The following is a 57292-nucleotide window of genomic DNA, read 5'->3' on the forward strand; positions in this document are numbered from 1 at the left end:
CCGTAATCCTTGAAGCATTCGCGCGCTTAGGGCTCAGACCAAGACGCGTGGGAGCGACCATGCCGGCGAATGATCGCCTGAGGGCTGCCTTCATCAAAGCGAGCAGTCAGCACACTTGGAGCGGCGTCAACCATACTTTGCCCAAGCATGGCTACCACTTTGAAGTCAGGCGTAAGAACCCACACGGCATTGTCTGTTTCGTCGACCTCGACCCGATATGGACTGGCCGGAACCGGAACGATCTGCCGCGTCGCCGGTTCGATATTTATACGCCAGTCGCGCGAGGTCCAACGCTGGCTGATGCGGTTCAGCATCTCGGCCCTGAATGCTTTCCAAATGTCGTTGGTCGCTGGCGTTGGCCAGTCTCCGGCATCTGTCATCGCGACAACTTCATTGGTTTCGAGCCAGACAACGAGACCATCGTTATCGATGAAAATCGGATCCTGATCATTAATTGCGGCGAGGGCCGCGGCTCTTGAAGGAAGTCCGGCGCGCACAAGCATCGCCATCGTGTAGCGCGGCAGCCCGGCCTCAAGACAGGCAGCGGCTGTGCCGGCAATGATCTCGGGTTGCCAGCCAAGCGCAACCCTTCGGGTACGAAGTGCCTCCAGCGCCCAGACGAGCCGATACGTAAATACGTCCTCGATGAAACGCATGTTGTCCGGCCCGATCTCGTGCACTGGCGTTCCGGAAACCCACGCGGCCAGGATCTCGCGCCAATTGCCCGGCAGAGGATCGTCAGGAACAAAGGGGCGGATAGCGAGTAAGCGCTCCGCAAGCGTGGTAAGCGATGCAACGAGCACCTCGCTATCGCCGGGCAACGCTGCCTCGTCGGCTTGGTCGAGCAACACGGCGAGCTCGTCGGCCATCGCGTCGAGTGTCAATCCGGACTCAAGCCCAACACCCATCGCAAAATGACCGCGCCTTTGATCGGCGTTCGTCTGCGACCAGATCAGCCCCGAGCGCGCCCTGAACAATTCAAGCTGGCGCTCACGCAGGTCATCGCCACGGCGGGCAAGCTGCCGCGCCCAAAGCGAACCGTTCAGCGACTCGTCGATGAGCCGCGGCAAGTCCGCATCATCAGCATCCAGCGCTTCGACAAGACCAAGGATCGCGTGATCGAGTTTCTCTAGCAGAAGCTCGAAAGGCTCGTCGTCTTCCTCGTCGACATGGATGTTCCAGGCATCTCGGTTGTTGGCGAGATACTCAAAGGCGTCGTCTCGACTTAGCGTCCCGCTGCGCGCCAGACGATTGAGAATTTCGCTGGCGATCTGAATAAGCCCGCTCTCAAGCGTCCGGGCCCTTGATGCGTTCACAAGCTCGCGCCATGCCTGCCTGCGCCAACGCAGCGGTTCGAACATTACGTGGATCACAAGCCCTTCGAGATCGACGAAGGCGCGTCCGGCGCGCCCCGCGACGTTCGCAAATTCCTCGCCGGTGAGGGGAGTTCCCGCGCGATACAGGGTCGGCACAAGCAGGACCGCTGCGTTGAGATTAAGCCCCTGGGCGAGGGTCGGCGATGCGATAGTCACAGTTAGAACGCCTTCGTTTAGCAGGCGTTCGACCTCGCGAAGGAAAGGGTTAGGTAAACGCGCGTGATGAATGGCCACGCCCAGTTCAAGGCAGCGGACGGCCGGATGCTCTGCACCTAGCCATTCAGCCCCAACCGATTTCGCCCTCTCTATTGCGCCTTCGTCAGCAAGAAGTGGAGCGATGAAGCCACGCCGGGCGAGGTCGACAATGCGCGTTGCGTAGCTCTCGACATGATCCCGCTGCGTACAGAATACCAATGTGCGCTTGCCCTCATCGGCAAACTGCCATGCCGCAGCAATGGTCAACTCGGGATTGTCTCTGGGAAACGGCGTTCGACGCGGAGCGATGGGAGGCTGCTCCGTGACAAAGTTCTGGATGAAGGGTCCGTCATCATCAAGATCGAATGTCAGGCGCGCTCCCTGTCCGCCCCACGCCAGCGTTCCGAAACGCTGACGGGTCGGCCGCCAGCTTGATTTCACCGCTTCGCCCTCGGCATCGCTACGCACCCACGCCGTCAGATCTTCGAGTTGTTCGCCATCGGGCAGGATCGCCGACAGGCAGACGATACGCCGGTCGACCGCGTCCGCGCGGCGCAGAAGCCTTTGCACGAGAATTTCGTAGCGGAGCTCGCGCTCGCTCGGCCCTATCAGATGTCCCTCATCCAGAACGATCAATCCGATATCATCCAGCAATTGCGGATTGCTTCTTAGCGCGAAGTCCAGCTTTTCCGGCGTCGCAATAACGATGTCGTGCGAGCGCAGTGCGTCCTGGTCTCCCGGCATTGCGCCGCTCGCACCGTAGAGCGAGGACACCGAAAATCCGAGAGGACCGAACGTCTTGCGAAAGGACCGCTCGGTCTGCGCCGACAGTGCCCGCAGCGGCGTCACGAGCAACACCCGCTTCTCTGCACTGAGCGACATGAGGGTGCAGATTTCCGCGACGCGGGTCTTTCCAGCACTCGTCGGCAGAGCCACCACGAGATCATCAGTCAAATCGGTTGCGCGGCGCGCCGCGCCGATCTGCGAAGGCCAGAGCTCAACCTCGGCCGTCTTGCGCGGATAAAGCGACGCAAGAAACATCTCCCGCAGCGCGGCATAACCATCCGTGCCGGCTGGCCCGATTTGAGGCAGCACATGGTGGAGGCTATTGCCCCAGAGATCGTCAATTAAATTTCGGGCTACGCGGATGATCCACCAATGGGATACCGCACCGACATTGCTGGCCACTCTCAGAGCGCGCCGGAGTATTGATAGCGCTCCGTCGTGCATAGCGGTATCGCCGGTGAGCAACGCGAATTCGAAGAACGCGAAAGCTCTGAAGACCGCCGTAGTCAGCATGATCGACAAGATGTCGTCGATCTCCTGATCGCCGACCTCGAGAGCAGCTTGGAGAGCATCGTCGCCGTATTCAGGATTGCGCAGCCAGGATCGCGCCTCGTCACGCAGAGTCCCGAGATCACTAAGGAGTAGCCGTACGATCACGCGTTCTGCGGGCGCAAGATTCGCTTCTTCTTCGGCCTGAGACATCAGCGAGAACGCCATCGCTGCGTACCCCGCGAGATGGTACGAGGCCGCGCCCATCACACGCCAGAAGCCACGCTGGGAGAGTTCCGGTGACCCGTTGCGGACAAGGGCCTCGAAGGCATTGCCAGCCTTGAGAAAGCCCTCGCGCCATATTGCTGGGTCGCCCTCGCCCCGCTCCCGCAGGGCGAGCGATGCACGGAGCAAAGAGAATCCATACTCGGACAAATCGGTGTCGAGACTCACCGCGAAAGCCGGAGCACCCTCGGGAAGTTGGCCGGCCCTCCTAATGATCGCCCGCGCGTCACCCCGTGCTTGAAGCCGACCGCGTACCGTCGGCTGCGCCATCACTTCGATAAATTCCTGAAGCTCCTCAATCGTTTCCAAGGCTCTCGGCCTCTTCATAAATCCAGGCGATGAACTCCTGGTGGTCGTTTATGCGGAGGTTCACCGAGATATGGCCGTGGTCACCGCCAGCACCTGCAAGATCGGCTTCGAGGTCGGCGCGCCGGTCGTTGCCGGTTAACGTGAACAGTCCATGCGTGACATCACGCGCCCGAATCGTGCCTCTGCCGACAGCATTGCGGATTTGGCGACCTAGCGCCTCGTCTTCTTCGCTCCCCTCCAGCAACCTATCGGCTACAAACAGTAGGGAGATCGGCGTGGGACGGCCATCGTCGTCATTGAGCCGGGCACGAGCGGCGTTTATCACACCTGCGGCCATCGCCTGACCGCTCTTGGCCTCGCCCTTCAGATAGGCAAGGCGTCCATCTACCTCCTCGATGCCGAGGAAATCATCGCCGCGCAGGGCCATTTCGCGACCGTCCTTGTAGCGCAGGCGGCGAACGGGGATCCGGAATCCAGTCTGGTGCTCCACAAACTCCGTAGCCAATATCTCGCCTACTTCGCCGGACCGCGTTCTGGCGTCGGTCGGCAAGCGCTCGCGAAGAATGGCAGCAGCGCCGGGGAATCCCAGCTCGGCAATGTCGTCGGCAATGTGCCGCGGATCGTCGTAGTGAGCGCGGACACGCTCCATGAGGTCCGCCTGGACTGCGACTCTACCGCCACCTCTCTCGCCAAGCACAAAGAGGCGCTTTGTTTCGCCGTGCTCCGCCTCCTCGATGTTCAGCCAGTCTTCAATCATAAATATTTGTTATCAGGCCCTGATGACTGAAGAAAGCAACCACGAACATGTAGCTTCTTACCGTAGCCATCAACTTCGGAGGTGACGCGCCGAATGGCTGATGTTCCGTGCGTGCCTCCGGATGTTGCACCTGCGAGGTTGGAAACTGCGCGTACGCAGCAACAAGGCGCATTGTCAGCATAACTGGCATCTCACCTCGCCGCTCCACGCGCGGTTCGCATTGCCGCACCTACCGGCTGCACCACCATTCATCGCCGTCAGGCCAGGAGCGAGCCAGCCCTTCTTCGATCAGGATGTCGCCGATGTCGCGACCACCGATTCTGATCGTCACGAGCGTCCGCGTGCCGGTGTTATCCCGCTCTCCATATTCGACAGTCCAGTTATGCGAGTTCAGCAGCTCGATCACCCGGTCGCTGGCTCGGTGTGCCAGCGCGACTTCGGCCTCGCCACCGCAGATGTGGGTTTGCGGTTCCGGGGTGTCATATCCCTCCATGCGCAGCTTTTCCCCGTCAATCCAGATCGTGTCACCGTCGACGAGACAATATTCGTCAGCGGTGCGCGCCTGACCGGGAACGCACTTCGCAATCTGCGGCCGAGGCTGAGCCTGGGCAGGTTCCGGCAGGCCGCCGACCGCCCAAGATAGAGCGAGGGAAAGCACGAACATCTGCCAGCGGAATGTGGACAATGGGGGGAGACGAATTTGCATGGGCAGATCTGGTCTACTGCAATCTGAGTGAACGGGCGGATCGCTGGGGTGAGGCCAGCCAAGCATTCAACCTCCAGCCTCACCGACCGAGGCCGCGATGTCGTTGATCGATCGGAGCAGAACCAGGGGATCATCCCTGGACGGCTCAAAGCCGCGCCGCCTCCAGAATTCGGCGGCTTCACCATCGACGGCATTGACCAACAAGGCCCGTCCGCCGATCAGCGAAGCGGCCTGAACGCAGCGCTGGAGGGCGTGCTTCACAAGACCGGTCCCGATGCCCAGCCCTGCCCAACCCGTATCGGTCGCGAGCTGGCCGAGTAGCATGCACGGGACCGGATTGGGTGGCTGCCCCGTCCGGATCGAACGCGGCAGCACCGATGGCACAACGGCGGTCGGCGCCAGGCCATAGTAACCGACCACGCGTCCGGCCTCGTGCACGACAAGGACGGCGGTGAAGCCCTTCTGCTGATTGGAGAGGGCGCGCGTCTTCAGCCAGTGGTCAAGCGTGGGCTTGCCACAGGAGAAATCAGACACATCGTGAGCGGCGGTAAGCGGTTCGGGGCCTGACAGTTGCAATGGCTTACCGCTTCGCCACGTAGCCGGGCTCCCACGGCGCGGGCCGTTTCAGAACTTCGACCATCTCCGGAACGGGAGCGGCCGGACGCGCCAGCACATCCATGAACTCAGCGAAGCCCTCTGGACTCATCCGGATCAGCCCCTGCTCCATGACGACCTCCTCGGCCGCGCGCACTGCGGCGTCGCGCACGAAATCGGTGCGCGAGCGGCCGCGCAGGCTCGCTGCGCGATCGATCATTGCGACATCCGCCTCGGGCAGGCGCATCGAGATCGGATATTCCTTGCGTTCGGCGGTCGTGGCCATGGCGAATCTCCTTGGTCGGTATATAGCGCCTTGTATCGCGAATTACAATACGCTAGGGTTGCGTCAACAGTCAATGACCTCACGAGGAGAGGCGACGAGGCCAATGATGACCGGGTCAGCGAGGGATTCCGATAGGTTATTTTGCTACGCAAAGGCACGCCCGGCTGCGCTTGGCCACGCCATGGCACGATTGCCCGCGCCAATCGCCGCCGAATATTCGCCTTCAATTTCCGTTGCTTATGCTTCCCTCGGGGCGAATGCTGCAAGCTATGACCTTGCGAGCCCCAGGAAACCCGGCAAAGATGACAGGAGGAGAGCGCGAAGCGCTGCTCGAATCCTTGCTGCTGGACGCGCCGGAGCTGACGTTTACGCCGCGTGGCAATCCCGACCCTCGCCTTCTGCGTCTGGTCGGCATCCTGGCGAGGCAGGCGGCGCAGGAGTGCTATGCAGAGGAAGTGAAGATGTCACGGCAAAGGAGGAAGCGCTCCTCCTGATACGGACGGGAGCCAGGTTTTGAAAGTCGCGATCTACGCCCGCTATTCTTCCGACAATCAACGCGACGCCTCCATCGCCGACCAGTTCCGTATGTGCCGTCTCCATGCCGAGAAGCAGGGCTGGCATATCGTCGAGGAGTATTCGGACCACGCGATCTCCGGCGCCTCGCTGATCCGCCCAGGCATTCAGGCGCTCATGGCCGACGCAATGGGCGGCCGTTTCGACCTGATCCTGGCCGAAGCGATGGACCGCCTCTCCCGCGATCAGGAAGACATCGCGGGCATCTTCAAGCGCATGTCCTATGCCGACGTGAAGATGTTCACCCTGTCGGAAGGCGAGGTGACGCATCTGCATGTCGGTCTCAAGGGCACGATGAATGCGCTGTTCCTGAAGGATCTGGCCGACAAGACCCGCCGCGGGCAGCGCGGCCGCGTCGAGGCGGGCAAATCGGGTGGTGGCAATGCCTATGGCTACGATGTGGTCAAGAAACTCGATGCGAACGGCGAGCCGATCCGCGGCGATCGCACCATCAACGAGTTCCAGGCCGAGGTGGTCCGCCGCATCTTGCGCGACTACGCCGCCGGCAAGTCGGCCAAGACCATCGCCTTCGCCCTGAACAAGGAAGGCATTCCCGCTCCGTCAGGCGGCGATTGGGGGTTCAGCACGATCAACGGCAACCCGAAACGGGGCAATGGCATCCTCAACAATGAGATGTATATCGGCAAGATCGTCTGGAACCGGCAGCGCTTCGTCAAGGATCCGAACACCGGCAAGCGGCAGGCCCGCCCCAACCCGGAAGAGGAATGGGTCATCCAGGAAACGCCGGAGCTGCGCATCCTCGATGACGATCTCTGGAACGCCGTGAAGGCGCGGCAGGAGAAGAACAAGATCGCCCGGAAGGAAAACGGCGAGGCCGATCTCTCCCGGATCAATACCCGCCGCCGCCCCAAATACCTCTTCTCGGGATTGACCAAATGTTCCTGCTGTGGTGGCGGCTATTCCGCGATCTCGGCGACGCTGATCGGATGTGCGACGGCGCGCAACAAGGGGACCTGCGACAACCGGGTCAACATCCGCCGCGACGAGTTGGAAGCGCGTGTGCTGAACGCACTGCGTACCAAACTCGTCGATCCGGAGCTCTTCACCCATTTCTGCGAGGTCTTCACGCAGGAGATGAACCGGCTGCGCATGGAGGGCCGCGCCGAGATCGCGTCGGCCGAGGCGGAGATTGCGAAGATCGATCGGGAACTCGAGACCCTCCTCAATTTGATACTGAAGGGTGGGGCCGCTGACGCGCTCAACGCGAAGATGGTGGCGATTGAGAAACGCAAGAAGGAACTTGAACTGTTCCTGGCCGAAGCCGACGAGCCGCCACCCCTGCTGCACCCGAGCATGGCACTGCAATACCGCAAGCGGGTCCAACAGCTTTACGACGCCCTGCAGGACGAAGACGAGGGGAAGCGGATCGAGGCCGCCGACACGCTGCGCTCGCTCGTGGATCAGATCGAGCTGACGCCGGTCGACGGCAAGGTGGAGATCGCCGTTCAGGGCGATCTCGCTGGAATCCTTACGATTTCCACGCAAAGCAAAAACCCCGCAGCGGGGGCTACGGGGTCGCAAGTAAAGATGGTTGCGGGGGCAGGATTTGAACCTGCGACCTTCAGGTTATGAGCCTGACGAGCTACCGGGCTGCTCCACCCCGCGTCACCGATGCAAGCGCTTTTGCGCTGCGGTGATGCGGATATAAGCGACACTTTGATGAATGAAAAGGCCGAATCGCCCAGTCGGGGAAAAAACTTTCCCGCGCCGCGAAGAGCCCCCGCAGCCGCTGAAACCTGACGCCGAATTAAGACATGGAGCGGCGGCCCGCACAAGCAGGTGCGCAGCCGCCGTGCCATGGGGCGCCTAGTTGCGAAGCTCGCGCCGAAGCACCTTGCCGACATTCGTCTTGGGCAGTTCGTCGCGGAACTCCACCACCTTGGGTCGCTTATAGCCCGTCAGATTGTCGCGGCAGAAAGCCTTGACCGATTCTTCGGTGACGGACGAATCGCTCTTCACCACGAAGAGCTTGACCGCCTCGCCCGAATTATCGTCTTCCATGCCGATAGCCGCTGCCTCGACGACGCCGGGCATGCGCGTCACCACGTCCTCGACCTCGTTCGGGTAGACGTTGAAGCCGGACACGTTGATCATGTCCTTCTTGCGGTCCACGATCTTCGTCGCGCCCGTCTCGTCCATCACGCCGATATCGCCGGTCAGGAAGTAACCGTCGGCGGTGAAGGACTTCTTCGTGTCGTCCGGGCGGTTCCAGTAACCCGCCGTGACCTGCGGCCCCTTGATGGCAAGCTCGCCGCGCTCGCCGACCGGCAGCGGGTTGCCTTCGTCGTCGACGATACGGCAGTCGGTGGACGGCAGAGGATAGCCGATCGTGCCGGTATACTCCGTCTCCGTCACGATATTGCAGCAGGCGACAGGGGCCGTCTCCGACAGGCCGTAGCCCTGGCAGATCGTGCAGCCCGTCACCTGCTTCCAGAGATCGGCGGTCGCACCCTGCACCGCCATGCCGCCGCCGACCGAGATGCGCAGCGCCGACCAGTCCACGCTCCTAGCGTCCGGGTGGCGGGCGATGGCGCCGAACAGCGTGTTGACCGCCGGGAACAGGTGGAAGGGCTGCGCCTTCAACTCCTTGATGACGGCAGGGATGTCGCGCGGGTTGATGATGAGGATGTTGCAGCCGCCTTGCCGCATCGACAGCATCATGTTCACCGTGAAGCCGAAGATATGATACAGGGGCAGCGCGCAGATCGTGTTCGTCTGCTCGCCGGCGGGCACGTTGCGCACGCCCGGCTCGTGCCACAGCTCCGACTGGATAACGTTGGAGACGAGGTTGCGGTGCGACAGGATGCACCCCTTGGAAACGCCCGTCGTGCCGCCTGTATATTGCAGGGCCGCCAGGTCGTCGGCCTTCGGAACGACACGCTCGAACGTCGACGCCGCGCCCATGGCGATCGCCTGGTTCCAGCGCTCGGCACCGGGCAGGTCGTAGGCCGGCACCATCTTCTTGACCCGGCGCAGCACGAAGTTGACGATCGTGCCCTTCAGCATGGGCAGCATGTCGCCCACGGATGCGACGACCACATGCTCGACCGGGACGTCCGACCGGCATTTCTGCAGGGTCGTCGCCATATTCTCCAGGATCACGATGGCGCGCGCGCCGGAATCGCTCAGTTGATGCTGGAGCTCGCGCGGCGTGTACAGCGGATTGGTGTTCACCACCACCATGCCGGCGCGCAGCACACCGGCGACGGCGACCGGATATTGCAGGACATTCGGCATCATCAGGGCCACGCGGTCGCCGCGCTTGAGGCCCTTGGCCTGCAGGTACGCGGCGAAGTTGCGCGAGGCGACGTCCATGTCGCGATAGCTTATCGAGCGACCCATGAACTTGAAGACGGGGCGATCCGCGTACCGCTTGAACGAATCTTCCAGAAGATCGACCAGCGAGGCAAATGGCAGTTCGGGCAACTCGGCCGGCACGCCCTCCGGATAGTACTGTAGCCACGGCTTGTTCATAGGTTTCGGTACCTCCCAGTTTCCGACGCCTTCATCGATACAGCCTAAACGCGCCGTCGAAAAGGTAATTTACGTAAGCGTAAGATCAGACCGTCGTGACCGGCCTGCCCCATGCCGCCGCGTCTTCGGTGGGTGATCCGCCTGCGTCCCGCGGCGTTACCTCGACATTGTCGATCAGCCGGACGTCGCCCAGCCACGCCGCGGCCAGGATGCGGGCCGGCACATCGCCCAGCCGGTCCACCGGCGCAAGGCTGGCTTCATCCCGCAGTTCCAGATATTCCACGGCACGAAAGCCGCCGGCCAAGACCGCCCTTCGGGCCTGCGCAAGCGCGCCAGCCACGTCCCCGCCGGCGCCGATGGCGCCCGCCGCCGCAAAAAGCGCGTCCGGCAGTGCCTTGGCGATGATGCGCTCCTCTGCGGACAGGCGCCGGTTCCGACTGGACATGGCGAGCCCGTCTTCCTCGCGAACCGTTCCGCAGGCGACGATCCGGGTCGGCAGATCGAGGTCCGACGCCATGCGGCGCACGACCATCAGCTGCTGGAAATCCTTTTCGCCGAAGAAGGCGCGGTCGGCCGCCGTCCGGGTCAGGAGCTTGGCGACGACCGTCGCCACGCCGTCGAAATGGCCGGGGCGGAACTCGCCGCAAAGGCCTTCGCTGACCCCGGCGACCGATACCGTCGTGGCGAAGCCTTCGGGATACATGTCCGTCCCGTCCGGCACATAGAGAACGTGCACCCCGAGCGGCTCCAGCATGGCCGCATCCGCCTGCTCCGTACGCGGATAGGCAGCAAGATCGGCCGGATTGTTGAATTGGCGGGGGTTGACGAACAGCGTCACGACGACCCTGTCGGTCTCGGCCAGGGCCCGGCGCGCGAGGCTCAAATGGCCCTCGTGCAAGGCGCCCATCGTGGGCACCACGCCGACCGTCAGCCCGGCCTGCTTCCAGTCGTGTATCGCGGCGCGCAGCGCACGCCGGTCGCGGACGATTGCGATGCCGGCCATCAGCGTGCGCCCGTGCTTTCGCCGAACGTATGTTCGGCAGCCGGAAACCGCCCTTCCCGCACGTCGCGGACATAGGCGGCGATGGCGTCCTCGGCGGCCGCGCCGAGTTCGGCGTAGCGACGCACGAATTTCGGCTGAAAATCGGTGAAGACGCCGAGTATGTCGTCGAGAACGAGGATCTGGCCGTCGCAGGCCGGCGATGCGCCGATGCCGATGGTCGGCACCGCGAGGCATTGCGTGATCTCGCGCGCCAGGGGCTCCACCACCTTTTCCAGCACCACGGCGAAAGCACCGGCCTCGGCCATCGCGACGGCATCTGCCATGATCCTGTCGCGGGCCGCGCCGCGCCCCTGCACCTTGTAGCCGCCGAAGCTCTGCACCCGTTGCGGCACCAGCCCGACATGGGCGCACACGGGAATGCCCCGCGCCGTCAGAAAGGCGACCGTCTCGGCCATCTCGACGCCCCCCTCCAGCTTGACAGCCGCGCATCCCGTCTCGGCCATCACGCGGGCCGACGCCTCGAAGGCTTGCTGCGCCCCGGCTTCGTAGCAGCCGAAGGGAAGGTCAACCACCACCAGCGCGCGCCCGGCACCCCGCATCACGGCCTTGCCGTGCAGGATCATCATGTCCAGCGTCACGCCCAGCGTGTTGGGCAGGCCGTGCACGACCATGCCGAGGCTGTCGCCCACCAGGATGAGATCGCAATGCCGGTCGGCAAGCCGTGCCATCGGCGTCGTATAGGCCGTCAGGCAGGCGATCTTCTCGCCGCCCTTGCGGGCGATCAGCTCTGGCGGCGTGATCGATCTGATCTTCGCGTCCACGCTCACGTCCGGTCCCTCCCCGGTTCGAGATTGGGGGCTTCCCCGCCCCTCCAGGCTGGCTTATAGGGCAGGTGTGACCAATATGACAGAAGCTCCCATCGATGCGCGTTACGGTGCGCCGCCGCCCGACCTCGTCATGGACGAAGCGCCCGTATCGCGCATCCAGCTTTCGCCCTTCGTGCCGGGCTCGACGCCGCTGGAGGCCGTTGCGGATGGCGGCCTCGCATCCCTCGTCATGCTGGCGCCTCCCGGCTCGCTGGAGCGGCGCTATGTCCTGGCGCATGGGCTGCGCGCACTTGCGCCGGGTGGCCGGCTTATGGCGCTGGCACCGAAGGACAAGGGCGGCGCCCGCCTTGCCGGAGAGCTGGAAGCCTTCGGCTGCAGTCCGGAAGAAAGCTTCCGGCGGCGTCACCGCATCTGTACCCTCGAACGGCCGGCCGGCGAACTTGAGCTGAAAGCCGCAATGGACGAAGGCGCTCCGCGTATCTTGCCGGAACTCGATCTCTGGTCGCAGCCCGGCGTCTTCTCGTGGGACAGGCTCGACCCCGGCAGCCGCCTGTTGATGGAGGTCTTGCCGCCGCTGATGGGCAAGGGAGCCGATCTCGGTTGCGGCATCGGCATCCTGAGCCGGCATGCCCTGCGGTCGGAACAGGTCGAAAGCCTGGCCCTCGTGGACATCGACAGGCGTGCGGTGGACTGTGCGCGGCGCAACGTCACCGACGCGCGCGCGTCCTTCCTGTGGGCGGATGCGTTGACGCAGCCGCTCGGCCCGCTGGACTTCGTCGTCAGCAATCCTCCATTCCATGCCGAGGGCGCCGAAAGCCGCGAACTGGGGCAGGACTTCATCCGCGCCGCGCGGCGCGCCCTGCGCAAGGGCGGCACCTTCTGGCTGGTCGCCAACCGGCACCTGCCCTACGAAGCCGTCCTGGCAGCTGCGTTCCGCCGCGTGGAGGCGCGCGCCGACAAAGGCGGCTACAAGATCGTCGAGGCCGTTGCATGAGCGGCAAGGCGCCCACCGCCCGGCTGGACAAGCTGCTGGCCAATCTCGGCTACGGCTCGCGCCGCGAAATCCAGATGCTGGCCAGGAACGGCCGTATCCTGATGGACGGCGCGCCGTTCCCGGCGGCCGACACGCGCATCGCCCTGACGCCCGACCTGGAAGGCCGACTCATCGTGGATGGCGAGCGGCTGGATCCGCTGCCCGGCGTCGTCCTGATGATGCACAAGCCCCTGGGCGTCACCTGCTCGCACAAGGAAGCCGGGCCGCTCGTCTACGATCTCCTGCCCACGCGGTGGCGCCGGCGTGATCCGGCCCTGTCGACCGTGGGGCGGCTGGACAAGGAGACCTCCGGCCTGCTCCTGCTCACGGATGACGGCGCTTTCCTGCACAAGGTCATCGCGCCGCGCAGCCATGTGGACAAAAGGTATCGTGCCGTGCTGGCGCGCCCGCTGCGGGGCGACGAAGGCGAAATCTTCGCAGCCGGCACCTTGCTGCTCGAGGGCGAGGACAAGCCCCTCATGCCGGCGACGCTGGAAGCGATCGGCGATCGCGAGGCGTTCCTGACCGTTGGCGAGGGTCGATACCATCAGGTGCGCCGCATGTTTGCCGCCATCGGCAACCATGTCGAGGAACTGCATCGCGACAGGCTCGGCAACCTTGCCTTGCCTCACGATCTGGCGCCCGGCGCCTATCGGCCGCTGGACGCGACGGAGAAGGCTGCGATCTTCTCGGGCCGGTAGGAGAAAGGGCCGCCAAGGCGGCCCCAAGACATTCGAAAACGATGGTTCAGACTGCCGGCCATTGATGGTGGAAGACCCCATCCTTGTCGACACGATGGAACGTGTGTGCGCCGAACAGGTCGCGCTGGGCCTGCGTCAGGTTGGTCGTGCCGCGCGCCCGCCGGTAATCGTCGAAATAGGACAGGGCAGCCGCGAGCGCCGGAACGGCGATGCCGGCCATAGCCGCCTTTGCCACGACATGGCGCAACGCGCCTTCACCGGCGCTGACCCGGCTTACGAATTCCGGCGCATGCAACAGGTTGGCCGGAGGCTCCGCGCCCTCGTACGCCTTGGTTATGTCGTCCAGGAACTGCGAGCGGATGATGCAGCCGGCACGCCAGATGCGGGCGATCTCGCCCAACGGCAGGTTCCAGGAATGCTCGGCGGACGCCGCCGTCAACACCGCGAAGCCTTGGGCGTAGGCGATGATCTTGGCTGTCTCCAGCGCGGCTTCCAACTCGCTCAGCCCGTCCCTGTCGCCGTGGAACTGTGCCTTGGCGGAGGTGACGGAGGAATAGAGGCTTTCCGTCAGCTTGCGCTCGGCCTTACGGGAGGAAACGCTGCGCGCCGACACGGCGGCCTCGATGGTGGTGGCGCCGACGCCCAGCTTCTGCGCTTCGATGACCGACCAGCGGCCCGTGCCCTTCTGCCCCGCCTCGTCCAGGATCACGTCCACCATCGGCCGGCCGGTGTCGGAATCCTTTTCGGCCAGCGTCACCGCCGTGATCTCTATGAGATAGGAAGACAGGCCACGCGTGTTCCAATCGGCGAAAATGTCGGCCATCTCGCCTGGCGCAAGCCCCAGGCCGTCGCGCAGGATGCCGTAGATCTCGGCGATCATCTGCATGTCGGCATATTCGATGCCGTTGTGGATGGTCTTGACGAAGTGGCCGGCGCCGTCCGGCCCGAGCCAGGCAACGCAGGGCTCGCCTTCGTACTTGGCCGAGATCGGTTCGAGGATCGGCCGCAGCGACGCATAGGTTTCGCGGGCGCCGCCCACCATCATCGAGGGGCCGTGCCGCGCGCCGAGTTCGCCGCCGGAAACGCCCATTCCGACAAAGTGGAACGGCGTTTCCGCCACCAGCTTCGAGCGGCGCACCGTATCGTTGAAATCGGCATTGCCGGCATCGATGATGATGTCGCCGGGCGACAGCAGCGGCAGGATGCGCTGCATCTCCTCGTCCACGATGGGGCCGGCCGGCACCATGAACAGGACCAGGCGCGGCGCCTTCAGCCTGGACAGGAAATCCTCCATCGAATCGGTCGGAACGATATTCTGGCCGATTTCGCCGTTCTCGTCGCGCAGGGCATAGCCCTTCTCGACGGTACGGTTGTTGACGGCGACCTTGAACCCGTTCTCGGCCATGTTGAGCGCCAGGTTGGCCCCCATCGTTCCGAGGCCCAGAACGCCGATATCGGCAATACGCTCGCTCATGATGCGACTCCGAGTTGCAAATTGTGCGGTTGTATCGAACCTGTGGCAGCCGCCGTCAATCGCCAATACCGCAGCCCCGGTAAAAGCTTCCACCCCAGTTCAGATTTCCACCAACCGATCCGGAATCTCGTTCAGGCCGGCATCGTCCTGCGGGAAATGCTGCGCCAGCAATGCGCCGGCCGCCGCGATCGCCTCCACGAAACCATCGGCCAGGCTGTCGTCGCGGCCCGCGCGGACGAGCGTATCGACGATGCCTGTCCATGCTTCCGGCGGCACTTGCGCGGCGATGCCGTCATCGGCGATGACCTCGGCATAATGCTCCGCCTCCGACAGGAACAGGAGCACGCCGGTGCGCCGTGCCGTGGATTGGAGATTGTGGGCCAGGAACTGCTCCCGTGCGACGCGGGCCGCCGCCATCCGGGCAAGGAAGCCCGGCACGAACAGGCGGCGCATGCGCGGCAGGTAACGCAGCAGGGCCAGCAGGAGACTTGCTCCGACCACCTGCCCGAAGGCAAGGTCCACCGCCGCCACGGCATGTCCGGCCAAAGCCGCCACGAGCGCCGCGAGAAAGCCGCAGAGGATGCAGAGCGCCATCGCCACCGCATAGGAAATCGGCGTCACATCGGCGCTTGCGCGGGCGAAGACGGCATAGATCTCGCCACTCGTGCCGTTTTCGGCGCGGGCGATGGCAGCGGCCACGCGGTCGTGATCCTGTTTCGTGAAACGCAGCGGCATGGGGTTCTCTCCTGTCTACCAGCTTCCGGAGGCGCCACCGCCTCCGAAGGAGCCGCCCCCGCCGGAAAAGCCGCCACCGCCGGACGATCCGCCGCCCCAGCCGCCGCCGGCCATGCCGCCGCCCCAATATCCCGCCGTGCCGCGCCGTCGCCGGCCGGATCGCCCGCCGAACTCCATTCCCATGAACCTGCGGCGTCCGCCCGGCAGCTTCTTGCCGAAGACCCGCGCAAGCAACATCAGCGCCAGCGGGCCGAAAGCCGTGGCCATGACGAACAGCACGACCGCAAGGCTGATCCAGTCGTCGACGCCCGCGCCGTTCCAGCCGGCATTGCGCTCGGCGCGCGCACGCACTTCATCGGCGTTGCCGGACAGGATCGCGACGATGGCGTCGGCGCCGGCATCGATTCCGCCGGCAAAGTCTCCGCTGCGGAAGCGGGGCAGGATATCGTTTTCGATGACGATGCGCGACAGGGCGTCGGTCAGCGTCCCTTCCAGCCCGTAGCCCACCTCGATGCGCACCTGGCGCTCGTCACGCGCGACAAGCAGCACGACGCCGTTATTCTCGCCTTCGCGGCCGATGCCCCAGTGCCGCGCCAGCCGGTTTGCGAAGTCCGCGATCTCGTAGCCCTGCAGGTTCGGCACCGTCGCAACGACGATCTGGTCGGAAGACGACGCCTCGTGGGCGGCAAGCCGCGCCTGCAGTGCCTCGGCCTGCGCACGCGTCATCATGCCGGCCGTATCGACGACCCGCCCGCTGAGAACGGGAAAATCCTGCCCGAACGCCTGTGTGGACAAGAGCGCCAGCACCATGGCCAGGATTGCCGCCCATGATCGGGCGAGCCGCCCGGCGGTGTCGATCGAGCTTGCCATGCCGGCGCGCTCAGTTGGCGCCGAAGTCGACGCTGGGCGGGGTGGCCGCGCCTTCCGTGGCCTCGAATGCCTGCATCGGCCTGGCCTCGGGGTAGAGGATGCCTGCGATCCAGCGGCCGGGAATGGTGCGCAGTTCGGTGTTGTAAACGCGAACCCGCTCGATATAGTCGCGCCGTGCCACCGCGATGCGGTTTTCGGTACCCTCGAGCTGGCTCTGCAGGGCCAGGAAATTCTGGTTGGACTTGAGGTCGGGGTAGCGCTCCACGGTCACCAGCAGGCGCGACAGCGCTCCGGACAATTCGTTTTGCGCGGCCTGGAACCGCTCGACGGCGGCCGGGTCGGTCAGCTGGTCGGCGTTGATTGTGGTTTGCGTGGCCTTGGCCCGCGCTTCCACCACCGCCGTCAGAACCTCGCGCTCCTGCGCCGCGAAGCCGCGCACCGTCTCCACCAGGTTGGGGATCAGGTCCGCCCGGCGCTGATACTGGTTCTGCACTTCGGCCCACGCGGCCTTTGCCTGCTCCTCGTAGGTCGGGACGTTGTTGACGCCGCAAGCCCCCAGCAACGGCAGGAGAACCGCCAGCATGAACCATGCGAAGGGGCGCGAAGGGCGACCGCTGGCGTTGGTCGTGGAAATGGCATTCGACATGGGTGAGTCGCCTTCGGCTGGTGGATCGTCCCACCATACAGCGCGTTCGACGCCGCTTGTAGTGCAGGATCGCAGATCAGCCCACGAAGATATGCCGGCCAAGGCATACCAGCAGGATGATGATGCACCATAGCGATGCGGAAGCGGTCACGATCCACACCAGATTGCTCATGGAGGCGCATCCCCTTCCGCTCCTTGTCGGGCGCATTGGACACCAAACCCGTATACCGTTCGCAAACCGAAAGGGTTTCCAAACAGGAAAGATCGTTCATCGAGTGCGCCGCAAAAATCCAGTGGGATCGAACTCCTTTCCCAATTGTTAATGGCATCGAATCCCCACGAGACCTCGTCCTGGCCGTGCGGGACATACGATCGAACAGGAGTTGGACATGAAGCGCATTCTCGCTGCCGCCGTCTTCGCCCAGGCCGCCCTTCTCGGCCCTACCATCGCCAACGCAGCCGATATCGGGGGCTATGCCCCGGCGGAACCGTACCCCGAAGCGGTCGAGCGCGACGGCGTGCGCATCGGTTACCTGACCTGCGACGTCGGCGGTGGCGTCGGCTACGTCCTGGGATCGGCCAAGACTCTGGATTGCACCTTCCAGTCGACGACCGGTGCGCAGACGTCGGAGGTCTATACGGGCGTCATGCGCAAGATGGGCGTGGACCTTGGATTCACGACGCGCGGGCAGCTCGTCTGGGCCGTCTTCGCGCCGACAGCGGGCTACCACCGGGGCTCGCTCGGCGGCGTCTACCAGGGCGCCACGGTGGAGGCGACCCTCGGTGCGGGCGCCGGCGCCAATCTTCTGATAGGCGGCACCGCCGGCTCGATCCAGTTGCAGACGATCAGCGTCAGCGGCCAGCTCGGCCTGAATGCGGCGGCCACCGGTACGTCGGTGACGCTGACGCCGGCCGCCTGACGGTATCGCAAGCGCCATGCCGCGCCTGTCGCGCGGCATGGCATCACATCGTCAGCTGTTCAGCCGCGCGGCATGCCAGGCGATATGGTCGTCCATGAAGGTGGATATGAAGTTGTAGGAGTGGTCGTACCCCTCGCGCATGTTCAGCGTCAGCGGAATACCGGCCTTCTCGCATGCTGCCTTCAGGATATTGGGCTTCAGTCCCGTATCGAGGAACTGGTCCGCCGTGCCCTGGTCCACTAGAAACTCCGGAAACCGCTTGCCGTCCTCGATCAGCAGGCACGTATCGTACTGCCGCCACGCCATGGCGTCGTGGCCGAGATATTTTTCCAGTGCCGGCCGCGACCAGTCCGCGGTCGTCGGGTGGACGATCGGGGCGAAGGCGCTGCAGCTTCGATAGAGCTCGGGGTTCCTGAGGGCGATCGTCATGGCGCCGTGGCCGCCCATGGAATGGCCGAAGATGCCATGCCGCGCAACGTCCGCGGCGAAGTTGACGGCAACCAGCGACGGCAATTCATCCACGACGTACGAGTACATGCGGTAATTGTCGCGCCACGGCGCTTGTGTCGCGTCGACGTAGAAGCCGGCGCCCGACCCCATCTGCCAGTTGTCCGCCTCGTCCGGTACGTTCGGCCCGCGCGGGCTCGTGTCCGGCATTACGACGATCAACCTGTGCTCGGCCGCCGCGCGCCGGAATTCTCCTTTGTCCATCGCATTCTGATGCGTGCAGGTCAGCCCGGAAAGGTAAGTCAGGACGGGCAGTTTCTCGCCCGGCGCGTGCTCCGGCACGAACACCGCGAACGTCATCTCGCAGTCCGTGGTGCGGGACTGGTGGCGATACACCCCTTGCGTTCCGCCATGCGCCCTCGACGTCGACACCAGATCCATTGCGAACATTCCTTGTCTGTCGTTTCCGTTGATTGGGCCCCGGCCGGCAAGCGGCGGCCGGGGCCAGCCGTCAATATAGGACGACGGAGCGGATCGACTTGCCCTCATGCATCAAATCGAAGGCGGTGTTGATTTCGTCGAGCGGCATCGTGTGGGTGATCAGGTCGTCGATGTTGATCTTGCCCTCCATGTACCAGTCCACGATCTTCGGCACATCGGTCCGGCCGCGCGCGCCGCCGAAGGCCGTACCTTTCCAGACGCGGCCGGTGACGAGCTGGAAGGGCCGCGTCGCGATTTCCTTGCCGGCCTCGGCCACGCCGATGATGATGGATTCGCCCCAGCCGCGGTGACAGCATTCCAGAGCCTGGCGCATCACATTGACGTTGCCTGTCGCGTCGAACGAGAAGTCCGCCCCGCCATCGGTCAGGTCCTGGATGGCCTGCACCACCTTGTCGTTGCCGATTTCGGCCGGATTGACGAAGTGCGTCATGCCGAACTTGCGCGCCATCTCTTCCTTGCCGGGGTTGAGGTCCACGCCGATGATGCGGTCCGCGCCCACCATGCGGGCGGCCTGCAGGACGTTGAGGCCGATGCCGCCGAGCCCGAACACCACCACATTGGCGCCCGGCCACACCTTGGCCGTGTAGATGACGGCGCCGATACCTGTGGTGACGCCGCAGCCGATATAGCAGATCTTGTCGAAGGGGGCGTCCTCGCGCACCTTCGCGACCGCGATCTCGGGCAGCACGGTGAAATTGGAGAAGGTGGAGCAGCCCATATAGTGGAACACTTCGCCGCCATGGCAGGCGAAGCGCGACGTCCCGTCCGGCATCACGCCCTGGCCCTGGGTGGCGCGGATGGACGTGCACAGGTTGGATCGGCGCGACAGGCACGTCTTGCACTGCCGGCATTCCGGCGTATAGAGCGGGATCACATGGTCGCCGGGCTTCACGCTGGTCACGCCGGCGCCCACCTCGCGTACGATGCCGGCGCCTTCATGCCCCAGGATCGCCGGAAACTTGCCTTCGGAATCCAGTCCCGAAAGCGTATAGGCATCGGTGTGGCAGACGCCCGTCGCCATGATCTCGACGAGGACCTCCCCGGGCTTCGGCCCGCCGATCTCGACGGTTTCGATGGTCAGGGGCTTGTTCGCCTCCCAGGCGACGGCGGCACGTGACTGCATTCGGGCGATCCTCGTTCATGGATGGTCCGGGCGGGGCAGTCCCTGCCGTTCGCCCTTCAACCCAAGGGATAGCTGATTCGACCCGCGCCGCGCCACCGTGGCGCGCCCGAATTCCGTCAACGTCCCGGCAGCTGGAGGGCGTACCACAGCGACACCGCGTCGATCTGCTCCTGCGTCATGGAGACGGCGATCGGTTCCATCACATGGGCATGCGGCCCGCCATCGCGGTCGCGGTGCTTCCAGAGCTCCAGTTGCGCGGCGAGATACCATTCGGGCTGCCCGGACAGATACGGATAGTTGGGGTTGGCGGCGCGCACGGCGGCGCCGTGGCAGGATTCGCAGGCGGCGATCTTGCGATCCGGCAGGCCGGACTCGGCGATCGTCCGCCCCAGTTCGGCAAGGCCCTCCGCCTCGTAGGGCGGGCCGAAGGCGGAAGCGACATGCACCGTGTCGTCGGTCAATTGCACTTCCAGCGTGCGGTCCTCCGCGACGCTGCCGCGCGGCAGACGGGCCTTGCCCTCCTCGCCGACCGTGGCGCCGAAGGGTCTGTCGAAGGAGGCGGCCGCGTCCCGCACCGGCGGCGTCTGCCCCGCATACCAGTCGGCCAGCCGCGCCAGCATCGCGTCTTCGTGGATGCTGGCTGCCGGTTCCATGATGCCGCTGTCGCGGCTGCCGGCCGCGAATGCCCGGAGGTTGGCCAGAAGATACGCCGAAGACTGGCCGGCGATCACCGGCACGGAGCCGGCCGGCGGCTGTCCCGCCCCATCCGTGCCATGGCAGCGGGCACAGTCGGCCAGCGCCGTTTCGAACGGATTCCCGCCGGGGCTCGTGCCGGCCGGCGGCGCCTCACCGAAGGCGAGCGCCCGGTAGCCCTCCTCTTCCAGCGTCGGAAGCGTGCGCAGGAAGGCCACCATGGCCCAGACCTCGTCGGGCCGCGACTGCGTCGTCCATGCCGGCATTCCGGAATATTTGATGCCGTGCCGGACGATCCAGAACAGCTCCCGGTCGCGCCACGCGCCGACCGCGTCGCCAAGGGGCGGTGGCGGCGGCATCATCGCCGTCATGGCGGCGGATTGCGGTTGCCCCGGCGCGCCATGGCAGGTGGCGCAGTTCGTCTGGAAATGTCCTGCCCCGCGCCGGATCAGCGCAGGGTCCGACAGGCTCACGCCCTCCGGAACCGAGATGCCGATGGACTGCGTGTCCACGGCATTGCCCATGGTCCAGTGCAGGAACCAGGCTACCGGCGCGTAATGCCCGGTATTGGCGGCGATGGACACGAAGCCCGACCAGCCGACGGCGAGCGCCGCGAAGGCCGCCGCGATCCCGGCCAGGAGCAGGCGCTTCCATGTCAGGGTCACGGACACGTTCATCGGCAATCCACGATCATCAGGGCCGGCAGCGCGGTGAAGACGACACCCAGGAAGGACAGGCCAGCCAGCAGGAACGAGGAAAACTCGAGGAAGCGCTCGCGCACGTCGGCCGAATCTCCGTCATGCGGCACGGAGCCACCATTGGCGCGCCACTCGGAGATCGCCCTCCAGCCGATGATGCCGCAACCGGCAAGGGCCGCGACGGTCAGGACGAGGATCAGCACCCGGACGCCGCCGATGGGTTCGAACACCTCGACATTGGGTGCGCAGCGCCACGCAGCCGCGACATAGCAAACCAGGAAGTGCACCGCCCAGATGGTCGGCGTCGCGATCAGCGTCCATAGATTGTCGCGCGTGCGATTGCCGACCGCCATCACGCTACTCCCCCGGCCAGCGGCACCAGCACCAGCGTCGCGACCGTGATCAACGCCGTCGCCGCCAGAAAGTGGAAATACAGCCGGACATTGGCAAGGTCGATGTCGTAGCGCGGTGTCAGACGGCCCGTCAGCGTGCCGGCCAGGCAGAAGCCCAGCATCAGCGCGCCGACCGCGCCGTGAAGGGCCGTCCAGATGGCGAGCAGCCAGACGATGGCCGGATAGACATGGGCTCGGGGCGCCATTCCGGTCACGTACGGGCCGTACAGCAGCGCGGCGGCAGCCGCCAGCACCAGCACGATGCCGGCCGCCAGGAGCAGGCGGGCCGCGGACAGGGCTCCGGACCGAAGCCGCAGATGCGACAGGATCGCAGCGCCGAAGGCCATCAGGAACAGGACCAGCGAGATGCCCGGCCACAGGGCGCCCGGCCCCTCAAGTTCCGGCGCGGGAAACTGCTCGTGGACGGTGAAGTAGAAGAAATAACCGAACACCAGCGACAGGAAGGCCGTCATGTCGCCCAGCATGGTGATGAACATCGCCCACCACGAAACGGAATGGGGACCGGACACGTAGATCGGCAGGGAAAGTCCGAGACCGACATCCTTCTCGTCCTTTTCCGGGATCACGCTTGTGGCGCGCCAAAGCCAGTGGATGATGGCGGCGACGGCCAGGAACAGCGCACCGAACATCCACCACCACCAATGGAAGGTGGCCGCGATGAAGCTGGCGCCGAGGAAGCCGGCGGCGATCATCGGCACGAAGGAAGGCCCCGGCACGCGCAGGCACTGCACCGGCTCGGCATCGAGCACGGTCGTCACGATGGTCTCGCGCTTCCCCTCCTCCGCATCGGGAAGGTAGAACCGCCCCTTGTCGATGTCGTCGATGAAATTCGGCTGGTCCCAGATGGGGTAGCGCGACGAGATGATCGGGACGGAGCGTACGCCCCAGGGCTGGTCCGGCACCTCGCCAGCCCATTCCAGCGTGCCGGCGTTCCAGACGTTGCGGTCGGCCAGAGGCCCTTTGCGCGGACGCAGGACGTCGGCGACGACGATCAGGAACCCTGCCGCGAAGACGAACGCGCCGACGGTGGAAACGAGGTTCGGCAGATCGAGGTCGATCCCTGCCGGATAGGTCCAGATGCGCCGGGGCATGCCGATCAGGCCCGAGAAGTGCATCGGGAAGAAGGCGGTGTTGAAGCCGATGAACATCAGCCAGAAAGCCCACTTGCCGGCGCGGTTCGACAGGCGTCGCGAGGAGACGATGGGCCAGTAGTAGTAGAGGCCGGCGATAATGGGGAAGAGGACGCCGCCGATGATGACGTAATGCAGGTGCGCCACGATGAAATAGGTGTCGTGCGCCTGCCAGTCGAAGGGGGCCAGCGCCACCATGACGCCGGTGAGCCCGCCGAGGACGAATACGGCCAGCGCGCCCGACACGAACAGCATGGGTACGCTGTAGATGACGCGCCCCGTCAGGCAGGTGGCGAGGAAGACGAAGATCTGCACGCCGGTCGGAATGGCCACGGCCTCCGAGGCGGCGGAAAAGAAGCCCAGCGAGATGGCCGGAAGGCCGGTGGTGAACATGTGGTGGGCCCACAGGCCGAAGGACAGGAAGCCCGTGCCAACCGCCGCCAGCACGATCCATGAATAGCCCAGCAGCGGACGCTGCGCGAAGGTGGGAATGATCATCGCGAAGAGCGCGATGGACGGCAGGAAGATGATGTAGACTTCCGGATGTCCGAAGATCCAGAACAGGTGCTGCCACAGCAGGGGGTCGCCGCCGCGCTCGGGGTCGAAGAAGGGCCAGTCGAAGAGGCGCTCCATCTCGAACAGGATGTCGCCGGCGATCAGCGGCGGAAAGGCGAACAGGATCATCGCCGCCACCACCAGAACGTACCAGGCGTAGGGAGGCATGAGGTTGAGCTTCATGCCGGGCGGACGGCATTTCAACGTACCGACGATCAGTTCCACGGCGGCCGCGATGGACGCCACCTCGATGAAGGAAAGGCCGAGCAGCCAGATATCCGCGCCATAGCCTGGCGTGAACCGCTCCTGCGTCGTCAGCGGCGGATACATGAACCAGCCGGAATCGGGAGCGGAATCGAAGAAGATCGAGCCGCAGACGAAGATGCCGCCGATGAGGAAGCACCAGTAACCGAAGGCCGACAGACGTGGGAACGGAAGGTCTCGGGCCCCGAGCATCTGCGGCAGGAGGATGATCGCCACCGCCTCGAAGATCGGCACCGCGAACAGGAACATCATCACCGTTCCGTGCAGCGTGTAGACCTGGTTGTAGAAAGCCGCCGTCAGGAAGTCGTTTTCCGGCACGGCAAGCTGCACCCGGATCATCAGGCCCAGCACGCCCGCGAACAGCAGGAAGGCGAAGGCCGTTGCCGTATACCAGACACCGACCGTCGTGTTGTTGACGTCGGACCAGTAGCGCCAGCCGGGCGGCGTCTCCCAGGTCGAGATCAACCGCTTTTCCTGGCCCTTGCGGACGTCCGGATCGTTCTGGTCGCGTGTGGAGGCAGGCGGGATGGCGGCCGTTTCGCTCACTCGAGGCCCTCCAGCCATTGCGCGATGGCCACCACCTCGCCGCGCGGGATCATGCCGAAGGCCGGCATCTCCACGCCCTGCTTGACGTGGTCCGGCGCGGCGATGAAGGCGGCCAGATTGTCGGCGCTCATCTCCAGCGTTCCCGCCCCCAGCATGCTGCGTCCGCCGACATGGGTCAGGTCCGGCCCGACGCCGCCTTCGGCCTGCGTGCCGCGCACCGCGTGGCAGGCGCCGCACCCATTGGCCATGAAGGCGTCCTGGCCGGCGCCCCCGGCCGCGTCGGCCGGCCGGCCCTGCGCCTCGACATAGGCGGCGAAGGCATCCTGCGAGACGACCCTGACGCGAAACGCCATCTGCGCATGGGCCGTGCCGCAGAATTCGGCGCAGACGCCGTTGAAGACGCCTTCGCGGGTCGGCTCCAGCACAAGGCGGTTGACCCGCCCGGGGATCATGTCGACCTTGCCGCCAAGCGCCGGCACCCAGAAGGAGTGGATCACGTCAGGGCTTCCGAGAAGGAGCTCCGTACGCACGCCGACCGGCAGCCACAACTCGTTGGCGCTTTCCACACCGGCGCGCGGCAGGGCGCGCTGCACGCCCGGCTCGGCCGGCGTATCGTAGAAGATCCGCCACCAGAACCGCTCACCGGAAACGGCGATCCGCATCCCGTCGCCCTCGCGCCGCAATTCCGGCATGAGCCACAGGCCGAAGGCGAGCAGAAGGGTCAGTGTGACGACGGGAAAGGCGACGCCGCCCCACACGATCAGTCGGATGCCGGCGCGCTCACGATGGGCGCCGGGATGCGTTCGCGTGGCATAGATGCTGATGCCCATGACGAAGAGCCAGATCAGAACCGCGCCACCCAGCATCCAGAAGAAGAGGGCGTTGACGGCCTCGGACTCGGTTCCGGCCGACAGGAACGTCGATTGCGGACTGGTGCAGCCGCTCAGGCCGGCCAGCATCGCGCCTGTCAGCGTGCAGACGCCAAGAGTGTGCAGTCCCCGTTTTCGCATGCGTGCCCGATGATCCCCGTCTTGTGATCTCAAGATAGCGCCAGGTCACGATCCGGCGAGATGCAGGAACCGTTCCAAATCATCAAGGCGGTGGACAGTGCGCGAAAGCGACTTTACCTGCACAGCATGGAGCGTATGATTGGATCGATCCAACCGCTTGGCGAAGGCCAGCCGGTCCCATCGTTCGGGAGGCGACGGGTGAGTGAAAGATCCAAGGCCGGGCGCGTTCCGACGCTCGTCGACGTAGCGGCCCACGCGGGCGTTTCCCGCGCGACGGCATCGCTCGTGCTGCGCGGCAGCAAGGCGATCACACCGGCCACGCGAAGCCGTGTCGAGGCGGCGATGCACGCCCTCGGCTACGTCTACAACCGCAATGCGGCAAGGCTGCGTGCACAGAGTACGCAGACCATCGGCGTGATCCTGCCCAACCTGACCAATCCGTTCTTCGCCACCCTTCTGGCCGGCGTCGAATCGCAGGTCGAGCCACAGGGGTTCTCCGTCCTTCTGGGAAATTGCAACGAAGATCCCGAGCGGCAGGATCTTTTCGTCAACCGAATGCGCGAGAACGGCGTCGACGGCTTCATCGTCTGCCCCGCCGACCGGACGGAGCGCGCCTCCCTGCAACGGCTGACGGCCAATGCCATCCCGCTCGTGCAGATCCTGCGAAGGGTGGACGGGGCGGACAGCGATTTTGCCGGCGTCGACTTCGCCGTGCTGACGAAGGATGTCGTGGAGCGGCTGGTGGCCCTGGGCCACAGGCGCATCGCCTTCGTGTCCGGCAACATGGACCATAGCGTCCAGCGCGAGCGCATACAGGGTTTCCGCGCCGGCATGAAGGCGGCCGGCCTCGACGCCTCCCTGATCATCTCCATACCGCTCACGCATGCGGACGGACGCGCAAGCGCCCCCTTCCTGATGCGTCGGCCGGCCTCGCCGACGGCCATCCTGTGCTTCAACGACGTCGTCGCGCTGGGGCTTCATCGCGGCCTCCAGGATCTCGGCCTTGCCATCGGCCAGGACGTATCGCTGGTCGGCATCGACAATGTCGCCGAATGCGACCTGATGGTGCCGGGCCTCGCCTCGGTCGAAACCTCTCCCTTCCGCATCGGATCGGCTGCCGGCGAACTTTTCCTGCGGCGGCTTGCCGCACCGGAAGCGCCGACGAGAGCGCGGCTTGAAGAGACCGCCTTCGTGCCGCGCCCGTCCTGCGGACCGGCCCCGGCTTGACGGGAGACGGAAAACTTCGTTAGATCGATCTAACGAACGATGGTCGACCATCGATCTGACAAGGCGACGGCCGGCGCGGTTGGGAGACCGCCCATAATCTGGCTTCGCTGGGGAGGAAGCGGTGTATCAGCTCAATTTCGGGCCCGTATTCGACAACATGGACCGGCTTCTGGCCGGCGCCTGGACGACGGTGCAGCTGTCCTTCTGGGCCATGGTCGTCGGCCTTGTGGTTTCCATCGCCTGCGCGGTCGGCAAGCTGGCCGGGCCACGGCCGCTGCGCTGGGCGATCGATCTCTACATCGAGGTCATCCGCAATACGCCCTTCCTGGTGCAGATCTTCTTCATCTACTTCGCCCTGCCGTCGCTCGGCATACGCTTTTCGCCCAATACGGCGGCGCTGGTGGCGCTTGTCGTCAATGTCGGCGCCTATGCCACCGAGATCATCCGCGCCGGCATCGAATCCATCCAGAAGGGGCAGGTCGAAGCCGGGGTCGCGCTCGGCCTCTCGCGGCCGCAGATCTTCCGATACATCGTCATCAAGCCGGCTCTGCGCACGGTCTATCCTGCACTCACCAGCCAGTTCATCTACCTGATGCTGAACACCAGCGTCGTTTCCGTTATCTCGGCGACCGACCTCGCGGCGGCGGGCAACGACATCCAGTCGCAGACCTTCACCGCCTTCGAGGTCTATCTGGTGATCACCGGAATCTATCTTCTGTTGTCGCTCGCCTTCTCGGGGTTGTTCAGCCTCGTGCAGCGGCTCGCCTTCAACTATCCGCTGAGCCGCTGAGGAGGACGCCGCCATGATCCGCCCCTTCGGCATCAACGAAGCCTGGTTCATCTTTACAGCCATCCAGTGGACGCTGGCCCTTTCCGCCGTCGCCTTTGCGGGCGGGGCCGTCGGCGGGCTGCTGGTCGCACTGGCGCGCGTATCAAGAAGCCGCCTCTTGAACGTTCCGGCGCTGGCCTTCATCCGGCTGTTCCAGGGCACGCCGCTGCTGATGCAGCTCTTTCTCACCTATTTCGGCCTGCGCATGCTCGGCGTCGGCCTCGGCCCGTGGACGGCGGCCGCGATCGCGCTGACGCTGCACGCCTCCGCCTTCCTTGGGGAAATCTGGCGCGGCTGCATCGAGGCCGTCCCGGAAGGGCAGAGCGAGGCGAGCTGGGCGCTCGGCCTTTCCTATTTCGACAGGATGCAATCGGTGGTCCTGCCACAGGCAGCGCGTATCGCGGTGGCTCCGACGGTCGGCTTCCTTGTGCAGCTCATCAAGGGGACGTCGCTCGCCTCCATCATCGGCTTCGTCGAATTGATGCGCGCCGGACAGATCGTCAACAACGCGACCTTCTCGCCCTTCAAGGTCTACGGGCTCGTCGCGCTCATCTACTTCTTCCTGTGCTGGCCGTTGTCGATCCTGGCGAAGCGCATGGAAGGGCGTTACGCCGCGATGGCCAAGCGCTGACCCTTTTGCAGTCGGGCCCGGCAGGCGCCGGGCCGAACCAACCCGGGAGGTATCTTATGAACATGGTCGCCAAGACCGTCGCGGCCGGTTTCGCCGCGCTGATCGCATGCACCACGGCGCTGGCGCCGGCCAAGGCGCAGACGGTGGACGAAATCAAGCAGCGGGGCACCGTCAATATCGGCATGCTGGTGGATTTTCCGCCCTTCGGCATCCTCGACCTCAACGGCCAGCCCGACGGCTACGACGCAGACGTTTCCAAGCTTCTGGCGGAAGACCTCGGCGTCGACGTGAACATCGTTCCGGTGACGGGGCCGAACCGCATTCCCTATCTTCTGTCCGGCCAGGTCGACGTGCTCGTCGCCTCGCTCGGCATCTCGCCGGAGCGCGCGCAGCAGGTCGACTTCTCGCAGCCTTACGCGGGCATCGAGATCTTCGTCTTCGGCGACAAGCAGGTGGCGGTGCCGGATGCCGCGGCCCTGGCCGGCAAGAATATCGGCGTCGCCCGCGCCTCGACTCAGGATGTCGCCGTCACGGCCATCGCACCGGAGGGCACCACGATCCAGCGCTTCGACGACGATGCGTCCGCCGTACAGGCTCTCCTGTCGGGGCAGGTGCCGCTGATCGGCGTCTCCAACGTCGTGATCGCCCAGATCCAGCAGACGGCGCCCGACCGCTTCGACGAGAAGTTCAGCCTGCGCCAGCAGGTGCAGGGCATCGCCACGCGCAAGGGGTCGGATGAATTCCTTGCCTATGTGAACGACTTCATCAAGCGCAAGAAGGAAGACGGTTCGTTGAACGAGATCCACGAAAAGTGGCTCCAGCAGCCGCTGCCCGACTTCATCGCACAGGCTTCGGAATAATCGTGGCGGATGCCGCCGGGGAGGATCGGATCATGACTGACGAAAGCGGGCCGGACACCGCCTCCCTGGCGGTCGTCATGGAGCATGTCGAAAAATATTACGGCGATTTCCATGCCCTGAAAGACATCAACCTCGATGTCGCCAGGGGCGAGAAGATCGTGTTGTGCGGGCCGTCCGGATCGGGCAAGTCGACCCTCATCCGCTGCATCAACCAGCTCGAGCCCGTACGCTCCGGCAAGATCGTCGTGGACGGAATCGAGCTGACCGCCGGGCCGAAGAACGTCGAGGCCATCCGCCGCGACGTCGGCATGGTGTTCCAGCAGTTCAATCTCTTTCCGCACATGACGGTCCTCGAGAACTGCATCCTCGCGCCCATGAAGGTGCGCGGCACCAAGCGTGCCGAGGCAGAGGAGATCGCCCGCAAATACCTGGCGCGGGTGCGTATACCGGAGCAGGCCGACAAATATCCGGCGCAGCTTTCGGGCGGTCAGCAGCAGCGCGTGGCCATCGCCCGCGCGCTGTGCATGAACCCGCGCATCATGCTGTTCGACGAGCCCACCTCCGCCCTCGACCCCGAGATGGTCAAGGAGGTGCTGGATACGATGATCGACCTTGCCAACGAAGGCATGACGATGCTCTGCGTAACGCACGAGATGGGCTTCGCGCGGCAGGTGGCCGACCGCATCATCTTCATGGACAAGGGCGAGATCGTCGAGATCGGCACGCCCGACACCTTCTTCGACAACCCCCGGGAAGAACGCACCCGCACCTTCCTCGGCCAGATTTCCCACTGAGACCTGCCATGAAACCCGCCATTCTTCTGGTCGAGCCGATGATGGACGCCATCGAGCGCGAACTCGACGCCGCCTACACCGTGCATCGCCTGTACGACGCTTCGCTGAAGACCCGGATCCAGTCGGAACTCGGCGCCATCCGCGCCGCCGTTACCGGCGGCGGCACCGGATTGTCCGCCGACTGGGTCGCCCGACTGCCGGCGCTCGGCCTCGTCGCCATCAATGGCGTCGGGACAGACAAGGTCGATCTTGCCGAAACCGCCCGGCGCGGCATTCACGTGTCGACCACGCCCGGCGTATTGACCGGCGACATCGCGGACATGGCTATGGCCCTGCTGCTGGCGGTGATGCGGCGGATCGTCGAGGGCGACCGGCTGGTGCGTCAGGGGCGCTGGGCCGCCGGCGGACAATTGCCCCTGGGAAGCCGGCTGGGCGGTCGCAGGCTGGGTATCCTGGGCCTCGGGCAGATCGGACGTGCCATCGCAAGGCGCGCCGAGGCTTTCGATGCCGAGATCCTATACTGGAACCGCTCGCCCGCCGAAATGCCGGCAGGCTGGACTGCAGTCGATACGCCGGAACGGCTTGCCGCGGAGGCCGACATACTGGTCGTTGCCGTCGCCGCGACCCCGCAGACGGAGAGCATCGTTTCCGCCGCCGTGCTGGCGGCGCTCGGTCCCGAAGGCATCCTCGTCAACGTCGCCCGCGGCAATGTCGTGGACGAAACCGCGCTGCTGCATGCGCTGCAGCAGGGCACGATCGCCGCGGCGGGGCTCGACGTGTTCCGCAACGAGCCGACGATCGATCCCGCCTTCGCGGGCCTCGAAAACGTCGTGCTGGCGCCGCACCAGGGCAGCGCCACACTTGCCACCCGCGAGGATATGGGACGGCTGGTGCTGGCAAACCTGGCCGATCATTTTGCCGGGCGCACACCGCGCACGTCGGTCAATGCCGACAGGATCCGGGAGACACACACCGCATGATCGTTCGCCAGGCATTCTTTCGTGGCACCATCGCCGCCGGACGCGAGGCCGAGTTCCGTGCCTTCGTGCAGGATCGGCTGAAGCCGCTCTGGCTCACCTTTCCTGGGCTGGTAGACCTTCGCATCCAGTTCGAGACGGCGCGTGACGAAGGCGCGGGGCCGATCCCGCTGGCGCTGTCCATGGTCTTTCCGGATCCCGAGGCGCTGGCGCAGGCTCTCGAAGCGCCCGTCCGCTTCGAGAGCCGGGGGGTGACGTCCGAGTTGATGCAGATGTTCGACGGCCGGATCGAGCATCACGTGTTCGCGTTCTGATGCCTTGATATGCCGCTTCGTCTGACGCATATTGACGTCAGTAATAGAGGCATCATCATGAATCTTGCCCATCTGTCTGAAAATGGACTGTTTGCCCCGGCTCGCATCGCTATGACGTTGCGCACAAGCAAGGATGAACTGGCGAACTCTGCGGGCCTGGGCCGCGATGCTGTCCAGCGAAAAGACAGGCTCGCATCCGACCGCACGCAACGTCGGCTCAGGGAGATGGTCGAGGTCTTGAACAAGGTCGAACCGAGATTCGGGTCGGCTTTGATCGCCTATGCGTGGTATCGATCCGAACCGCTTTCGGGCTTTTCGGGGCAGACGGCCATGCAACTGGTTCGTCAGGGGCGTGCAGACGAGGTACTGAACTATATCGACGCAGTCGATGCCGGAATCTTTGCCTGAGCTTCATGCGTTTTCGCGGCACGCTCTACAGGGCCATCAACCCGATCTATGCACATGAGCCGTTGTCAGGCAAAGGCGCCGAGGCCTATGGCGGGCGCCTGAACCCCAGGGGCATGCCCGCTCTCTATCTCTCGCTTTCGATACCGACCGTCTTGCGGGAGGTCAATCAGGTCGGATCATTCCAGCCGGTGACGATCGTCGCCTATGAAGCGGATATCGAGCCGATCATCGATACGCGAAACAGACAGGCACTGCATGATGAGACGGTCGATCTCGATCTTCTCTCGGACGCAGGCTGGCGGGAGGCGATGCGAAGGGATGGCATCGCTCCTTCGCAGATGATTGCCCGGGCGCTTCACGCCACGGGCTATGCCGGCATACTGATCCGTAGCTTCGCCCCGGGGGCTGGCCCCGAAGACCTCAACATCGTCCTCTGGTCCTGGGGGAACACGCGCCCGGTGCGACTGATCCCCATCGATGACGATAGACGCCTCGGAAGACTAGCGCACAGTTAGGCTTCGATCCGGTCAGTCCCCCGTCCGGGCGGCGGTGTCGTAAGACCAGCCCCACTCTGCGATCTCCGGCATGTCCTCGCCGTACTCCCGCGTATAGCGATGGTGCTCCTCGAGTTTGCGCTTGAAGGTCTCCACCGCGCCGGATGCACGATCGGCAAGGCCAGGCACGCGGCGGATCGCCTCGAGCGCCAGGTGAAACCGGTCCAGCCCGTTCATCACCACCATGTCGAAGGGCGTCGTCGTCGTCCCCTCTTCCACGAAACCGCGCACATGCATATTGGCGTGGTTCGTCCGCGCATAGGTCAGGCGATGGATGAGGTAGGGATAGCCGTGATAGGCGAAGATGACCGGCTTGCCCTTCGTGAACAGGGCGTCGAAATCTTCGTCCGCCAGCCCATGCGGATGGTCCGAACTGGGTTGCAGCGCCATCAGGTCCACCACGTTGACGACGCGGATCTTCAGGCCGGGCACATGCTGCCGCAAGAGATCCACCGCCGCCAGCGATTCCATCGTCGGGACGTCGCCGGCAGAGGCCATCACCACATCCGGCTCGCCGCCATCCTCGGTCCCGGCCCAGTCCCAGATGCCGATCCCCGCCTCGCAATGGCGCACCGCCGCATCCATGGAAAGCCATTGCGGCGCCGGCTGCTTGCCGGCAACGATGACGTTGATCCGGTCGTAGGTCCGCAGGCAGTGATCCGTGACCCACAGAAGCGTGTTGGCGTCCGGCGGCAGATAGATACGGACGATGTCGGCCTTCTTGTTTGCCACGAGATCGACGAAACCGGGGTCCTGATGGCTGAACCCGTTATGGTCCTGCCGCCAGACATGGCTGGTCAGGAGATAGTTGAGCGAGGAGATCGGCGCGCGCCACTCCAGTTCGCGCGACACCTTCAGCCATTTGGCATGCTGGTTGAACATCGAGTCGACGATGTGGATAAAGGCCTCGTAGCAGGAAAACAGCCCGTGGCGTCCGGTCAGGAGATATCCTTCGAGCCAGCCCTGGCAGCAATGCTCGGACAGGATCTCCATGACCCGGCCCTCCGGGGCCAGATGGACGTCATAAGGCTTGAGCTGTTCCATCCACGCCCGGTCCGTCACGTCGAACACGGCATCCAGCCGGTTCGACGCCGTTTCGTCCGGACCGAACAGGCGAAAATTCTTCGCATCGGCGTTCAGGCGCGCGACCTCGCGTATGAGCGTGCCCATGACACGGGTAGCCTCGGCCGTGACCGCGCCGGGCCGTGGAACGTCGACGGCGAGGTCGCGATAGTCCGGCATCGCCAGTTCCCGGCGCAGCTTGCCGCCGTTGGCCACCGGCACGGCGCCCATTCGGCGGTCTCCCCTGGGCGCGATCTCCCGAAGTTCCGGCACCAGCCGGCCCGTATCGTCGAACAGGGTCTGCGGCTCGTAGGACTGCATCCACTGCTCCAGCAGTTTCAGATGCTCCGCATTCTTCTTGACGTTGGACAGCGGAACCTGATGCGAGCGCCAGAAGCCTTCCACCTTCAGCCCGTCGACCTCCTTGGGGCCGGTCCACCCCTTGGGGCTGCGCAGCACGATCATCGGCCAGTGCGCGGGGCCGGTCGCGGAGCCGTCGCGCGCTTTTTGCCGGATCTCGGCGATCGCGTCGAAGCACGTGTCCAGCGCCGCCGCCATGGCCTGGTGCATGGGCGCGTGCTCCTCGCCGCAGACGAAGATCGGACGATAGCCGAACCCTTCGAACATCCTGGCGATGTCGGCATCGTCCATCCGGCCCATCACCGTCGGATTGGCGATCTTGTAGCCGTTGAGATGCAGGATGGGCAGCACCGCGCCATCGCGGGCGGGGTTCAGGAACCTGGCCGACTGCCACGAACCCGAAAGGGGCCCTGTCTCCGCCTCGCCGTCGCCGATGACGCAGGCAACCACCAGGTCCGGGTTGTCGAAGGCGGCGCCGAAGGCATGCAGGAGGGCGTATCCGAGTTCGCCGCCCTCATGGATCGAGCCGGGGGTCTCCGGCGCGGCGTGGCTGGGGATGCCGCCGGGAAAGGAGAACTGCCGGAACAGCTTGCGGATGCCGGCTTCCGTCTCCGGCACGTCCGGATAGACCTCGCTGTAGACACCTTCCAGATAGGTGTTGGCGACCATGCCGGGCCCGCCATGGCCCGGCCCGCAGACATAGAGGATTTCCTCGTCCCGGCGGGCGATGATGCGGTTGAGATGGACATAGATGAAGTTAAGGCCCGGGGTCGTACCCCAGTGGCCCAGAAGCCGTGCCTTGACGTGGTCGGCGGTCAGCGGCTCCTTCAGGAGTGGATTGTCCAGCAGGTAGATCTGCCCGACCGACAGGTAGTTGGCGGCCCGCCAGTAGCGATCGATCAACGACAGCTCGGCCTGGGAGAGCGTACCGGTTCCGTGCGACGACGTCTGGTCCATGGATCTGCATCCCTTCCTTGTTGCGGATAGACTAAGGCGTCCGGCCAGGATTGACAGTCACGATGTCCCTGATATTATGAACGAACGATCATTTTTGGTTCTGCGCGTGTCGTATCTGAAGGGGCTCCAGACTGCGTCCACGATCCGCAAGGAGGCCGAGCGCCTGTTCGCGGCGCGCGGCTATGCGGCAGTATCGATGCGCGACATCGCCGAGGCCGTGGGGATAAGGGTCGGCGGCCTCTACAATCATTTTCCGACCAAGCAGGACATCCTGCGCGACCTTCTCGTGCGGCACATGGAAGAGTTGCTCGCCGCCTGGACGGAGGCGGAACCGCACGGCGCGCCGGCCGAGGCACGGCTGACGGCCTTCGCGCGTTTCCACATCCGCTACCATTTCGAGCGGCCCGACGCCGTCTTCATCGCCTACATGGAACTGCGCAATCTCGAGCCGGCAAACTTTGCCGCGGTGGAGGGCCTGCGCCGCAGCTATGAGGGCCGGCTTCGGGCCATCCTCGCCGACGGGCGCGGGCTCTTCGCGGTCGAAGACGAAGCCGTGGCGACGCGCGCGCTGATCGCCATGCTGACCGGCGTGACGACATGGTTCCGCGCCGGCGGGCGGCTGGCGATCGCGGACATCGAATCGATCTACGTCGACATGGCGCGTCGGAGCGTGGGCCTGTCGGCCCTCTCCGGCAGCGGCCGGCACATTCGGGAGGACAGTGCACATGTATGAGGGCGGACTGCAATTCGGCCATGGCGAGGATATCGCGGCCCTGCGCGATATGGTGCGGCGCTTCGCACAGGAGCGGATCGCGCCGCGCGCAGAGGAGATCGACCGCACCAACACATTCCCGAACGAGCTGTGGACCGAGTTGGGCGCTCTCGGCCTGCTCGGGCTGACGGTCGAGGAAGAGTACGGCGGTTCCGGCCTCGGCTACCTGGCCCATTGCGTGGCGGTGGAAGAGATCAGCCGGGCGTCGGCATCCGTCGGCCTGTCCTACGGCGCGCATTCCAACCTCTGCGTCAACCAGATCCGGCGCAACGGCACGGAAGAGCAGAAGCGGACCTATCTTCCGAAGCTCATCAGCGGCGAGCATGTCGGCGCATTGGCCATGTCGGAAAGCGGCTCCGGCTCGGACGTCGTGTCGATGCGTCTGCGCGCCGAGCGGCAAGGCGACGCCTACGTGCTCAACGGCACCAAGATGTGGATCACCAACGGACCGGATGCATCGACCCTCGTCGTCTATGCCAGGACCGATCCGGAGGCCGGGCCGCGCGGCATCACCGCTTTCCTGGTCGAGAAGGGAATGGCGGGGTTCTCCACGGCGCAAAAGCTGGACAAGCTGGGCATGCGTGGCTCCAACACCTGCGAACTCGTCTTCGAGAACTGCGTCGTGCCTGCCCACAACGTGCTCGGCTCCGTCGGCGGCGGGGTCAAGGTTCTGATGAGCGGGCTGGATTACGAGCGTATCGTGCTGGCGGCCGGCCCGCTGGGCATCATGTCCGCCTGCCTCGACATCGTGGTTCCCTATGTCCACGAGCGCAAGCAGTTCGGCCAGCCCATCGGCGCGTTCCAGCTCATGCAGGGCAAGCTGGCCGACATGTATGTGACGGCCAACGCGGCCCGCGCCTATGTCTATACGGTGGCGCAGGCGGCCGACCGCGGCGAGACGAGCCGCAAGGACGCCGCCGGATGCATCCTCTACAGCGCGGAGGCGGCGACGCAGATGGCCCTGCAGGCCATCCAGGCCCTGGGCGGCAACGGCTACATCAGCGAGTATGCCACGGGCCGCCTGCTTCGCGATGCCAAGCTTTACGAGATCGGGGCCGGCACCTCGGAAATCCGCCGCATGCTGATCGGCCGCGAATTGTTCAGGGAAACCGAGTGATGGCCACCATCGCCTCATCGCTGTCGCCGCGCTCCGAACCGTTCGCCGCCAACCGGGCGGCGATGGACGGACAGCTCGACGCCGTCAGGCAGGTGGCCGACCGCGTTTTGGCCGGCGGCGGCGAAGCCGCCCGCCAGCGCCATGTCGCACGGGGCAAGCTTCTCCCGCGCGAGCGGGTGGACCGGTTGCTCGACCCCGGCTCGCCCTTTCTGGAAATCGGGCTTCTGGCCGCCAATGGCCAGTATGACGATGCCGTGCCGGGCGCCGGCCTGATCTGCGGCGTCGGCCGCGTGTCGGGACGCCCGACGATGGTGGTCTGCAACGATGCCACGGTGAAGGGCGGCACCTATTATCCGCTGACGGTCAAGAAGCACCTGCGAGCGCAGGAGATCGCTTCGGAAAACGAGCTGCCGTGCGTCTACCTGGTGGATTCGGGCGGCGCGAACCTGCCCAACCAGGACGAGGTCTTCCCGGATCGCGACCATTTCGGCCGCATCTTCTACAACCAGGCCAACCTGTCGGCGCGCGGCCTCAAGCAGGTGGCCGTGGTGATGGGCTCGTGCACCGCAGGCGGCGCCTATATCCCCGCCATGAGCGACGAGACCATCATCGTCCGCGACCAGGGCACCATCTTCCTGGCCGGACCGCCGCTGGTACGCCAGGCCACGGGTGAGGTCGTCTCCGCCGAGGATCTCGGCGGCGGCATGACGCATGCCCGGCTGTCGGGCGTCGTCGATCATCTTGCCGAGAACGACGAGCATGCGCTGTCGCTGGCGCGGGCCGCCATCGCGGCGATGAACGGCCGGCCTGCCTGCCATGCCGAATGCCTGCCGGTCGAGGCGCCGCTCTACGATCCGGCCGAGTTGCCCGGCATCGTACCCGCCGATGCGCGCACCCCCTACGACATCCGGGAGGTGATCGCCCGCATCGTCGACGGCTCCCGCTTCGACGAGTTCAAGCGGCTCTATGGCGAGACGCTGGTTTGCGGCTTCGCCCATATCCACGGCATGCCCGTCGGCATCCTGGCCAATAACGGGGTGCTGTTCTCGGAAAGCGCGATGAAGGGCGCGCATTTCATCGAATTGTGCTCCCAGCGGAAGATACCGCTGCTGTTCCTGCAGAACATCACCGGCTTCATGGTGGGCCGGGCCTACGAGGCGGGCGGCATCGCCAAGCATGGGGCGAAGCTCGTCACCGCCGTGTCCAGCACCTCCGTTCCGAAGATCACGATGATCGTCGGCGGCTCTTACGGCGCTGGAAACTACGGCATGTGCGGGCGCGCCTTTTCGCCCCGCTTTCTGTGGAGCTGGCCCAATGCGCGCATTGCCGTGATGGGCGGCGAGCAGGCGGCCGGCGTGCTCGCCACGGTGCGCCGCGAAGCCATGGAGCGCAAGGGCCAGAGCTGGAGCCTTGCGGCGGAAGCCGAGTTCAAGCGCCCCACGATCGACCTTTTCGAGCGGCAGAGCCATCCGCTCTACGCCACGTCGCGCCTGTGGGATGACGGCATCGTGGATCCGGCAAAAAGCCGCGACGTGCTTGGCCTCTCGCTGGCGACGGCGCTGAATGCGCCCGTTGTCGATACGCGCTTCGGCCTGTTCCGGATGTGAGGGAGAGCATCATGTTCGATACGATCCTGATCGCCAATCGCGGCGAGATCGCCGTGCGCATCATCCGCACGGCCCGGCGCATGGGCCTCGCCACGGTGGCGGTGCATTCCGACGCCGATGCGAGCGCGCCGCATGTGCGGCTGGCGGCAAAGGCCGTGCGCATCGGCCCCGCGGCGGCGGCGGAAAGCTATCTGCGGGCCGACGCCATCATCGAGGCCGCAGCGGCCACCGGGGCAGGCGCGATCCACCCTGGCTACGGCTTCCTGTCGGAGAATCCCGATTTCGTGGAGGCAGTCGAGGCCGCCGGCATCACCTTCGTCGGGCCCGACGCGCGGGCCATCCGCGCCATGGGCCTGAAGGACGCCGCCAAGAGGCTCATGGAGCAGGCCGGCGTGCCGGTCGTGCCCGGCTATCACGGGCAGGCCCAGGACGCCGACATGCTGGCCGCTGAGGCGGCGCGCATCGGCTTTCCCGTCCTCGTCAAGGCGCGGGCCGGCGGCGGCGGCAAGGGCATGCGGCGCGTCGACCGCCCGGACGATTTCGCCGCGGCGCTGGACGGGGCACGGCGCGAGGCGCAATCCGCCTTCGGCGATCCGGCCTGCCTGATCGAGAAGTATGTCCAGCGGCCGAGGCATATCGAAATTCAGGTCTTCGGGGATACGCACGGCAACGCGGTCCATCTGTTCGAGCGGGACTGCTCCCTGCAGCGACGCCACCAGAAGGTGATCGAGGAAGCTCCCGCCCCCGGCATGACGAGCGAGATGCGCGAGGCCATGGGCGCGGCCGCGGTGCGTGCCGCGCGCGCCATCGCCTATCGCGGCGCAGGTACCGTCGAGTTCATCGTCGACGGGTCCGAGGGGCTGCGTCCCGACCGCTTCTGGTTCATGGAGATGAACACGCGCCTGCAGGTGGAGCATCCGGTCACGGAAGCCATCACCGGGCTGGATCTCGTGGAATGGCAGATCCGCATCGCCGCCGGCGAGGCGCTCCCGCTGGCGCAGGAGGAGATCGCCATCCGGGGGCATGCGGTAGAGGCGCGGATCTACGCCGAAAACCCCGCCAGGGGCTTTCTTCCGGCCACCGGGACGCTCGACTGCCTGGAGTTTCCGGACGGTGTGCGCGTCGACAGCGGCGTCCGGCAGGGCGATGCGGTGACACCCCATTACGACCCGATGATCGCCAAGCTGACCGCCCATGGAGACAGCCGCGAGGCTGCATTGGGCAGGCTGCGCGCATCCTTGCGGAAGACCCGCATCTGCGGGCTCGCCAACAATGTCGCCTTCCTCGAAAAGCTGATCGCCGAGCCGGACTTCAGGTCCGGTTCGATGGACACCGGCCTGATCGAACGGGTCCTGCCGTCGCTGCTTCCGCCGGAGAAGGCGCCTGCCCTGGCCTATGCGCTGGCAGCCATGGTGTTGCAGGACCGCTTTGCCGTCCCCGCCGCCTCGGCCGGCCCCTGGAACACACTCGACGGTTTCCGCATCTTCGGAACGGCGGTCATGCCGATCCGTGTGGAGATCGACGGGCGCACCGTGGACCTGCGGGCCGAAGGCGGCGGCGCGCACTATCGCCTCCTGCAGGACGAAGGCGCCCACACGGTCGAGATCGTCGAGCGGGGGCCGGAACCGCTGGTTCGGATCGACGGGACCGCCCGCCGCTTCGGCTGGCGACGCAGCGGGTGGACGGCAACGCTGTTCATCGACGGAGAAACCTATGTGGCGACGCGCCCGCAACCGGGACTTGCCGAGGGGCCGGCGGACGGCGCGGGCGTCGTCCTGTCGCCGATGCCGGGCACGGTCCGCGTCGTATCCGCCGTGCCGGGGCAGGCGGTGGAGCGCGGCGCGGCGCTGATCGTGGTGGAGGCGATGAAGATGGAACACACCTTGACCGCCCCGCGCGACGGCATCGTCGAAGCCGTCTTCGTCTGCGTCGGCGACAGGGCCGATGACGGCATGGTGCTGCTGCGCCTGCAGGAGGACGATGCCGCATGACCCATGTGACGATCGTGGAAATGAGCCCGCGCGACGGGTTGCAAAACGAAAGACGCACCGTACCGACGGCCGACAAGATCCGGCTGGTGGACATGGCGTCGGCCTGCGGCTTCGCGCGGATCGAGGCGGCAAGCTTCGTTTCGCCCCGCTGGGTGCCGCAGATGGCCGACGCGGCCGAAGTCCTGGCGGGAATAGACCGCCGCCCCGGCACGCGCTACGCCGCGCTGACTCCCAACGAAAAGGGCCTGGAAGGGGCCATCGAGGCCGGAGCCGACGAGGTGGCCATCTTCGGGTCGGCTTCGGAGGCTTTCTCCAAGGCCAATATCAACTGCGGCATCGCCGAAAGCATCGAGCGGTTCGCACCGGTCGTCGAACGCGCGCGAAAGGTCGGCCTGCCGGTCCGCGGCTACATATCCTGCGTGGTGGCCTGCCCCTATTCCGGGCCGGTCGAGCCATCCTCGGTCGCCGATCTGGCGGGCAAGCTTCTGGCGCTCGGCTGCTACGAGGTCAGCCTCGGCGATACGATCGGCGCGGGCACGCCGGATACGGTGGGCGCCATGCTCGATGCCGTGCTGCCGCGCGTGCCGGCGCATCTTCTGGCCGGCCACTACCACGACACCAACGGGCGCGCGCTGGACAACATCGAGGCGAGTCTTGCCCGCGGGCTTCGCGTCTTCGATGCCTCCCTCGCCGGGCTCGGAGGCTGCCCCTATGCACCGGGTGCGAAAGGCAATGTCGATACGATCGCCGTTTGCGGTCGGCTCGACCGGCTTGGCTATCGCGCCGGGCTGGACCCGGCGCGCCTTGCCGAAGCCGCCGCCTTTGCCCGTTCGCTGCGACCGGAGGCCTGACATATGGATCACCTGACGCTTGCCGTCGATGTTGGCGGCATCGCGACGCTGACGCTGAACCGGCCCGACAAGCATAATGCGCTGAACGCGGCGATGATCGCCGAGCTTGCGCAAGCGACCCGGCGGATCGCCGATGACGATGCCATCCGTGCGGTCGTGCTGACGGGCTCGGGCCGCAGCTTCTGCGCCGGCGCGGACCTGAACTGGATGCGCATGCAGTTCGATGCCACACGGCCCGAGCGGATCGCCGAGGCGTCCGCGCTGGCATCCATGCTGGATGGACTCAACCGGCTGCCGAAGCCGCTGATCGGGCGGATCAACGGGCCGGCCTATGGCGGCGGGCTCGGATTGATGGCCGTCTGCGACGCAGCCATTGCGGCGACGACCGCGAAATTCGCCTTTACCGAAACACGGCTCGGCATCATCCCCGCGACGATCGGCCCCTTCGTGATGGCCCGCATGGGGGAAGCGGCCGCCCGTCGTGTCTTCTTTTCGGCGCGCCCTTTCGGCCCTGCCGAAGCGGTTACGCTCGGCCTCGTCGCGGCGACGGCCGAGCCCGGGACACTGGACGACGCGGTCATGGCCGAGACCGCCGCCTATGCCGCGACCGAGCCCGGCGCCGTTGCACGCGCCAAGGCGCTGGTGCGCTCGCTCGGCGCGCGAATCGATGGCGATACGCTGAGCCGCACGGCGGAAGCGCTTGCCGACGCCTGGGAAAGCCCGCAGGCCCGCCAAAGGATCGGCGCGTTTCTGGATAGAAATGCCTCCGGCTAGCACAACTCCATGTTGACATGCGGGGTAAAACGAATGATCGTTCGTATGGTCACTCGGGAGACGTCATCGTGCCCAGCAGCCTGCGCAAGCGCGCCATCGGACAGGGAGAGCATACCGCCGACGCCATACGGCGCGCCGGCCTCGCCCTGATCCACGAAAAGGGCTACGCCGCCGTATCCATGCGCGACCTGGCGCAGGAGGTCGGCATAGGCCTCTCTTCCATCTACAATCATATCTCCACCAAGCAGGCCCTGCTGGTGGAACTTCTGCTCGGCCACATGAAGGACCTGATCGACGGTCTGCAGCCGGTGCTGGAGGCGCATCGCTGCCGGAGCGGTCGTGATCGCCTGCTGGCCTTCGCCGATTTTCACTTGCGCTACCATCTGACGCGACGGGTGGAAGTGTTCGTCATCAACTCGGAATTGCGCAGCCTGGAACCGGCAAACCGCGGAACCGTAATCGCGCTTCGCCGCCGCTATGAGGCGCATCTGGTCGAAATCCTGCAGGCCGGTGAAGCCGACGGCACGTTGCGCGTAGAGGATGCGCGCGTGACCGCCTATGCGCTCATCGCCATGCTGACCGGCGTCTGCAACTGGTATCGCCCGGACGGGCGGCTGTCGCAGGACGCCATCGTGGATATGCATCTGAAACTGCTGCTGGACGGATTGGAACGCCGGTCCAGCGCTGCGGCCATCGCCGACGTCAGCCGGGAGGCCAGGCTGCAGGCAAGCTAGACGTATCGGGAAACGGATGGCCGAAGGCGCGCGAAGACGAGTCACGGCCGGGCGAAACGGGAGGGATGGATTGAGCATCGGGAACGGCCCTGTGGCCGCACTGGACTGCGAGGGCGTCAGCCGCTGGTTCGGCGGACTGCATGCCCTGCGCGAGGTGAGCCTGTCGATCGCGCCGGGCGAGATCTTCGGCCTCGTCGGACCGAACGGCTCGGGCAAGACCACTCTCGTCAACGCCGTCACGGGCTTCTACCCACCGCAGAAAGGCGCGATCCGCCTGTCCGGCAGAGAGATCACCGGAATGCGTCCGCACCGGATCGCGCGGGCGGGCGTCGCCCGCACCTTCCAGAACGTGGCGCTGTTCCGCGGCATGAGCGTCGTCGACAATATCCTCATGGGCCGGCACATCTTCATGCGGCCGAGCGCCCTTTCGGCGCTGTTCTATCCCTTCGCGGCGCAGCCGGCCGAGATCGCCAACCGCCGCAAGGTCGAGGATATCATCGACCTCCTGCAGCTCGAGAGCGTACGCGACGAGCATGTGGACACGATCCCGCTCGGCTTGCAGAAGCGGGTGGAGCTAGCGCGCGCGCTGGCGGCGGAACCGCGCTTCCTGGTGCTGGATGAACCGATGGCCGGCATGAACCAGGAGGAAAAGGAATACATGGTCCGCTTCATCCTCGACGCGCGCGACGAGCTGGGGCTGACCGTCCTCCTGATCGAGCATCATCTGGATGTCGTCACGGCCATCTGCGACCGCGTAGCGGTGCTGAACAACGGCGCCAAGATCGCCGAAGGCCCGTCCCGCGAGGCGATGAGCGACCCGGCCGTGGTGGCCGCGTATATCGGAGGGCTGCGCGATGCCGCATGAATCCGACCCCTCCGATCACCTCATCGCCCTTCTTGCACGGAATGCGGACCGCCATGGAGAAGAGATCGCGCTGATGGAGCGCGACAGGGGCATATGGCAGGAATGGACGTGGCGCGCCTACTGCGACCATGTGCTGTCGCTGGCCGCCGGCTTCGAGGCGGCGGGCGTGAAGGCCGGCGACATCGTGCTCGTCATCGGCGACAACCGCCGTGCCCTGTATGCCGCCATGCTGGCGCTGATCGCCCTGCGCGCCATCCCCTCCCCCGCCTATTCCGACGTGAATGCCGACGAGCTTTCCGGCCAGGTCGGGCGCGAGGGCATAACCGTCGCCGTCGCCGAAGACCAGGAGCAGGTCGACAAGCTCATGCAGGTCCGGCAGGCCAACCCTGCCCTGACGCTGATCGCCTATGACGATCCGCGCGGCCTGAAGGGGCGCGAGCCCGCCGGCGTCGTCGCGCTGGCAACGCTGGTGGAGCAAGGAGCCCACCGGCTCGGCGCGGAAGCCGGCCTGCGGAACGCGCTGGTGGCCCGCCCGCGGGCCGACGACATCGCTGTCCTGCTGCACTCTTCGGGCACGACGGGCGTGCCGAAAGGCGTTCCCCTGCGCCATTCCCATGTTCTCAGCGGCGTGCGCAACGCGGCCGGCGCCGGCTATTTCGGGGAAGGCGAAGTCCACATGGCCTATCTTCCGATGGCCTGGGTGGGCGATTTCATCTTCTCCATCGGCGCTGCGTTGGCGCTGCGCTTCAGGGTCGCCATACCCGAAAGGCAGGAAACCGCCCTGCACGATCTGCGCGAGATCGCGCCGACCATCTACTTTTCGTCGCCGCGCGCCTGGTCCGCCATGCTGACGCGCATCCAGGTCGGCATGCAGGAATCCACGAAGCTGAAACGCGCTTTGTTCGATCATTTCACCGGCCTTGCCGTCGCCACCGAGCGCAAGCGGCTCGACGGCCGGCAACCCGGTATCGGAGCCCGCCTGCACTGGTGGCTGGGTCGTGTCCTCGTCTTCGCGCCGCTGCTGGACCAGCTCGGCCTGTCACGCGTGAAGCGCCCCTACACGGCGGGCGAGGCCATTGGCGAGGACGTCTTCCTGTTCTTCCGCGCGCTGGGGCTGAACCTGCGGCAGTTCTACGGCCAGACCGAGAATTGCGCGCTTGCCGTCGCCCAGTCGCCCGGCGACCTCAAGCTGCATACGGTCGGCCGCCCCTTCCCCGGCGTTGAGATCCGCATCGCCGATGACGGCGAGATCCTGATGCGCGGCAAGAACGTCTTCGACGGCTACCACCAGAACGAGAGCGCCAGCGCGGAGGCCATCCGCGACGGCTGGCTGCATACCGGCGACGCTGGGCACGTGGAGCCCGACGGCCAGCTCGTCGTGCTCGGGCGTGTATCGGAAGTCGTCCATACCGGCGACGGAGAGCGATACATCCCGACCTATATCGAGAACCGGATGAAGTTCTCGCAGTACATCAAGGATGCCTGCATCATCGGCGAAGGGCAGCCCTATCTGTCGGCGCTGGTCAGCATCGATTTCGACGCCGCGGGCCATTACGCACAGGAACACGGCATCGCCTACACCTCCTATGCCGACCTGTCGCAGAAGCCCGAGATCGCCAGGCTGGTGCGCGGCGTCATCGCCGCAGTCAACAAGCGCCTGCCCGAAAAGCTCGCGATCCGGCGCTTCGTCAACCTGCACAAGGAGTTCGATCCCGACGACGGCGAGGTGACGCGCACGCGCAAGCTGCGACGCAACGTCATCGATGCGCATTACGCGCCCATAATCGCCGCGCTCTACGAGGACGGGGACGAAATCCTGTACGAGGCGCGCGTGACATACGAGACGGGGGCGGAAGGCACGCTCAGCCGCCGGCTTGCACTGGTTGGCGTGGACGACCGGGAGAGCGCCTGATGGAGTATTTCGTCGAACTGCTCGTCAATGGCGCCCTGACGGGCCTGATGTACAGCCTCGTCGCGCTCGGCATCGTGCTCATCTACAAATCGGCCGGCGTGCCGAATCTGGCGCAGGGCGCCATCGTCATGACGGCCGCCTATGCCGTCTGGCTGCTCGTCGGCGCGGGCCTTCCCCTGTTCGCCGCCATCGCGCTGGCCGCCATCATCATGTTCGCCCTCGGCCTTGCCGTCGAGCGCCTGCTCCTGCGGCGCATGGTCGGCCAGCCCATCATCATGGTCGTCATGCTGACGCTGGGGCTCGAGATCTTCCTGCGGGGCTTCGGCCCCGGCCTTCTCGGCGCCGGGCCGAAATCGCTGGATATCGGCATCGGCCTTGCGCCCGTCATCATCGGCGACGTCTTCATCAACCGCGCCTACCTGATCGGCGGCGCGGTGGCGCTGGTCATGGTGGCGGCCTCGCTCCTGTTCTTCCGCACCCGCCTCGGCACCAAGTTGCGCGCCGTCTCGGACGACCATGTGTCGTCCTGGGCGGTGGGCATATCCGTCGAACGGGCCATCGGCGTCTCGTGGGGGCTGGCCGGCGTGTCGGCCGTCGCCGCCGGCGTGTTGTGGGGCTCGGTCCAGAGCGTCGACTGGACCCTTTCGGCATTGCTGTTCCCGGCGATCGCGGTGGTTATCCTGGGCGGGATCGACTCCATCTGGGGCGTCCTCGTGGGCGGGCTCGTGGTGGGCATCCTCGGCTCGGTCATTCCGGGCTATCTCGACAGCGCGTTGGGTGGCGGCACGCGCGATGTCGTCACCTCGCTCGTCATCCTCCTGACCATCATGATCCGGCCGTACGGCATCTTCGGCCGCGAGAACATCGAGAGGATCTGAGCCCATGTTCTACCGCCTCGCAGGCGTCCACCACACCAGCTACAGGTCGGCGATGCGGCTTTGGCCGGTCCCCGCCGACCGCTGGCAGGTGCTGGCCATCCTGGCCCTGGCGCTCGCCGCCCCCTTCCTCCTGTCCAGCCTCCACCTCGGCTCCTACGTGCTGCCCTGGCTGATCTGGAGCGCGGCGAGCCTGTCGCTGACGCTGCTGATGGGATTTGCCGGGCAGCTCCATTTCGGCTTCGCCGCCGTCATGGCCATCGGCGCCTATACGTCCATCCACCTGACGCGGGCGGGCGTGCCCTTCGAGCTGGCGCTGATCGGCGCGGGCCTCGTCTCGGCGGTCATCGGCTGCATCTTCGGCGCCGCAGCGCTGCGGGTGAAGGGGCTGTACCTCGTCATGGCCACGCTGGCCATGCAGTATCTGGTGGACTGGGTCATCATCAACGTGCCGGCGATTTCGGGCGGCGCCCAGGCGACGCTGCAGACGCCTTCGGTCAGCCTGTTCTTCATTCCCATCGACGGGCCCTTCGCGCGCTACTACGCCGCGCTCGCCTGGACGGTGGTCGTGACGCTGTTCCTGCTCAACGTGCAGCGCAGCGCCTTCGGACGCGCCCTCGTCGCCATCCGCGAAAAGGACTTCGCAGCCGCCGTCATCGGCGTCGACCCTTTCCGCACCAAGCTCGGCGCGTTCTTCACCTCGTCGTTCCTGGGCGGCGTTTCCGGGGCCATCCTGGCGTTCTGCTACTATCGGGCCGTCACGCCGGAACAATTCAGCTTCAACATCTCCATCCAGCTCGTCGCCATGGTGCTGGTCGGCGGGCTCGGCAGCGTCATCGGCGCCTTCTTCGGCGCCGGTTTCGTGCTGCTGCTGCCCATCGTCCTCACCAATCTGGCGGCAGAGCTGTCGGCAGCCGGCTGGCTGCAGGTATCCGCCAACCTGCTCGCCCACCTGCCCCTGATGGTCTACGGCGCGCTCATCGTCGGCTTTCTCGTCTTCGAGCCGCTGGGCCTCGCCAAGATCTACGACAACATCCGCAACACGCTGCTCGTATGGCCATTCCGCCATGCGAAACATTAGCCGACAAAACGGTATCTGGGAGGAACCGCAATCATGTCCATGAGGAAACGTCTGCTGGCCGGGCTCACCGCCGTCGCGCTCTCGGCCGGCACGGCCGCCGCACAGGAGCCGGTCAAGTTCGGCCTGCTGCAGGATTTCACGGCGGTCTACACGTTCGTGACCGGAGAATACAACCAGGGCCAGCGCGACTACCTGACCCTCGTCAACGAGGAAGGCGGCATCGACGGCACCACCTTCGAGGCCATCGTGCGTGACACGGGCAACCAGCCGCAGCGCGGCATCGAAGCCTACAACCGCGCGCGCGACGAAGGGGCGATCCTGTTCGACTTCCTGTCGACGCCGGTCTCCCGCGCCATCGTCCCCGCGGCATTGCAGGACAAGGTGGTGATGATCACGCCCGTCCACGGGCGCGGCGACGCCTCCGACGGAGAGACCTTCCCCTACGTCTTCCCGGTCATGGCCACCTACTGGTCGCAGGCCGCGATCCTGGCCAAATGGATCGAGGACAATGGCGGGCTGGACGGCAAGAAGATCGCCCTCGTGCACATCGACTCGCCCTTCGGACGCGAGCCGATACCCGTGCTCCAGGATCTGGCGGCGGAGAAGAATTTCGAGCTGCGCACCTTCGCCTATGCAAGTCCCGGCAACGAGCAGACGTCCACCTGGACGGAGGTGCGCCGCTACCGGCCGGACTACGCCATCATCTGGGGAGCCGGCGGCGGACAGGCCGTCTCGGTCCGCGAGGCGGTGCGCAACGGCATTCCGCCGGAGAACATCATGTCGGTCGTCTGGCTTGCCGAAACGGATGCCAACACCGTCGGCGCGGACACGATGGTGGGCGTCAAGCGTTTCGAGGCGGTTGCGCCCGGCATGGATACGCCGATCCTGCAGCGTATCAAGGAAAAGGTCGTCGACGCCGGAAAGGGTGCGGGCGACGCGTCCAAGGTCGGTTCCTCCTATTACAATCTCGGCGTCGCCACCATGGCGGTGGCGGTGGAGGCGGCGCGCCTCGCCATGGCCGAAGGGGACGGGCCGTTGACGGGCGAGCGCCTCAAGGACGGGTTCCAGAAGATATCCAGCTTCGACGCGGAAGGGCTGATGCCGCCCATCACCATCACCGCGCAGGACCATCAGGGCGGCGGCATGGGCCGCGTGTCGCAATGGAACGGAACCGCCTTCGAGCCGGTGGGCGAATGGGGCAACGCCTACCCGGAGATCGTCCAGAAGGAGATCGACGAAGGGGCGGCGGGCTTCCGCGAAGGGCGCTGAGCGATGGCGCTGCTGACGCTCTCCAACGTCGAAGTGGTCTACGACAAGGTCTTCCTGGCCATCAAGGGCGTATCTATGAGCATCGAGGAGGGCGGGATGATCGCCCTGCTCGGCGCCAACGGAGCGGGCAAATCCACCACGCTGAAAGCCGTTTCCGGCCTTCTCGGGCCGGAACGCGGCGCCGTGACGCGCGGCGAAATCCGCTTCGCCGATCGCAACCTCCTGGCGCTCGGGCCGCCCGCGCGGGTCGAGGCCGGGCTGGTGCACGTCCTGGAAGGGCGGCGCATCTTCGGGCACCTGACGCCGGACGAGAATCTGGTCGCGGCCTATCCGCTGACGGGGTCGCGCGCGCGGCTCGACGAACTGCGCGAGCGCGTCTATGCCTATTTCCCGCGCCTGAAGGAGCGCGCCCGGTCGAAGTCGGGCTACCTGTCGGGCGGCGAGCAGCAGATGCTGGCCATCGGCCGCGCCCTGATGACCAGCCCGAAGCTTCTGATGCTGGACGAGCCGAGCCTCGGCCTGTCGCCGCTTCTGGTATCGGAGATCTTCGCGATGATCCGCGAGATCAACCGCGAGGAAGGGCTGTCGGTACTTCTGGTGGAACAGAATGCCGCCGCCGCGCTGGAAATCGTCGACCACGCCTATCTGATCGAGAACGGCCATGTCGTGATGGATGGCAGCGCCGACGCGCTGCGCTCCAACCCGGATGTGCAGGAATTCTATCTCGGCGGGCACGGCAAGGTGGATTATCATAACGTCAAGCATTACCGGCGCCGCAAGCGCTGGCTGGCATGAGGGTGGGCTGATGTGGCGTTTCGACCCCGAGCTGGAACGACGCCGGCCGGAGATCCGGCAGGCCGAGCAGTTCCTGCACCTGCGCGCGCTGCTGTCGCGCGCGTCGGCCGAGGCGCCCGGCTGGCGCCGGCGGCTTGCCGGCATCGACGTGGACGGCATCGCCGGGCCGCAGGATCTTGCGCACCTTCCCTTGCTGCGCAAATCCGACCTGCCGGCGCTGCAACAGGACGATCCGCCCTTCGGCGGGTTGACCCTGTCGATGCCCGGACGCCTTGCAAGGCTGTATCTGTCGCCCGGCCCGATAGCCGATCCCGAAGGTTCGGGACCGGACTGGTGGGGCGCGGCGCGGGCTTTCCACGCATTGGGCCTCAAGCCCGGCGACGTTGTCCATAACGCGTTCTCGTACCACCTGACGCCGGCTGGAACCCTGTTCGAAAGCGGCGCCCATGCGCTGGGATGCGCCGTCATTCCGGCAGGCACGGGCGGCACCGAGGGCCAGTTGGACGCCATGGCGCGGTTTCGCCCGACGGCCTATTGCGGCACGCCGGATTTCCTGAAGTTCCTGATCGACAAGGCCGGGGAAACGGGAAGGGACATCCGCTTCCTGACCCGCGCTCTGGTGTCCGGCGCCGCCTTGCCGCCGTCGCTGCGCGCCACGCTGGAAGGCCATGGGCTGACGGTTCGACAGGCCTTCGGCACGGCGGACCTCGGCATCGTCGCGCACGAGACGGGCGCACCCGAAGACGGCATGGTGGTCGGCGAGGAGGTGATCGTGGAGATCGTCGCGCCCGGCACCGGCGAGCCGCTGCCCGACGGCGAAGTGGGCGAACTGGTGGTCACGCGGCTGAACGCCGACTACCCGCTGTTTCGCTTCGCCACCGGCGACCTGTCCGCCTTCATGACGGAACCTGTGGTCGACGGCCGGACCAACCGGCGCATCCGCGGCTGGATGGGCCGTGCGGACCAGGCGACCAAGGTTCGCGGCATGTTCGTGCGGCCCGAGCAGATCGCCGAGATCGGCCGGCGACATCCCGGATTGAAGCGTCTGCGTCTGGTGGTGACCCGCGCCGACGAACGGGACGAGATGCTTCTGCTCGCCGAAAGCGCGGATACCGCCATCGACGCCGCATTGCGCGACACGCTTGCAGACGTGACGAAGCTCAAGGGCGCCGTCACGGTGGTTGCGCCCGGCACGCTGCCGCGGGACGGGAAGGTGATCTCCGACGAACGCGGATAGGACCGCAAGAACCGGGATGCGGGAAGCGATCCGACCCGGCATGCTCCATGGCAGTTGCCGACCGAAGGGGCTATCTGTGTCCCGCAAGGAGACCGCCATGTTGTCACGCGACGACGATCATTTCTGGCAGGCCGTGACGGTGCGCGACGCCGCCTTCGACGGCCGCTTCGTCTATGCCGTCCGCACCACCGGCGTCTATTGCCGCCCGTCCTGCCCGTCGCGCCCGAAGCGGCGCGACAACGTGTCCTTCCATGCCGGACCGTCGGCGGCCGAGGCGGCCGGCTTCCGGGCCTGCCTTCGCTGCCGACCGAACGAGTTGAGGCCCGACGCCGCCCTCGACGATATCCTCGCGGCGGCCTGCCAGCGTATCGAGGCCGCGGAGACCGAGCCGCGGCTGGCCGAGCTGTCCGCCGCAGCCGGCTACAGCCCCTATCATTTCCAACGCCTGTTCAAGGAACGGATCGGTTTGACGCCGAAGCAATATGCGAAGGCACGCCGCAAGGTGCGGCTGCGCGACGGGCTTGCCGGTGCCGCATCGGTGACGGATGCCATCTACGCCGCCGGCTACGGCGCCAGTTCGCGCGCCTATGGCGACGGCGATGTGCTGGGCATGACGCCACGAAGCTTTCGGCGCGGCGCGAAGGGCGAGCGCATCGTCCATGCCATGGCGGGCTCCAGCCTGGGCCCGGTCCTTGTGGCGGCTACGGCGCGCGGCATCTGCATGATCGAGTTCGGGGACGAATCCACGCTGCTGCAGCGGCTGGTCGCGCGTTTCCCCGGGGCGGAGCTGGCATCCGGAGACGCGTCCTTCGCAGATCTCGTCACGCGTGTCGTCGCCCTTGTGGACGCGCCCGGCGCGACCAGTGCCGACCTGCCGCTGGATATCAGGGGCACGGCCTTCCAGGAACGCGTCTGGCAGTCCCTGATGCAGATTCCCGCAGGGCAGACGGTCAGCTATGCCGGGCTTGCCGAGCGGATCGGCCGCCCCGGAGCGGCCCGGGCCGTGGCGCGCGCCTGCGCCGGCAACGGCATCGCTGTGGCCATACCATGCCACCGCGTGGTGCGCGGCAATGGCGACCTCTCCGGCTATCGCTGGGGAGTCGAGCGCAAGCGCGCCCTGCTGGACAGGGAGCGCCTCAATCCGGAGCATCGAGAACGGGACCGGCCGGGGCGTAATTGAAGAGCTCCAGCCGCATGTCGCCTGGCGCGCGCTGACACAGGATCGTCAGGCTGGCCGGGCCGACAGGGATGATCCGTTTCGGTGTCAGTCCCAGGAAGCTTTCCAGCAGCGTGCGCACGACGCCGCCATGCGCGACCACGAGAAGCGTGGACCGCGTTTCCCCTACCAGGCCGAGGACGGCCCGGCTGGTACGGGCCCGGAAGTCGCTCCAGCTTTCACCGCCGGGCGGCGTATGCGTGCCTGCTCGCCAGCCGTGATAGGCCGCCGCATCGGCTGCCACGAGGTCGGCGATGGGCTGGCCAGTCCAATCTCCGAGATCGTTCTCGCGCAGGTCGCGGCGCTGCTCGGCATCGCCATAGCCCAGAAGCTCGGCCGTGGCCCGGCAACGAACGAGATCGGACGTCGCCGCGCGTTCGGGCGCCAGCGCGGCGATCGTGCCGGCCAGCGCCCGCGCCTGCGCTCGGCCCCGTTCGGACAAGTCGATGTCGGCCTGCCCGGCCAGGCGTCGAACGGCATTGGACTGGGACTCTCCATGTCGCACCAGAAGAATGCGTTTCATGTCAGACGGGCTCCGTCGCTGGAAAAGCATGCGGCCGCCCGCTCGGGTATGTGGAAATGGACGCTCTGGCCCACGGCAAAGGCCGGTGCGCGGTCCACGACGGCCGTCAGCCGCATGTCCTTCGAGATTCCGGTTATCATCGTGCGGCCGGCCATCGGACTGGCTTCGGCATAGTCGAGGCCGATCGTGGAGCGACCGGCCTCCGCCGTCACGGAAAGGTCTTCCGGCCGGAACATGAAGAAGCGGTCGTCCGCCTGGGCGGAGAGCGGATGGCCTTCCGGCAGCGCCCTGGCAGGCACCAGATTGGCGGGCGGCGTACCGACGAACGTCGCGACGAACGCCGTGTCGGGGGACAGTACAAGCTCTGCCGGCGGGCCGAACTGCTCGACCCGCCCGCCGTTCATCACGGCGACGTGGCTGGCCATGGTCATCGCCTCCACCTGGTCGTGCGTGACATAGACCGAGGTTGCCCCCGTCGCACGGTGGATGCGCAGCAACTCGCTGCGCATTTCCACCCGCAGCTTGGCATCGAGGTTCGACAAGGGCTCGTCGAACAACAGGATGCCCGGCCTGGGTGCGATGACGCGGGCGATGGCCACACGTTGCTGCTGGCCGCCGGAAATCTCGTTGGGGAAGCGCTCGGACAGGTGCCCGATGCCCATCAGGTCGAGGACTTCGTCCGCGCGTGCCCGGCGCTCGGCGCGCGACAGGCCGGCGACCTTGAGCGGCCAGTCCACATTGCCGCGCACCGTCATATGAGGCCACAGGGCGTAGGACTGGAAGACGAGCCCGGCATTGCGCGCCGCCGGATCGATGACCCAGCCCTTGTCCCCGTCGGATACGACGCGCCCGTCGAATTCGATCGTGCCGGCACTCGGCGTCTCCAGCCCTGCCAACATGCGCAGCATCGTGGACTTGCCGCAGCCCGAAGGACCAACCAGCACCAGGAAGGCGCCGTCCGGCACCTCCAGCGAGACGCCGTCGACGGCGAAGACTCCGTTGAATCGTTTCGTCAGGTTTCGGATACGAAGCATGGCTAGTCCTTCAGCCAGGGCTGGGATTTCTTCTGGAGGCGGTTCGCAAGCAGCGTCGCGGCAATGGAAATGACCAGGATCACCACCGTGATGGCATTGGCGAACTGGGTGAACCCTTCGGAGGCATAGCGGTAGGCCAGAACGGACAGGAGCGGCGTGGTCGGCGTGAACAGAAGCACCACCAGAGACAAGTCGCGGATGATCTTCACGAAGACGATCAGCGCGCCCGCCGAAATGCCGCGGACAGCCAGCGGAACGGTGATGGCGAAGAGCCGGCGCACGAAGCCGGCGCCGGTCAGGCGCGCGCTTTCGTCGAGGTCGCCCGACACCTGCGCGATCACCGCACGCCCCGTCTGCACGGCGAACGGAACGAGGTAGGCCGTCGCCGCCAGCACCAGCATGGCGAAACTGCCGTACAGCGCCGGAAACGGCCCGATCGGCGCGCCGAACAATGCGATGTAGGCAGCGCCGAAGGCGATTCCCGGCACCAGAAGCGGCAGGAACCCGAGCTGGTTTATGATGGCGACGAGGGGGCCGTTTCGGTATCGGGCGAGCACATGGGCGACGAGAAGGCCGACAGCGCTCGCCGTGAAGGCGACGACGACACCGAGACCGATGGTTACGGCACTTGACAAAAGAATGGCGGGATTATGCCGGATGCCCGGTTGCCCCTGGGCGATGGTGGCTGCCGATTGCCCCGTCCAGTAATGCAGCGTCCAGTTGGAGAACAGCGCCGATGACGCCGGCGCGAGGCTGGACGCGACGAGGATGACGACCGGGACGATCGTCGTCGCGAGGCAGATGGCGAACGCGACGCCGCACAGCGGCAGGCGCGCGCCACCCAGCGGCAGCCGCTTCGAACGACCGCCCTTGCCCGTCACCGTGGCAAAGGAGCGGCGGCCCGAGATGACCCGGTTGCCGAGCCAGAGAAAGGCCGCGGAGACGGCGATCAGCATCACCGCGATGACGTAGCCACGGGCTGTCTGGCCGATCTCGATCATGCCGAACAGCCGGGTCGCCAGCGTCTGCATCCGGACGGGCAGCCCCAGCAGGGCGGGTGCGGCGAAATTAGATACGGCGCCGGCAAACGTCAGCGAGGCGCCCGCCACGACGGCCGGAAGCGCGATGGGCAGGACGATACCGAACAGAATGCGCCTGCGCCGCGCCCCGGCCAGTTGCGCCGCCTCGACGAGGTCGGAGTTCACGGTCGCCAGGGCCGCCGCGATGACCGTGAAGGCAAGCGAGTAGTAATGCGCGATCATGACGATCATCGTGGGCACGATGCCCCAGGCGAGCCAGTCCGGCACATCGAGCCCGAGACCGGCCAGAAACCCGACATCCCCGCCCACCCGCGCATTGCGGAACAGCGATCCCCAGGCCAGCGCCGTGGCGAAGCTGGGAATCATGAAGGGCAGCGTGGCCATGAGGCCGATGGTGCGGCGGCATGGCATGTCGGTCATGACGACGAGCCAGGCCAGGAACCCGCCGATGACCACACAGCCGGCGGCGACGCCGAAACCGAGCGTCAGCGTGTTCGCCAGGGGCAGCCAGAACAGGTTGCGCGACAATCGGCTCGCAAGGACGTCCCTCCACGCGACGAGCGTATCGGGGCGGAGGGTTTCGGCAAGGATGGTGAACAGCGGCGCGGCGATGAGCACGCCGAGAAGCAGCAGGACGGCGAGCTTCGCCGGCAGGCCCGGCCCTGCGGCCAACCGGCGCCCCCGTCCTGTCATGGGAAGGGCCGACATCTACTGGAGCGACAGGACGAGGTCGGCGACATCCTGCCGGATTTCGGCCGTCCGTGCGGGGTCGATACGCCACGATGTCAACTCCTGCAGCGGCACCGCGTCCGGGTGATTGCCGATGTCGTTGCGTGTCGCATAATCCCCGGCGACATAGAAGGGCGCGAAGGCCTCTCCGCCTGTCGGGCTGTCGTCGCCCATCATGAAATCGATGGCCAGCCGGGCGGCGGCCGGGTGCCGCGTCTTCGTATTGATGGCCAGAACCGCAGGGAAGACGATGCCGTTCGACGGTTCGACCGCATTGGCGATCTGGAGCGCACGCCCCTCCTCCTCGTTGTCGCGCCGATCGGAGTAGGAGGTAAAGCCGACAGGCGGGTTCTCCTGGCCCTTGCGCCCCACGGCGGCGTTTACGTCGTCGGTGGAGCCCACGAGGATAAGGTCGTTGGCGAAAAGATCGGCTATGAACTGCTCGCCGGCATTGTCGAACCCATCGGCGAGTTCGATCTGCCGGCCGAACTGCGCCTCATAAGCCTTCGCCATCGCCTCGCCCCGAAGGACGAACTCGGTCATCAGGTCGAGATAGTCGCCGCGTTGCAGCGGATCGACCATCACGACGCGGCCCCGCCAGTCTTCCGTCGTCAGTTGCCAGAGATTATCGATGGGCGCGCCGTCCGGATTTGCATCCTCATTGTACATGAGAAGCTTGGTCGACAGCCGCTGGGCAAGGAGAGGCTGCTTGAACGCCTCGTCCAGCCGCCCTGCGATGCGCGGCGGCACATAGCGTTGCACGATACCGGAGCCGACCAGTTCCGACAGAACGACCGGCGTATCGGAGATATAGATCACGTCGGCATTCGCGATGCCGGCGGCGGCTTCCGTCTTGAGGCGTGTGATCTGCTCGGTCGACGACATGTCGTTCGAGATCATGTCGATACCCGGATAGGCTTCCTCGAATGCCTTCTCCACCCGTGCGATGCGGCTCGTGAAGGCGTAGACGGTCACCTGGCCTTCCTTGCGCGCGGCTTCCAGGAGCTGCTCCGGGCTTGCGGTATCCAGGTCCTGCGCCAAGGCCGGCGTGCAGGCGGCGGCCGCGGCCAGTGCCGCGAGGGACAATGCGGTTCTCTTCATCGATTCCTCCAATGAATGCCGATCTTGGGGTCGGCCTTTATGCGCATTTACTTGCAACGATCTGATGACATGCAATTTATTTTGCACCATCGCGGCGCGCATCGCCTTGGCGGCAGTGCGACCGGTTCAGCGTGTATCGAAACGCGCCAACAGGGTGCCGACCCGCTCGAGCCGCTCCATCGACCGCCGTTCGTCGGACCGGGCCATCTGGAGAATGAGCGCGTTGGTGATCGTCATCGGCACGAGAAGCGTCTGGAACGCCTCCTCCGAACCGGATCTGGGCGCGAAGAGCAGATGATCGCCGCGCGGCAGCAGCGAAGGCCCCAACGTGTCGGAAATCGTCACCGCCACCGCCCCGATATCCGCAGCATGGCCCACGACCTTGCTCCAGTGCCGGGGCGTACGGCGGAAGGCGAAGCCGATCAGCGCGTCGGGCTTTTCCATCGCGGCGAGGCGCTCGGCAAGGTCTCTCGCGTCGCCGGAGAGGACCACCGTATCGACCCCGATCCGGCGCAGCCGCCGGTCGGCCAGGACGGCCAAAGCCTCCGCGTTGCCGCGCGCGAAGATAAAGACCTTGCGGGCTGCTTCGAGCGCCGCGGCAGCGCCCTCTATCGCCGCATCGGAAACGCAGTCCGTTATCGATGTCAGGGCTTGCGCCTCCTGCGCGACGAGATCCCCGAGGATCGATCCGTGCGCAGTGGCGGCAAGCGTATTGCGCACGCGCGTCGCCGGGTCGGTCTTGACTATGAATTCCTGCCGGATGGCGTCCCGGAAGTGGGCGTAATTTTCAAAGCCGAGTTTGCGCGCAAGTCGCGACACGGTCGCTTCGTGGACGCCGATCCGTCGTGCAAGCTCTCCCGCCGTGCCGAGGGCGACATCGCGCGGACGGGCGAGCAGCTCTCGAATGAGCTTCTGCTCCGAGCGGGTCAACTGTTCGGCCGATGTCTGGATACGCTCGAAGATCATGGCGCCCTCCCGAAGCCAGAGCATCATGATGCAATAAAAATTGCAAGTTCAATAATGATGCAAATTTAATTGCATCAACCTGCGACGTGATGCTCGTCCGGGGCTTTGGGCAGACGTTTCGACACGCGCCGCGCCAGCCCGTCCAGGAAGGTCAGGATAACAGGCACGAAGACCAGCGTCAGCACCGTGGACGAGATCAGCCCGCCGATCACCGCATGGGCCATCGGCGCGCGCTGCTCTCCGCCTTCTCCAAGGCCGAGCGCCAGCGGCAACATGCCGAAGATCATCGCCAGCGTCGTCATGACGATCGGGCGCAGCCGCACCGCCCCCGCTTCGGCAAGGCTGTCGCGCAGCGACAGCCCGCGCGCCCGCCCCTGGTTGGAATAATCC

Annotated in this window: 54 protein-coding genes and 1 tRNA gene (1 of these 55 running past the window's edge); 29 read left to right on the forward strand and 26 right to left on the reverse strand. The window is 65.8% G+C overall.

The features are described from left to right. Positions 1–26: 26 nt before the first annotated feature. From NDN16_RS14410 to NDN16_RS14430, 5 genes are all read right to left on the reverse strand, one after another. Positions 27–3440 (reverse strand): DEAD/DEAH box helicase, encoded by a 3414-nt coding sequence (locus NDN16_RS14410; protein WP_251114171.1) that lies wholly within the window; start codon positions 3438–3440, stop codon positions 27–29. Next, a complete protein-coding gene (locus NDN16_RS14415; protein WP_052194942.1) occupies positions 3427–4197 on the reverse strand; it encodes a Hachiman antiphage defense system protein HamA in 771 nt (256 codons plus the stop codon). Before NDN16_RS14415 ends, NDN16_RS14410 begins: the two co-directional genes overlap by 14 nt. Before the next feature lie 229 nt (positions 4198–4426). Beyond that, positions 4427–4903: a thermonuclease family protein gene (locus tag NDN16_RS14420; protein ID WP_039194723.1), complete on the reverse strand. Its 477-nt coding sequence runs from the start codon at positions 4901–4903 to the stop codon at positions 4427–4429. 66 nt (positions 4904–4969) lie between these two features. Next, the gene (locus tag NDN16_RS14425; RefSeq protein WP_251114172.1) at positions 4970–5479 is read right to left on the reverse strand and encodes a GNAT family N-acetyltransferase; all 510 of its coding nucleotides are present in this window, start codon (positions 5477–5479) and stop codon (positions 4970–4972) included. A 4-nt stretch (positions 5480–5483) separates the two neighbouring features. Then, the gene (locus tag NDN16_RS14430; protein WP_039194720.1) at positions 5484–5783 is read right to left on the reverse strand and encodes a DUF1778 domain-containing protein; all 300 of its coding nucleotides are present in this window, start codon (positions 5781–5783) and stop codon (positions 5484–5486) included. 302 nt (positions 5784–6085) lie between these two features. On the opposite strand from NDN16_RS14430, the gene NDN16_RS14435 reads away from it, so the two are divergent. Both NDN16_RS14435 and NDN16_RS14440 read left to right on the forward strand, forming a co-directional pair. Beyond that, a complete protein-coding gene (locus NDN16_RS14435; protein WP_120443149.1) occupies positions 6086–6277 on the forward strand; it encodes a hypothetical protein in 192 nt (63 codons plus the stop codon). Between the two features lie 19 nt (positions 6278–6296). Further along, the gene (locus NDN16_RS14440; RefSeq protein ID WP_192391282.1) at positions 6297–7949 is read left to right on the forward strand and encodes a recombinase family protein; all 1653 of its coding nucleotides are present in this window, start codon (positions 6297–6299) and stop codon (positions 7947–7949) included. Here the strand turns inward: NDN16_RS14440 and NDN16_RS14445 are convergent. The 4 genes from NDN16_RS14445 to panB all read right to left on the reverse strand — a co-directional run bounded on the left by NDN16_RS14445 (position 7906) and on the right by panB (position 11681). After that, positions 7906–7982: transfer RNA gene (locus NDN16_RS14445), tRNA-Met, on the reverse strand. The genes NDN16_RS14440 and NDN16_RS14445 overlap by 44 nt on opposite strands. 201 nt (positions 7983–8183) lie before the next feature. Continuing rightward, positions 8184–9851 (reverse strand): long-chain-fatty-acid--CoA ligase, encoded by a 1668-nt coding sequence (locus NDN16_RS14450; RefSeq protein WP_251114173.1) that lies wholly within the window; start codon positions 9849–9851, stop codon positions 8184–8186. 85 nt (positions 9852–9936) lie between these two features. Next, the gene (gene panC, locus NDN16_RS14455; RefSeq protein ID WP_251114174.1) at positions 9937–10854 is read right to left on the reverse strand and encodes a pantoate--beta-alanine ligase; all 918 of its coding nucleotides are present in this window, start codon (positions 10852–10854) and stop codon (positions 9937–9939) included. Then, a complete protein-coding gene (gene panB / locus NDN16_RS14460; RefSeq protein WP_251114175.1) occupies positions 10854–11681 on the reverse strand; it encodes a 3-methyl-2-oxobutanoate hydroxymethyltransferase in 828 nt (275 codons plus the stop codon). Before panB ends, panC begins: the two co-directional genes overlap by 1 nt. A gap of 76 nt (positions 11682–11757) precedes the next feature. Between panB and NDN16_RS14465 the strand changes: the two genes are divergently transcribed. Both NDN16_RS14465 and NDN16_RS14470 read left to right on the forward strand, forming a co-directional pair. Then, on the forward strand, positions 11758–12675 hold the full coding sequence (locus tag NDN16_RS14465; protein WP_251114176.1) for a class I SAM-dependent methyltransferase: 918 nt from the start codon (positions 11758–11760) through the stop codon (positions 12673–12675). Then, positions 12672–13415, forward strand: coding sequence for a pseudouridine synthase (locus tag NDN16_RS14470; RefSeq protein WP_251114177.1), 744 nt, complete (start codon positions 12672–12674; stop codon positions 13413–13415). Before NDN16_RS14465 ends, NDN16_RS14470 begins: the two co-directional genes overlap by 4 nt. Before the next feature lie 46 nt (positions 13416–13461). On the opposite strand, the gene gndA is transcribed toward NDN16_RS14470, so the two are convergent. From gndA to NDN16_RS14490, 4 genes are all read right to left on the reverse strand, one after another. Continuing rightward, positions 13462–14889 (reverse strand): NADP-dependent phosphogluconate dehydrogenase, encoded by a 1428-nt coding sequence (gndA, locus tag NDN16_RS14475; RefSeq protein WP_251114178.1) that lies wholly within the window; start codon positions 14887–14889, stop codon positions 13462–13464. A 99-nt stretch (positions 14890–14988) separates the two neighbouring features. Continuing rightward, a complete protein-coding gene (locus NDN16_RS14480) occupies positions 14989–15624 on the reverse strand; it encodes a TPM domain-containing protein (protein WP_251114179.1) in 636 nt (211 codons plus the stop codon). 15 nt (positions 15625–15639) lie between these two features. Continuing rightward, the gene (locus tag NDN16_RS14485) at positions 15640–16494 is read right to left on the reverse strand and encodes a TPM domain-containing protein (protein ID WP_251114180.1); all 855 of its coding nucleotides are present in this window, start codon (positions 16492–16494) and stop codon (positions 15640–15642) included. 10 nt (positions 16495–16504) lie between these two features. Then, positions 16505–17140 (reverse strand): LemA family protein, encoded by a 636-nt coding sequence (locus NDN16_RS14490; RefSeq protein WP_435301106.1) that lies wholly within the window; start codon positions 17138–17140, stop codon positions 16505–16507. Positions 17141–17529: 389 nt separating this feature from the next. Here NDN16_RS14490 and NDN16_RS14495 point away from each other — a divergent pair, with 389 nt between their 5' ends. Then, on the forward strand, positions 17530–18060 hold the full coding sequence (locus tag NDN16_RS14495) for a DUF992 domain-containing protein (RefSeq protein ID WP_251114181.1): 531 nt from the start codon (positions 17530–17532) through the stop codon (positions 18058–18060). Between the two features lie 51 nt (positions 18061–18111). Here the strand turns inward: NDN16_RS14495 and fghA are convergent, their stop codons facing one another. From fghA to NDN16_RS14525, 6 genes are all read right to left on the reverse strand, one after another. After that, positions 18112–18948: an S-formylglutathione hydrolase gene (gene fghA / locus NDN16_RS14500; protein ID WP_251114182.1), complete on the reverse strand. Its 837-nt coding sequence runs from the start codon at positions 18946–18948 to the stop codon at positions 18112–18114. Between the two features lie 70 nt (positions 18949–19018). Further along, on the reverse strand, positions 19019–20131 hold the full coding sequence (locus NDN16_RS14505) for an S-(hydroxymethyl)glutathione dehydrogenase/class III alcohol dehydrogenase (RefSeq protein ID WP_251114183.1): 1113 nt from the start codon (positions 20129–20131) through the stop codon (positions 19019–19021). A gap of 116 nt (positions 20132–20247) precedes the next feature. Then, positions 20248–21501 carry a c-type cytochrome gene (locus NDN16_RS14510; RefSeq protein ID WP_251114184.1) on the reverse strand — a complete coding sequence of 418 codons (1254 nt, stop codon included), beginning with the start codon at positions 21499–21501 and terminating at the stop codon, positions 20248–20250. Further along, positions 21498–21875 carry a hypothetical protein gene (locus NDN16_RS14515; RefSeq protein WP_251114185.1) on the reverse strand — a complete coding sequence of 126 codons (378 nt, stop codon included), beginning with the start codon at positions 21873–21875 and terminating at the stop codon, positions 21498–21500. The genes NDN16_RS14510 and NDN16_RS14515 overlap by 4 nt, the downstream gene beginning before the upstream one ends. Further along, positions 21875–24430 carry a cbb3-type cytochrome c oxidase subunit I gene (locus NDN16_RS14520; RefSeq protein WP_251114186.1) on the reverse strand — a complete coding sequence of 852 codons (2556 nt, stop codon included), beginning with the start codon at positions 24428–24430 and terminating at the stop codon, positions 21875–21877. Before NDN16_RS14520 ends, NDN16_RS14515 begins: the two co-directional genes overlap by 1 nt. Beyond that, the gene (locus tag NDN16_RS14525; RefSeq protein WP_251114187.1) at positions 24427–25440 is read right to left on the reverse strand and encodes a cytochrome c oxidase subunit II; all 1014 of its coding nucleotides are present in this window, start codon (positions 25438–25440) and stop codon (positions 24427–24429) included. The genes NDN16_RS14520 and NDN16_RS14525 overlap by 4 nt, the downstream gene beginning before the upstream one ends. 198 nt (positions 25441–25638) lie before the next feature. On the opposite strand from NDN16_RS14525, the gene NDN16_RS14530 reads away from it, so the two are divergent. The 9 genes from NDN16_RS14530 to NDN16_RS14570 all read left to right on the forward strand — a co-directional run bounded on the left by NDN16_RS14530 (position 25639) and on the right by NDN16_RS14570 (position 31995). Beyond that, a complete protein-coding gene (locus tag NDN16_RS14530; protein WP_251114188.1) occupies positions 25639–26667 on the forward strand; it encodes a LacI family DNA-binding transcriptional regulator in 1029 nt (342 codons plus the stop codon). 121 nt (positions 26668–26788) lie between these two features. Further along, positions 26789–27457, forward strand: coding sequence for an amino acid ABC transporter permease (locus tag NDN16_RS14535; protein ID WP_251114189.1), 669 nt, complete (start codon positions 26789–26791; stop codon positions 27455–27457). A 13-nt stretch (positions 27458–27470) separates the two neighbouring features. Further along, on the forward strand, positions 27471–28127 hold the full coding sequence (locus NDN16_RS14540; protein ID WP_251114190.1) for an amino acid ABC transporter permease: 657 nt from the start codon (positions 27471–27473) through the stop codon (positions 28125–28127). 56 nt (positions 28128–28183) lie between these two features. Beyond that, entirely contained in the window at positions 28184–28987 is an 804-nt protein-coding gene (locus NDN16_RS14545) for a transporter substrate-binding domain-containing protein (protein WP_435301107.1), read from the forward strand. Positions 28988–29019: 32 nt separating this feature from the next. Beyond that, a complete protein-coding gene (locus tag NDN16_RS14550; protein ID WP_285292721.1) occupies positions 29020–29781 on the forward strand; it encodes an amino acid ABC transporter ATP-binding protein in 762 nt (253 codons plus the stop codon). An 8-nt stretch (positions 29782–29789) separates the two neighbouring features. Continuing rightward, positions 29790–30761 carry a 2-hydroxyacid dehydrogenase gene (locus tag NDN16_RS14555; protein WP_251114191.1) on the forward strand — a complete coding sequence of 324 codons (972 nt, stop codon included), beginning with the start codon at positions 29790–29792 and terminating at the stop codon, positions 30759–30761. Beyond that, positions 30758–31072: a hypothetical protein gene (locus tag NDN16_RS14560; protein WP_251114192.1), complete on the forward strand. Its 315-nt coding sequence runs from the start codon at positions 30758–30760 to the stop codon at positions 31070–31072. Before NDN16_RS14555 ends, NDN16_RS14560 begins: the two co-directional genes overlap by 4 nt. A gap of 57 nt (positions 31073–31129) precedes the next feature. Further along, positions 31130–31480, forward strand: a complete 351-nt coding sequence (locus tag NDN16_RS14565) for an antitoxin Xre/MbcA/ParS toxin-binding domain-containing protein (protein WP_251114311.1) — start codon at positions 31130–31132, stop codon at positions 31478–31480. 5 nt (positions 31481–31485) lie between these two features. Further along, the gene (locus NDN16_RS14570; protein ID WP_251114193.1) at positions 31486–31995 is read left to right on the forward strand and encodes an RES family NAD+ phosphorylase; all 510 of its coding nucleotides are present in this window, start codon (positions 31486–31488) and stop codon (positions 31993–31995) included. Positions 31996–32007: 12 nt separating this feature from the next. On the opposite strand, the gene NDN16_RS14575 is transcribed toward NDN16_RS14570, so the two are convergent. After that, on the reverse strand, positions 32008–34413 hold the full coding sequence (locus NDN16_RS14575) for a phosphoketolase family protein (RefSeq protein ID WP_251114194.1): 2406 nt from the start codon (positions 34411–34413) through the stop codon (positions 32008–32010). Between the two features lie 106 nt (positions 34414–34519). Here NDN16_RS14575 and NDN16_RS14580 point away from each other — a divergent pair, with 106 nt between their 5' ends. The 15 genes from NDN16_RS14580 to ada all read left to right on the forward strand — a co-directional run bounded on the left by NDN16_RS14580 (position 34520) and on the right by ada (position 51473). Further along, positions 34520–35146, forward strand: a complete 627-nt coding sequence (locus NDN16_RS14580; protein ID WP_251114195.1) for a TetR/AcrR family transcriptional regulator — start codon at positions 34520–34522, stop codon at positions 35144–35146. Then, a complete protein-coding gene (locus tag NDN16_RS14585) occupies positions 35139–36302 on the forward strand; it encodes an isovaleryl-CoA dehydrogenase (RefSeq protein WP_251114196.1) in 1164 nt (387 codons plus the stop codon). The genes NDN16_RS14580 and NDN16_RS14585 overlap by 8 nt, the downstream gene beginning before the upstream one ends. Further along, complete coding sequence (locus NDN16_RS14590; protein ID WP_251114197.1) at positions 36302–37909, forward strand: carboxyl transferase domain-containing protein; 1608 nt, start codon at positions 36302–36304, stop codon at positions 37907–37909. The genes NDN16_RS14585 and NDN16_RS14590 overlap by 1 nt, the downstream gene beginning before the upstream one ends. Before the next feature lie 11 nt (positions 37910–37920). Then, a complete protein-coding gene (locus NDN16_RS14595; protein WP_251114198.1) occupies positions 37921–39900 on the forward strand; it encodes an acetyl/propionyl/methylcrotonyl-CoA carboxylase subunit alpha in 1980 nt (659 codons plus the stop codon). Then, on the forward strand, positions 39897–40751 hold the full coding sequence (locus tag NDN16_RS14600) for a hydroxymethylglutaryl-CoA lyase (protein ID WP_251114199.1): 855 nt from the start codon (positions 39897–39899) through the stop codon (positions 40749–40751). Before NDN16_RS14595 ends, NDN16_RS14600 begins: the two co-directional genes overlap by 4 nt. A 3-nt stretch (positions 40752–40754) precedes the next feature. Continuing rightward, positions 40755–41525 (forward strand): crotonase/enoyl-CoA hydratase family protein, encoded by a 771-nt coding sequence (locus tag NDN16_RS14605; RefSeq protein ID WP_251114200.1) that lies wholly within the window; start codon positions 40755–40757, stop codon positions 41523–41525. 68 nt (positions 41526–41593) lie between these two features. Then, entirely contained in the window at positions 41594–42259 is a 666-nt protein-coding gene (locus NDN16_RS14610) for a TetR/AcrR family transcriptional regulator (protein ID WP_251114201.1), read from the forward strand. Between the two features lie 70 nt (positions 42260–42329). Next, the gene (locus NDN16_RS14615; protein WP_251114202.1) at positions 42330–43124 is read left to right on the forward strand and encodes an ABC transporter ATP-binding protein; all 795 of its coding nucleotides are present in this window, start codon (positions 42330–42332) and stop codon (positions 43122–43124) included. After that, complete coding sequence (locus NDN16_RS14620; RefSeq protein ID WP_251114203.1) at positions 43114–45036, forward strand: AMP-dependent synthetase/ligase; 1923 nt, start codon at positions 43114–43116, stop codon at positions 45034–45036. The genes NDN16_RS14615 and NDN16_RS14620 overlap by 11 nt, the downstream gene beginning before the upstream one ends. After that, a complete protein-coding gene (locus NDN16_RS14625; protein ID WP_251114204.1) occupies positions 45036–45914 on the forward strand; it encodes a branched-chain amino acid ABC transporter permease in 879 nt (292 codons plus the stop codon). Before NDN16_RS14620 ends, NDN16_RS14625 begins: the two co-directional genes overlap by 1 nt. Before the next feature lie 4 nt (positions 45915–45918). Beyond that, positions 45919–46992 carry a branched-chain amino acid ABC transporter permease gene (locus NDN16_RS14630; protein ID WP_251114205.1) on the forward strand — a complete coding sequence of 358 codons (1074 nt, stop codon included), beginning with the start codon at positions 45919–45921 and terminating at the stop codon, positions 46990–46992. 33 nt (positions 46993–47025) lie between these two features. Further along, positions 47026–48261 carry an ABC transporter substrate-binding protein gene (locus NDN16_RS14635; RefSeq protein ID WP_251114206.1) on the forward strand — a complete coding sequence of 412 codons (1236 nt, stop codon included), beginning with the start codon at positions 47026–47028 and terminating at the stop codon, positions 48259–48261. 3 nt (positions 48262–48264) lie between these two features. Continuing rightward, complete coding sequence (locus NDN16_RS14640; RefSeq protein WP_251114207.1) at positions 48265–49056, forward strand: ABC transporter ATP-binding protein; 792 nt, start codon at positions 48265–48267, stop codon at positions 49054–49056. A gap of 10 nt (positions 49057–49066) precedes the next feature. Next, a complete protein-coding gene (locus NDN16_RS14645) occupies positions 49067–50293 on the forward strand; it encodes a phenylacetate--CoA ligase family protein (protein ID WP_251114208.1) in 1227 nt (408 codons plus the stop codon). Between the two features lie 97 nt (positions 50294–50390). Then, positions 50391–51473 (forward strand): bifunctional DNA-binding transcriptional regulator/O6-methylguanine-DNA methyltransferase Ada, encoded by a 1083-nt coding sequence (gene ada / locus NDN16_RS14650; RefSeq protein ID WP_251114209.1) that lies wholly within the window; start codon positions 50391–50393, stop codon positions 51471–51473. Here the strand turns inward: ada and NDN16_RS14655 are convergent. The 6 genes from NDN16_RS14655 to NDN16_RS14680 all read right to left on the reverse strand — a co-directional run. Further along, entirely contained in the window at positions 51430–52032 is a 603-nt protein-coding gene (locus NDN16_RS14655) for a histidine phosphatase family protein (RefSeq protein ID WP_251114210.1), read from the reverse strand. The two genes, ada and NDN16_RS14655, sit on opposite strands and share 44 nt — an antisense overlap. Next, a complete protein-coding gene (locus NDN16_RS14660) occupies positions 52029–53066 on the reverse strand; it encodes an ABC transporter ATP-binding protein (protein ID WP_251114211.1) in 1038 nt (345 codons plus the stop codon). Before NDN16_RS14660 ends, NDN16_RS14655 begins: the two co-directional genes overlap by 4 nt. A 2-nt stretch (positions 53067–53068) precedes the next feature. Continuing rightward, entirely contained in the window at positions 53069–54799 is a 1731-nt protein-coding gene (locus NDN16_RS14665) for an ABC transporter permease (protein WP_251114212.1), read from the reverse strand. A gap of 15 nt (positions 54800–54814) precedes the next feature. After that, positions 54815–55936 (reverse strand): ABC transporter substrate-binding protein, encoded by a 1122-nt coding sequence (locus tag NDN16_RS14670; RefSeq protein ID WP_251114213.1) that lies wholly within the window; start codon positions 55934–55936, stop codon positions 54815–54817. A 126-nt stretch (positions 55937–56062) separates the two neighbouring features. Continuing rightward, positions 56063–56902: a MurR/RpiR family transcriptional regulator gene (locus tag NDN16_RS14675; protein ID WP_251114214.1), complete on the reverse strand. Its 840-nt coding sequence runs from the start codon at positions 56900–56902 to the stop codon at positions 56063–56065. A gap of 74 nt (positions 56903–56976) precedes the next feature. Next, a protein-coding gene (locus tag NDN16_RS14680; protein WP_251114215.1) for an efflux RND transporter permease subunit crosses the window boundary here: on the reverse strand, positions 56977–57292 show its 3' end. It continues 2819 nt past the right edge of the window; only the last 316 of its 3135 coding nucleotides appear in the window; its start codon lies beyond the right edge, outside the window; the stop codon is at positions 56977–56979.

The sequence above is a fragment of the Aureimonas altamirensis genome (assembly GCF_023702225.1).
Classification (GTDB): domain Bacteria; phylum Pseudomonadota; class Alphaproteobacteria; order Rhizobiales; family Rhizobiaceae; genus Aureimonas; species Aureimonas altamirensis_B.

Bases quoted from the DNA above. Each gene is read 5' to 3' on its own strand.
- NDN16_RS14415 (WP_052194942.1), bottom strand. From the start codon at position 4,197: ATGATTGAAGACTGGCTGAACATCGAGGAGGCGGAGCACGGCGAAACA.
- NDN16_RS14420 (WP_039194723.1), bottom strand. From the start codon at position 4,903: ATGCAAATTCGTCTCCCCCCATTGTCCACATTCCGCTGGCAGATGTTC.
- NDN16_RS14430 (WP_039194720.1), bottom strand. From the start codon at position 5,783: ATGGCCACGACCGCCGAACGCAAGGAATATCCGATCTCGATGCGCCTG.
- NDN16_RS14435 (WP_120443149.1), top strand. From the start codon at position 6,086: ATGACAGGAGGAGAGCGCGAAGCGCTGCTCGAATCCTTGCTGCTGGAC.
- NDN16_RS14450 (WP_251114173.1), bottom strand. From the start codon at position 9,851: ATGAACAAGCCGTGGCTACAGTACTATCCGGAGGGCGTGCCGGCCGAG.
- panC (WP_251114174.1), bottom strand. From the start codon at position 10,854: ATGGCCGGCATCGCAATCGTCCGCGACCGGCGTGCGCTGCGCGCCGCG.
- NDN16_RS14465 (WP_251114176.1), top strand. From the start codon at position 11,758: ATGACAGAAGCTCCCATCGATGCGCGTTACGGTGCGCCGCCGCCCGAC.
- NDN16_RS14470 (WP_251114177.1), top strand. From the start codon at position 12,672: ATGAGCGGCAAGGCGCCCACCGCCCGGCTGGACAAGCTGCTGGCCAAT.
- gndA (WP_251114178.1), bottom strand. From the start codon at position 14,889: ATGAGCGAGCGTATTGCCGATATCGGCGTTCTGGGCCTCGGAACGATG.
- NDN16_RS14480 (WP_251114179.1), bottom strand. From the start codon at position 15,624: ATGCCGCTGCGTTTCACGAAACAGGATCACGACCGCGTGGCCGCTGCC.
- NDN16_RS14485 (WP_251114180.1), bottom strand. From the start codon at position 16,494: ATGGCAAGCTCGATCGACACCGCCGGGCGGCTCGCCCGATCATGGGCG.
- NDN16_RS14490 (WP_435301106.1), bottom strand. From the start codon at position 17,140: ATGTCGAATGCCATTTCCACGACCAACGCCAGCGGTCGCCCTTCGCGC.
- NDN16_RS14495 (WP_251114181.1), top strand. From the start codon at position 17,530: ATGAAGCGCATTCTCGCTGCCGCCGTCTTCGCCCAGGCCGCCCTTCTC.
- fghA (WP_251114182.1), bottom strand. From the start codon at position 18,948: ATGGATCTGGTGTCGACGTCGAGGGCGCATGGCGGAACGCAAGGGGTG.
- NDN16_RS14505 (WP_251114183.1), bottom strand. From the start codon at position 20,131: ATGCAGTCACGTGCCGCCGTCGCCTGGGAGGCGAACAAGCCCCTGACC.
- NDN16_RS14510 (WP_251114184.1), bottom strand. From the start codon at position 21,501: ATGAACGTGTCCGTGACCCTGACATGGAAGCGCCTGCTCCTGGCCGGG.
- NDN16_RS14515 (WP_251114185.1), bottom strand. From the start codon at position 21,875: ATGGCGGTCGGCAATCGCACGCGCGACAATCTATGGACGCTGATCGCG.
- NDN16_RS14525 (WP_251114187.1), bottom strand. From the start codon at position 25,440: ATGCGAAAACGGGGACTGCACACTCTTGGCGTCTGCACGCTGACAGGC.
- NDN16_RS14540 (WP_251114190.1), top strand. From the start codon at position 27,471: ATGATCCGCCCCTTCGGCATCAACGAAGCCTGGTTCATCTTTACAGCC.
- NDN16_RS14545 (WP_435301107.1), top strand. From the start codon at position 28,184: ATGAACATGGTCGCCAAGACCGTCGCGGCCGGTTTCGCCGCGCTGATC.
- NDN16_RS14550 (WP_285292721.1), top strand. From the start codon at position 29,020: ATGACTGACGAAAGCGGGCCGGACACCGCCTCCCTGGCGGTCGTCATG.
- NDN16_RS14555 (WP_251114191.1), top strand. From the start codon at position 29,790: ATGAAACCCGCCATTCTTCTGGTCGAGCCGATGATGGACGCCATCGAG.
- NDN16_RS14560 (WP_251114192.1), top strand. From the start codon at position 30,758: ATGATCGTTCGCCAGGCATTCTTTCGTGGCACCATCGCCGCCGGACGC.
- NDN16_RS14565 (WP_251114311.1), top strand. From the start codon at position 31,130: ATGAATCTTGCCCATCTGTCTGAAAATGGACTGTTTGCCCCGGCTCGC.
- NDN16_RS14570 (WP_251114193.1), top strand. From the start codon at position 31,486: ATGCGTTTTCGCGGCACGCTCTACAGGGCCATCAACCCGATCTATGCA.
- NDN16_RS14575 (WP_251114194.1), bottom strand. From the start codon at position 34,413: ATGGACCAGACGTCGTCGCACGGAACCGGTACGCTCTCCCAGGCCGAG.
- NDN16_RS14585 (WP_251114196.1), top strand. From the start codon at position 35,139: ATGTATGAGGGCGGACTGCAATTCGGCCATGGCGAGGATATCGCGGCC.
- NDN16_RS14590 (WP_251114197.1), top strand. From the start codon at position 36,302: ATGGCCACCATCGCCTCATCGCTGTCGCCGCGCTCCGAACCGTTCGCC.
- NDN16_RS14595 (WP_251114198.1), top strand. From the start codon at position 37,921: ATGTTCGATACGATCCTGATCGCCAATCGCGGCGAGATCGCCGTGCGC.
- NDN16_RS14600 (WP_251114199.1), top strand. From the start codon at position 39,897: ATGACCCATGTGACGATCGTGGAAATGAGCCCGCGCGACGGGTTGCAA.
- NDN16_RS14605 (WP_251114200.1), top strand. From the start codon at position 40,755: ATGGATCACCTGACGCTTGCCGTCGATGTTGGCGGCATCGCGACGCTG.
- NDN16_RS14620 (WP_251114203.1), top strand. From the start codon at position 43,114: ATGCCGCATGAATCCGACCCCTCCGATCACCTCATCGCCCTTCTTGCA.
- NDN16_RS14625 (WP_251114204.1), top strand. From the start codon at position 45,036: ATGGAGTATTTCGTCGAACTGCTCGTCAATGGCGCCCTGACGGGCCTG.
- NDN16_RS14630 (WP_251114205.1), top strand. From the start codon at position 45,919: ATGTTCTACCGCCTCGCAGGCGTCCACCACACCAGCTACAGGTCGGCG.
- NDN16_RS14635 (WP_251114206.1), top strand. From the start codon at position 47,026: ATGTCCATGAGGAAACGTCTGCTGGCCGGGCTCACCGCCGTCGCGCTC.
- NDN16_RS14640 (WP_251114207.1), top strand. From the start codon at position 48,265: ATGGCGCTGCTGACGCTCTCCAACGTCGAAGTGGTCTACGACAAGGTC.
- NDN16_RS14645 (WP_251114208.1), top strand. From the start codon at position 49,067: ATGTGGCGTTTCGACCCCGAGCTGGAACGACGCCGGCCGGAGATCCGG.
- ada (WP_251114209.1), top strand. From the start codon at position 50,391: ATGTTGTCACGCGACGACGATCATTTCTGGCAGGCCGTGACGGTGCGC.
- NDN16_RS14655 (WP_251114210.1), bottom strand. From the start codon at position 52,032: ATGAAACGCATTCTTCTGGTGCGACATGGAGAGTCCCAGTCCAATGCC.
- NDN16_RS14660 (WP_251114211.1), bottom strand. From the start codon at position 53,066: ATGCTTCGTATCCGAAACCTGACGAAACGATTCAACGGAGTCTTCGCC.
- NDN16_RS14665 (WP_251114212.1), bottom strand. From the start codon at position 54,799: ATGACAGGACGGGGGCGCCGGTTGGCCGCAGGGCCGGGCCTGCCGGCG.
- NDN16_RS14670 (WP_251114213.1), bottom strand. From the start codon at position 55,936: ATGAAGAGAACCGCATTGTCCCTCGCGGCACTGGCCGCGGCCGCCGCC.
- NDN16_RS14675 (WP_251114214.1), bottom strand. From the start codon at position 56,902: ATGATCTTCGAGCGTATCCAGACATCGGCCGAACAGTTGACCCGCTCG.